Here is a 54,799-nt window from a genome sequence, read left to right as displayed (position 1 = left end):
GGCCACCGGCTTCAACCGGTGGCCTTTTTTATGGCGCCTCTGCCTCCATAGAAACTTTAGCCCCCCGCTTCACCTCTGTTCCTATGGGCGGCTACTCGTGGCTGGTGACCCAACGGTCGCAAGCAGGGGTTAGGTTTATGGTGGCCCCCCTTCTCTCAAGGATAAGTGACAGCCCCACGGCTTCCTTTCATACCCCACCACACCGAATCATCCAGCAGCCTGCTGTTCAGCCAAGCCTGGGGGAACACACTTTTGATCACAGCTCGACCTGTTAGGCCACCATCCCAGGCCTAACAAGGGGGGCTCAGACCCTTAGCGGCTGCGCCCCCCACTGGGACTCAAGCAGAGAACGGATGCCTCCATAACGCGCCGGCAAAGGGCGATGCTTCTTGGTGATCAAATAGACCGTTTCATTGACCGGATGAACCAGCGGGGCGATGTGTAGGCGCTTAGGCTCAGGAAAGGCCGCCAAAGCGGAGTGCGGCAGAACGGTAAAACCCAGCCCCATGGCGATGGGTAAAAGAATTTGACTAAGCTGATTGATGTAACTGGTTTTGGGGATGGCACCCATACCTCGATAGCTCTGTGGAAAATTCGCTTCCAACAGCTGGCTGGCATAGTGATCGCCATCGGGATGATCGATAAAACCCAGGGCCATTAACGTCGACCAAGAGGCCTCCACCCCGGCCGGTAGGATCAGACAGAGGGCATCTTGACCCAATATCTGTTGGGCCAACGCGGCATCCTGCACCGGTTGGGTTACCAAACCCAGATCAGATTGGTTGCTGAGCACCCGTGCGACAATGGCCGGGTTGGGGGCGGCCTCCAGCTGCATCGACAAAGCCGGGTGCTGCTGCTGCCATGTTAACAGTTTGGGGTAGAGCTGCATGGCCATGGCCCCAGAACAGGCCAGTTTGCACACCCCTGTGTTGGGGCAGTCCGCGGTTAAGGCGCGGTGCAATGCCACCTCCGCTTGAGCCTGCTGCAACCCATACGCATAGAGCTGCTCACCGGCTACCGTCAGCTCAAAGCTTTTGCCATGACGGTTTAACAAGGGCTGCTCAAGCTGCCGCTCTAACTTTTGGATATGCTGGCTTACCCCCGGCTGAGTCATATGTAGCCGCTTGGCGGTTTGGGTAAAGTGGCCGGTCTCGACCACGCACATAAAGGTACGTAGAAAGGTGGGATTTATCATAATCTAATATTATCTTTTTAATGATTTTTGATAATTTCACATAAGAGTACGCCCTTGCTAGGCTTGTGGTCAACCCAACATAGGGGTGATTACCCCAAGCCACAGGAGCACCACCATGCTGCCATCTGCCGCACCAGCCCCCTACCCCCGGACCTTTTCCCACATCGGTATCTCAGTACCCGATCTGGACGCCGCGGTGACTTTTTATACCGAAGTCCTAGGGTGGTATTTAATCATGAAGCCCACTGAAATTGTGGAGGATGGGCGTGCCATTGGTGAAATGTGTACCGATGTCTTTGGCCCCAACTGGTCCTCGTTTCGTATTGCCCATCTCTCCACGGGTGATCGGATTGGTGTTGAGCTGTTTCAGTTTAAAAACCAGCAAAACCCCAAAGACAATTTTGAGTATTGGAAGACCGGTATTTTTCACTTCTGTGTGCAAGATCCTGATGTTGAAGGCTTGGCGGAGAAAATTGTGGCGGCAGGGGGCAAAAAACGCATGGCCAAACCCCGTTACTACTATCCGGGAAAAAAGCCCTATCGCATGATCTATATGGAAGACCCCTTTGGCAATATTCTGGAGATCTACAGCCACAGCTACGAACTGCACTACGCATCCGGCGCCTACCCGTAAGCCACGCCTTTGCTAGGCACCTCCGCCTGTTTGATCTAAGCATAGATCCCGCGCTAAGACATGGGGCGGAGCCCCTGACCTAGAGCCCTAATCCGAGCCCTTTTTTTGGGCAGCGTCCCCCTAAGCAGGTACAACCACGGGCCTTTGCCCTGCCCTAGGCTTACCTCCCCAGGCTGGGAGGCCACCTCTGTTACCACCGGCCCGTCACGGTCCCGCATCAAAAAGGCCGCCGGTCTACACCGGCGGCCTTTGAGACACCTGATCCATTTTTTGAGCTTTTGTGCACCCAACCCTGGGGCCAAAGTGCGCTTTACCACCCTCAGTAAGTTGTCATCTGCGGTTGGGTTATCCACAGAAAAACCACACGCAGCCCCCTTCGTTGAAAAAGGGCTCTATCAGCATGTTCAACCCAAAGGCGAGCCTGCTTGCAGTCCGCCGTTAAGACCATCACAACGGACCAGCTTTCTCCGAGGGTTCCCCCCTCAGGCTCAGCAGACACCTCTGTTACCACCGGCCCGTCACGGTCACGCATCAAAAAGGCCGCTGGTCTACACCGGCGGCCTTTGAGACACCTGATCCACACCCCTTAACGCTGGGTCGCTTGATCATACCGCCAAGCCTGTTGTGCGGGTTTATGCCCCTGGGTGAGCAAAGTCACGGTCACGCATCAAAAAGGCCGCCAGTCTACACCGGCGGCCTTTGAGACACCTGATCAATTTTTTGAGCTTTTGCGCACCCAACCCTGGGGCCAAAGTGCGCTTTACCACCCTCCGCAAGTTGTCATCTGCGGTTGGGTTATCCACAGAAAAACCACACGCAGCCCCCTTCGTTGAAAAAGGGCTCTGTCAGCATGTTCAACCCAAAGGCGAGCCTGCTTGCAGTCCGCCGTTAAGACCATCACAACGGACCAGCTTTCTCCGAGGGTTCCCCCCTCAGGCTCAGCAGACCACCTCTGTTGCCAACGGCCCGTCGCGGTCACGCATCAAAAAGGCCGCCGGTCTACACCGACGGCCTTTGAGACACCGGATCAACCCCCCTTAAAGCTGGGTCGCTTGATCATACCGCCAAGCCTGTTGTGCGGGTTTATGCCCCTGGTGAGCAAAGTCACGGTCACGCATCAAAAAGGCCGTCAGTCTACACCGACGGCCTTTGAGACACCGGATCAACCCCCCTTTAAAGCTGGGTCGCTTGATCATACCGCCAAGCCTGTTGTGCGGGTTTATGCCCCTGGTGAGCAAAGTCACGGTCACGCATCAAAAAGGCCGTCAGTCTACACCGACGGCCTTTGAGACACCGGATCAACCCCCCTTAAAAGCTGGGTCGCTTGATCATACCGCCAAGCCTGTTGTGCGGGTTTATGCCCCTGGTGAGCAAAGTCACGGTCCCGCATCAAAAAGGCCGCCGGTCTACACCGGCGGCCTTTGAGACACCTGATCCATTTTTTGAGCTTTTGCGCACCCAACCCTGGGGCCAAAGTGCGCTTTACCACCCTCCGCAAGTTGTCATCTGCGGTTGGGTTATCCACAGAAAAACCACACGCAGCCCCCTTCGTTGAAAAAGGGCTCTGTCAGCATGTTCAACCCAAAGGCGAGCCTGCTTGCAGTCCGCCGTTAAGACCATCACAACGGACCAGCCTTCTCCGAGGGTTCCCCCCTCAGGCTCAGCAGACCACCTTTGTTACCACCGGCCCGTCACGGTCACGCATCAAAAAGGCCGCCGGTCTACACCGGCAGCCTTTGAGACACCTGATCCATACCCCTTTTAAAGCTGGGTCGCTTGATCATACCGCCAAGCCTGTTGTGCGGGTTTATGCCCCTGGTGAGCAAAGTCACGGTCCCGCATCAAAAAGGCCGTCAGTCTACACCGGCGGCCTTTGAGACACCGGATCAACCCCCCTTAACGCTGGGTCGCTTGATCATACCGCCAAGCCTGTTGTGCGGGGTTATGCCCCTGGTGAGCAAAGTCACGGTCACGCATCAAAAAGGCCGCTGGTCTACACCGGCGGCCTTTGAGACACCTGATCCACACCCCTTAACGCTGGGTCGTTTGATAAAACTGCCAAGCCTGTTGTGCGGGTTCATGCCCGTGGGCGAACTGAGCGGCCTGCTGCTCGGTTTTAAACAGCTTGGCCTGCCCAACCCCATTAAGCACTGCCAAAGCCCACTGAACACGACTGGGGGCCTGAGCTTCGGTGTAGTAAAGCGCCGGTTGCCCCGGTAGACCATACTCCACACACGAACCCGTTGCCTCAACCCGCTGGGCAATGGGTTGAGGGATCTCCTCAATGTCGCAATAGACCTGGAACAGGCTGGCGGGCTCCCACAGATCGTAAAAGGCCCCTGGCTGCTGCAGAGCCAAACCAAACAGATCCGTTTGCCGGATAACTTTAAAGCTGCCCTGCTGGCCATCATGCCAATAAAGGATCAACGCCCTAAACCCTTTACAGGCTCTTTAAATAAGCGGCAATCGCCACCCGGTCTGCTTCATTGATATTTGGAAAAGCAGGCATAACCGGACCACCACTTTGAATATGACCCGCAATGGCTGCAGGCTCGGCATCACTCCCCGCAACTTTCAGCAAAAAGCCTAACTTACCTGCCCCTTTATCCCCATGGCAACTGGCACAAGCCTCTGCAAAAATGGTATCCGGGCTGCTACCCGCTGCCGGTGTATAGTCATTGTTTCCACCACAACCGCTCAACAAAATACCTGCTGCGGCCAATCCGATCCATTGTATACGCTTCACAACTGTTACTCCTTAAGGTCAAACCACCTCTTCCATTTGCTCGCTGCAACACAGATTCATCTCAAATTGTTTAGTTCCCATGTTAGAAAAAAAAAGATGCTTATCCCCCCGGCCAGAAAGCCTGCCATTCTGTCACATTGTTACGGAGTTCTGACATATTCCAACATCGCCATATGTTTTTTTTCAACCTTCAAAAAAGGCTTACACCATATGGAGATCACCGTTTTTTACTGCGAAACCGCTTTTATCACACAGGGTTGGAACCATTTATTCACTTGAAAGTCACAAACTAAGAGTAGGAAAATAGAGGGAACGTGGCGTATGGCCTTCTCATTGGCCTGACCAAAAAAAATAGACGTTGCTTTGCACACCACTATTGGGTATCACCTGCGGGTTGACTTGCAGCCCGATCTCCATGAACGATACAACATGGTTGTCATTGCGACCATACAGGACAGGACTATGGATAGTGCTATCTCCAGCGCCGTAAAATCCGGTGTACATGATATTGCCCTCACCTTTTTAGCCATGGATGTAACGGCAGGCCCCACCATGGCTAAGGATATTGACGGCACCTACGCCCCACCGGAGGCTGAGACCTCTGCCCTGATCATGCTCAGAGGCGCTGTTAACGGGGGTTTATTCCTCTCCGCGCCCGAACATGTGGCCATGGCCATGACCGGTGGACTGTTAGGGGAAGAGCCCGAAGAGATGAATGAAGATGTCTTTGATGGCTTTGGTGAGGTCGCCAATATGATCGCCGGCAGTATCCAGACAGAACTGTCTGAAGAGCATGGTGAAATCAACCTTAGCCCGCCTGAAATTCTAGGCCAGGGCGGCACCTTTGAGGCCGACACCAGCAGCTACGGGCACAGTGTACGGCAGTTTTTTAAAACCCCTACGGGGCCCTTCTTTGTCGAAATTTTCTACACCTGATCTCAGCGTGTTGTCAGAATAAAAAAAGGCATGGCCATAGGGCCATGCCTTTTGTATTTCTGCGCTTTCCATGCTAAATAATGCCCACTTAAGCAAGGGTTCAAACCAGGACCTCTCTTCATTACCTACGGTGAGCTAAACCATGTCCAGCAAACTGACGGCACTTGTCGAATCCACCCGTTTTCAAAACTTTATTACCGCCATTATTGTCCTCAATGGGATCATCCTAGGGTTACTAACCAACCCCAATTTTGACCCAACCCTGCTGGCACTGCTTGAGGGACTCGACACCCTATGCTTGGGTATTTTTATGGTGGAAATCTCATTGAAAATGCGTGCCTACGGTATACGCGGCTTCTTCCGTAGTGGCTGGAACCTCTTTGATTTTATCATTGTCGCCATCGCCCTTATGCCCGCGCAGGGTAGTCTTTCGGTACTGCGGACCTTCCGTATTTTCCGGGTTATACGTCTGGTCTCGGTGGTTCCCACCATGCGCCGGGTTGTACTGGGCATGTTGCTGGCCCTACCGGGGGTGGGCTCTGTAGCCAGCTTATTGGTGGTGGTGTTCTACATTGCCGCCGTTATGGCCACCAACCTGTTTGGCACCGCTTTTCCGGAATGGTTTGGCAACCTGGGCGCCAGTATGTACACCCTTTTTCAGATCATGACCCTAGAGTCCTGGTCTATGGGCATTGTGCGCCCTGTTATGGCGGTCTATCCCGATGCTTGGGTCTTCTTTATTCCCTTCATCATGCTCACCACCTTCACCGTCTTAAATCTGTTCATCGGTATTATTGTGGATGCCATGGCCATTACCAAAGAACAGGAGCAGGAAGCCAACACCGGTGTGCATCAAGAACCCTTTACCGACACACTGGCCACCCTGGGCACACGCTTAACCCGTATTGAAGAACAACTGGCCCGTCAGAACCAGTTGCTGGAAGAAAACAAAACACAAAAACACCCCTAGCCAAGGCCAGCAACCTTTTTTAGACAAGGTTTGCCCCCCTAGCCTTTCATGCACAGCCCCAAATCCATCAGGCTCAGGTTGGGAGCTCTCTGCACGACCCTAGCCCCGCCGAGCTCAGGTTGGGAGCTCTCTGCACGGCCCCGTCGGGCTGCTGGGGACCTCTGCACGACCCCAGCCCCGTCGGGCTCAGGTTGGGACCCTCTGCCCCCAGCCCCGTCGGGCTGCTGGGGACCTCTGCACGACCCCAGCCCCGTCGGGCTCAGGTTGGGACCCTCTAGCCTCAGACCCGTTAGGCTCTCTCTGTACACGCCCCCAGCCCAGTCAGGCTGCTGGGGACCCTCTGACCCCAGCCCCGTCAGGCTGTGGTTGGGACCCTCTGCACGGCCTCTGTCCCGTCGGGCTCTGCTGTGGAGCTCTGCACGACCCCAGCCCCGTCGGGCTCTGGTTGGGACCCTCTAGCCTCAGACTCATTGAGCTCTGGTTAGGCCCCTCTGATGCGCTGCGCCACCCCACCGGGCAGGCGCCAGCACTCAACCGGCACGGCCCCGGCTAAGGGCAGACCGAGCACGCCCCTTCATGCCCCGCCTTTGCATACAGACTCTCTCATGGCTTGTTGCCGGTTTGGCTGGCCACCTAGACAGATGCTCAAACCCTGATGAAAAAAGGGATGCCTGAAAGCCCCCCCCAGAACAGGGGCACCCCCTGCAAGAGAGGCAGATCGTACCCTAACCTGAGTCAGGCGCACCACAAGCCACCTTCACAGGCCAAAAATAGGGCTGATATCACCACGCAGAGCCATACACCAGACAAGCAATAGGGGTCGATACCCCGTGAGGGCGCGGATGACCCCTCTCGCCCAGACCCATGGCGATGCCTCACCCAAAACGACCCCGAGAAGACCAACCAAGGCGCACCACAAGCCACCCTCACAGGCCAAAACCAGGGCTTTGATCATCACCAAGCGCGCCATGCACCAAACACGCAGAACAGGGTCGGATACCCGCTAAGGGCGCGGATGACCCCTCTTGCCCAGACCCATGGCGATGCCTCACCCAAAACAACCCCGAGAAGACCAACCAAGGCGCACCACAAGCCACCTTCACAGGCCAAAACCAGGGTTGATCATCACCAAGCAGAGCCATGTACCAGACAAGCAATAGGGGTCGATACCCCGTAAGGGCGCGGTTGATTCCTCTCGCCCAGACCAGCAGACGTGTACCGCCTAAAAGTGGAGTCTACAGAGGCGGCCAGACCGACAAACAGATAAGCCGCTGGCTAAAAAACCAACGGCTTAAAGAGACAAAAAGGGCCATCTGTGGGGGGATGATTTAAGAGGTTGGAGGCATCAACCCCAAAGCACCGAGAAAAGCCATAACCTCCTGCTCTTTTTCCCGGAACTGGCGCATGCGTCCTTCCACCTCCTCTTCAGACATCCCATCGGTTTTCTGCATCAAATGATGTAACGCTTCCAACTCGCCCTTCAGCTGCTCCAGCTTTTTTATGCTGGCGGGGGTCATACCCTGTAAATTTTGCAGCAGCTCTTCACTCATACCCACACCTTTATTGATCCATGATGATTCATAAGAGGCACCAAGTTTACCGAATTGTTCGCCCTTTTCGCAGCAAAAAACGCCTACGCTTTCGGCTGTAACGAGGGCGGATAACAGATCGAGTCTTGATCCTGCCCCTCACGGGCGGCCTCCTGCGCCTGACGCATGGCATCATCACAGCGACTGGCGGCCAATACCCGGTTGGCATTGCAGATGGTTTTTTGAAATTGGGGATAACTTAGATCTTCCAGCTCATGGGCTATGGCTTTAAGCACCTGATCCCGAGCCACCAAAGCATGAAAACGGTAGTGACCGGGCCCCTCTTCCTCCGCCGCGGCCTCATACACCTGGGCATCGGGAAAATCCACCTCAATATCCCCAGGCAGACGGGCCCTTAACTGAAACAGAGCAGGGTCGGACGCATGGGCCTCCACCGAAAGAAAACGACCCCCTTCTAGAAAAATCCACATCGTCTTATCCCCTATTGTGCCCCACCAAACCAGAAATCCAACCCCTTGTTTAAAAACTCCTCATAACCGATGTAGTGCGAACCATCGCAAGAAAAGTTTAAGGAGACCAAGCCATTACAGATATTTAAGGAGGCGTTGCGCAGATAGATCACCTCATCGGCAAAACGCAGCTCTTTAAACATCTCAAACACCTTCTCCACGGCCTCTTTAGGAACCACCGAGCGGGAGGTGTAAGGTTGGTGGGGATAGGCTAGGCACACATGGGGGTCGATCAGATCATCAAAACTGAGAATACGGTAGGAGTAAGGATCATCCACCAACCAGACCGAGGCCCGGCTGCTGCTGAAATGGAGCTTGCCGTGGAACACCCCATTTTCCGTCATCAGCTCGGTCATTAGGGCCAGAATATCATCAATACGGCTATCCAACAGGCTCTCGACCCGGTGCTGCTGGAACAGCCCCCCACGAATGGCCGGATCCCCTTTAATCTGCCGCCACCCATGGTTCTCTTGATAGAGCGACTGGGTCCCCGGCAGCTCCCGCAAGTCATAGTCTGCCCCCAAAAAGCCGATAATCATGCCTTCAGGATCCCGCATCACCTGCACCGCGGTTAAGGAGGGCCGCTTGTTGTTGCGGCTGATGTAGGCATCCGACAATTTAAAATCGGTGGTTCCCACAATGTTCTGCATATAGGGGCGGGTGGATCGATCCCGCGCCATATGCCGGTCATCCAACCCATCCCGGGTGATGTTATCAATAATCTGGCGCGCCCGAGCATCGGTTACAAACAGATGTTTGCAAAAGGGAATATTGGGTATCGAGTCACTCAGCCGCGCCTCTAACCGGTGACGGTCTGGCATATCCAGGGCACACTGCTTGGCCAAGTCATACATGGTATTACCCAGCAACGCCGTCAGCTCCTCCCGCTGCTTTCGAATGCTCTCTTTTAAACTGCTGTATAACATGCGCCACCTCTTCTCTTAATCGATAGACATCAATGTATGGTACGTTTTTTATGCGGTAGCTGGAAGTGCTGGAGCGATGTGCTAAAATAACGGACCGGTTGCCGCTGTGGTTTGCTTTTTTGCGAGGCCCCTTTATGCGGGGGCAGAGCACCGGCTTGACCCCCAACCGAGCACAGCACACGGGGCTAACATAATCGTGCACCGCCCGATCACAAGAGCTTACCTTTGGAACCCCCCATGAACGGTCACCCATGATCGATACCCACTGCCACCTGGACGCCCCCCTATTTGACCATGACCGCATGGCCATGCTGGCCCGTAGCCGTGGGGTTGGGGTGCGTCACTGGGTGCTGCCAGCGGTGACCCTGGCACGGCTACCCAAGCTGTTGGCCTTGCAGGGGCCAGGGGTCACCATAGCCCTGGGGTTACACCCGATCTATCTGCACCAACACCCTCAGGATGCCCTAACCCAGTTACAGCGTTGGTTGGATCAGGTCAAACCACCCTTGATGGGGGAGATTGGTCTGGACCACGCCTGCCCCAAGCCGAGCCATGCGGCCCAACGCACCCTGTTTGAAGGCCAGCTAGAGATCGCCCAAGCACGTGGGTTGCCGGTACTGTTGCATGTACGCAAAGCCCATGAACAGGTTCTGCAGGCTCTCAAGCACCGAGCCTTTAGCCACGGGGGTATTGTGCATGCCTTTAACGGCTCCCTCGACCAAGCGGCCCGTTACCGGCGCATGGGCTTTAAACTGGGTTTTGGGGGTATGCTTACCCGCCCCCACTCCCGTAAGCTCCACGCCCTGGCCCGCACCTTACCGGAAACCGATTTGGTGTTGGAGACCGACGCCCCAGATATGCCCCCCCACCCCCACAAAGGGCAGCGCAACGAACCGGCGCTACTCCCCTATGTGGCGCAAAAGCTTGCGGACCTGCGGGGGGTTGCTCTGGCTCAAATGGTGGCCACCACCACCGCCAACGCCCAACACGCTTTAAAAATGGATTGAAACATGGAATCTGGACTGTTCGAACGCACCTCGATCCTCATTAAGGAGGAAGGGATTCAAAAACTGGCGGGGCTGCATGTGTTGGTCTGTGGTTTGGGTGGGGTTGGCAGTTATGCCGCCGAGGCCCTGTGCCGAGCAGGGGTCGGCCGTTTAACCCTGGTGGAGCACGATACCGTGGCCAGCTCCAACATCAACCGCCAGCTCCACGCCACCCACGACACGGTAGGTCAAAAAAAGATTGAGGTGATGGTGGGTCGTATGCAGGCCATCAACCCCAACTGCCAACTGGACCCCAGGGATCATTTTATCACCCGTGAGACCATACCTGAGCTGCTGGATACCGCCCAACCCCATGTGGTGCTGGATGCCATCGACTCCCTCAACTGCAAAGTGGGGCTGATCGTAGAGAGCTACCGCCGGGAGCTGCCCATCTACAGCTCTATGGGGGCTGGTGGAAGAGTGGACCCCACCAAAATTGAGCTGAGTGATCTAACCAAAACCCACACCTGCCCTTTGGCCCGCAAAGTGCGTTTAAGAAGTCGCCGTGAGGGGGTTAAAAAAGGGGTGATCTGTGCATGGTCCAGCGAGCTTCCCGCCGCGCCATTACCGCCAGAACCGGTTAGCCAGGGCCGCCCTAGAGCGGTCAATGGCACCATTAGTTACCTACCGGCACTATTTGGTTTAACCTTAGCAGGGCGTATTGTGCAGACCCATCTACAAGAATAATAAGCTTTGTTAACATGTAGTTAGAATATAAAAGTGAACATTAACATTCGCTTATAAAATCTAGCTCATCACCCTATTTAACGTTTTTGTCTTCCCATCCCCCACACACCCTTTTAGACTGTGTTCGGGGGGAAGTAATTCATAGGGGCCAACGTCGGTCCTTATGAAAGGCATTTGTTAATTACCACCAGGAGTGAGGCAAACCATGCAAGAGGTCATCGATCTGTGGAAGAAGGCTGTTCGTCACGAAGCACTCACGGTTAATTTTTACAGTCGTGCATCGGAAGTGACCGACAACGACGAGTCTCGTATGCTCTTCATTCAGCTTTCTGAGATGGAGGGTGGACATATTCAGGAACTGGTGGACCAAGCGGCCAAATCCAGCTGCATGAAGGACAGCGGTGTAGATCTAAAAGACTATGCCGACTCGCTGGAGAGTGACGAAGGTCATGAGTTCTCTGATGAAGAAGAGAAAGCATTTGTTGCTGGCGACATGCGTACCGTTTTAGAAATTGCCCTGCGTCATGAGCGCGGTGCGGTGGCTATGTATGGTGAACTGCAACAGAAGACCAGCGACAACGACACCAAAACCTTCTGTAAAGAGCAGGTGGAGAACGAAAAGAAGCATGTCCATGAACTGGAAACCATGCTCAACTCCCTGGATCTTTCAGCAGAAGACCGCCCCGGCCTGTAAGCTGAGGACCCCATACCCGTGTCGATCATCACACGGTAGGATGGAGATACAAAAAAGCCCCGCCATTTTGGTGGGGCTTTTTTTATCGTCACGCAGGCGGCTGACTGTTACTGAGCCCAAAGCTGTTTTACAGCACAGCGCTTAGGGGTTGCCGCTCCGTCCGGGTTGCGCACAGGGTAGATTCTACCGCGGCGTATACCCTGCGAACCCGGCGCATTTGGCCCGACCACACCACCAGGGCGCCGCATCAGACCCCAGTGTGGTGATGCATCACGCAAGATCTGGCTTAGATCCGCACCTGAATATTGGGCATTTTACCGCACAGAAGATGCTTTTTATAACGGTGCGTTTGCTCTGGGTTAAAGAACATCAGGGCATCCTTACCCTCAACCTGTTTGACCCGCCACACCTGACAGCCACTAAAGTAGTGGGCATCCTCCACCGTCAACCCATGCTCCAGGGTAACCAGTGAGCGGGCTTGGTGGGCTGGGGTCCATTGGTAGGCCGCTGCGGAGCGCTCGGCCACCGAGAAGTTGGCCGCTTTTTTAACAATAAACCCATTCTCATAGTTAAAGACCGACAGGAACTTACCCTTTTGACAATCAAACCCTGCATAGATCAGGTTTTGCATAAACAGGGGGATGGTGCAGATGGTCAAATGCCCCTCAATAAAGGTATTGGGGTCATGTTTGGGGCCGGTAATGACCAAGGTACCATCCTCAGCCAGCATGTCATAAATCCGATCCAAAAAAAGCCCCACATTGCGTTGATGCTCAATCACATGGGAACAGAGGATAACATCATAGGGTTGATCGGGTTGATGCTCAAAAAAGTCCTCTTGACGGTCCGCATCTGGCGCATATTTATCAATACTGGTCACCTGTAGCCCAAACAGACGCATCAGCTGGGTATGCTGCCCAGAGCCCGAGCCGACATCCAGCGCACGGATCGGCCGCTCCCCACGGGGTGCTGGCAAGGTTAACAGATACTCCAACAGCGTACAGAAGCTCCAGTCAATCTGCATCACATCATATGTCTGGGACATCACATCTCCAACCCCATAAAAAACGTGCTTCGATCAAGGGCCCACAGCCCCCTTGACGCAGGTTCACTCACCGCGCCACGGGCAGTTGTTTGGCCATTTGGTCCAAAGGTTTATACCACTGTCCGGGCGCCTGTTGACGCAATAGTTTTAAGCTGGGGTATAGGGGGGTATGCTCCCCGTGCAAACCCCAGAACCAATTGGGGCTGTAGGGAAGTAACACCCAGACCGGGCAGCCCAGCCGTCCGCCGATATGGGCGGTACTATTATCGATGGTCACAATCAGATCACAGCTGGCCAACTGCACGGAAAAACCGTGTAGATCAGTCAGGGCATCCACCGTCTCATCCACCTGCATATCGCAACCGTGCTGGGCATTTAAGGCGGCCACCTCTTCGTGTACCGCACCATACTGCACACTCACAAACAGACAAGCCTGCCCCCACTGCGCCAGAAGTGGCGCCACCAGCTCAGAGAGGGCAATATTACGCAGTTGGTTACGGTAGCCCCCGGTTTTCCAGGAGAGCCCAACCACCAAGCGCCCCTTGGCCTGGGCTTGATAGTGTGCCCGCTTGTGGGCCACCTGCTGTTCATCCACCCCCAACACCGGCTGGCCCGCCGCACAAAAACGGCTGTTCATACCCACCCGCGCCCAAAGGGTACCCAGGCAGAGACGATAATCAAAGCGCTGATCTTGCCAGTCGTCGGGGTTTTGCCAGCGGGGTAGCCACTCCATGGCCTGGGGAAATTTAACGGCCTTTAACAGAGGGATCAAACGGGCATCCACCTCCACACAGACCCGCGTAGCCGGTGGCAGGTGATGCAGGGCCTCCAAAAACAGCGCCTCATCACCAACCCCTTGCTCAGACTGGATAAACAGACGTTTTCCGGCCAGCTCCTTAAGATCGGCACCGGGCCAAAAAGGCCAGGAAAAATGGCGCCGCTGGGCTAAAAAATGGGGCTGTTGCAGACGCTGCTCAAACCATGGGAACCAGGCATCATAGCGCTGTTTTAAATAGTAGGCCGAAGCCAGATGGGGCTGAACCTCCCCCCCCTCTGGATGGATCTTCAGTGCTTGATGCAAAGCGTGGATGGCCCGCTCCAGATCCCGCTGCTGGAGATAAGACACCCCTTTATTAAACCAGGCGGTGTAGCAGGTGGGGTCTAAGCTCAACGCCTGATCAAACGCCTGTATGGCCGCAGCATGTTCTTGCATGGCGGCCCGTAACACCCCAAGGGTAATATACCCCTGGTAGCGCTCTGGGTGCTCTGCAAGCAGCTGTTTACTCAGGGTAAGAGCTTGTGCAAGCTCCCCCATATTTTGCCAAGCATGGATCAAATTATTCAGGGCATTAAAGTGACCAGGCTGCTGTGCCCTGTAGGCTTGAAACTGCTGTGCGGCCTGTGGCCATTGGGCTTTTTGATAGTAGATGACACCCAGGTTATAGTGTGCGGTGATCTGGGTAGGATCCAGCTGCAAAATACGCTGATAACCCGACAGCGCATCATCCAGCGCCCCTGCCTTCATCCAGGCATCGCTCTGCATAAATTTTAAACGGATCAACTGGGCGTAGTGGGCATTCAGGCTGGTTTGCAGCTGTGCCATGCCTGTCTCAAACTGGCCCGCATCCAACAGCTGTTTAATCTGTTCAATCTGCGCACGGCTGGTTAGATCTTCTTGAGTCTTGCCCATATTAACCATCTCTTTCCATGGCTCTTTTTCTGACCCAAGGATCGCAATTATGCCCTCGACAGCACTGCCCGTCACTGTACGTTATGCCACGGTTTTTTTCAAATCCTGCTCCTAAAACGACACAAAAGCGGGTAGAATGTCTGCATTTTTCCCCATCCATCGCCAAACCATGAGCAAAGGTTGCGAGTTGACCATGCAGACTGAAGACTTTTCCAAAAAGGGCCAAAAGCTCATTGAGATGTACACAAGCATGGCCAAAGATGGCTACCTGATCGGCAATGGTGCCTACATTGAAAGCGCCTTCAATGATTTCTCCATCCGCGCCTACCGTACCTTTTTAAAACCCTATCTGGTCACCGATGAGATCCAATCCCTTTTGGATTATGGATGTGGTGGTTCAAACTGGCAGCAGTCGGATTTTGATGAAGAGAGTGCAGAGTCGGCCCAAGCCTACTTTAAGCTACAAAAAGTCTGCTACTACGAGCCTGGACGCCAGATTGACCAACGGCAAAAAGTAGATGCGGTCATTAGCTTTGATGTGCTGGAGCATGTCTTTATTGCCGATATTCCCAAGGTGCTTAACGACATCTTCTCCTACGCCAACAAGCTGGTTATTTTAAACGTCGCCTGTTACCCCGCCAACGCCCGCCTGCCCAATGGGGAAAATGCCCACATCACCGTGCGGCCTGCCCAGTGGTGGAAAGGGATGGTGGACAGCATTGCGCTCCAGTACCCAGATATTCACATTTTCCTGATCTGCTCGGACAAAACCCGAAAAAGTGCCAACTTCCCCCTCTATCGTGCGGGAGAGTGGTTACAGAGTGAGCAGTTTTGTATTCCCTAACGCCCCAGCACTCCCCCCCATCAACGCCCCAACCCTAAGGGGCGCTGAGCGCTTGGACACTGGCCAACAGCAACTGTAAGCCCTGTTCCAGATCCGCCGGACAGATCGCCTCACTGGGGTGATGGCTCACCCCGGCGGCCTCGCTGGCGATAAAGAGCAAACCCCGGTTGTGAAGATCCGGGATCTGTACATCATGCCCCGCACCGGAGGCCATGTTTAGGGTGGGGATCTGCTGCGCATGGGCCACCTGTTGGATCTGCGTGGCCCACGTTTGACTCAAACGGTCGGGCATGGTCTCCCCCAGCATCTCCCGTGCATCGGCCCGGTGGCCCAACCGTTCGGCCAAGGCGTGATCAACCTCAGCCATCCGTGCAGAATCCGCACCCCGTATATCCAACTGCAACTGCATGCCCCCTGGCCGCTCAAAGGCGGGCCAACGCACCCCCTGCTCCTGGGGGTTGGCGACCAGCAGTTGGGCGGCCTCCAGCACCTGATCCACCCCCCAGCGCATCGACATGGGCTGCCCCCCGGTATGAAAACGGTGGGGGCCGGTCAACCTAACCTCAGCCCCCTGCGCCGTGCCATAGGGGCTTGCCGCCGCCAAACGCTGGGCCTGAGCCGGATCCACACAGAGCAACGTGGCATCGTCCCGCCCCACATTGGGGGCACAGTGGCAGGGGGTCACGGTCATGCGGAGCGGCCGCTGGGGTTGGTCTAGGCTTTCGGCCAACTGCTGGATGGCCAAAATAAGCGCGGCAAAACCTGGCAACGCCAGCCCCGCCAAGGGCCAGCGCTGGCGCAACGAACCGGCGATACCATGCACCACCCCCACCACCGGCTGGCCCTGCTGTTGCCGCTGATGGGCCAGGATAGGCCCCTGTTCAATATGGATCTCCAACAAGCCATGGGTGGTGGCCGCCTGTACTGGGGAGGGATCTGTACCCCGGCACCCTTGCAACGCCTGCCAGAGTGTCTCTCCATGGGCATCCACCATCTGTTGGGCTTTGGCCGGGGTCAACACCCCGCAAGCCCCTTTACTGCCCAGGCAGGAGCTACGAAAACGGGCAGACTCCTCCCCCCGCCAAGCGATCACCCGCAGGGGTCTGCTCCCCTCCCCTTGCTGCTGTAGCTGCTTAAGCACCGTCAACCCCGCAGCCACCCCCAACACCCCATCGTAGCGCCCCCCATTGGGCACACTATCCAGGTGGGAGCCCATGGCCATGGCCGGTTGCTGCGCATCACACCCTGGGGGCACCCAGGTACCATAGCTGTTGCCCCAGGCATCCACCTGAGGGGTCACACCCAGCTGCTGCAACTGGCGGCGAAACAGCTGCTGCACCGCATCCTCTTCAGGTTGGTAGGCCAGACAGTTGCGCCCCTGTTCACCCTGACCCACCGCAGCCAGCGGGTTAAAAAATGATTCAAACAACCTCAGCATGATCAACTTTCTCAGTTTGGCCGTTGTGGCGGCATCGGCTCAGAACCGCCCCCCATGGTGTGGGGGGGGGGTAGATACCCAAGGTGATGGATTCTCATGTGCTGGTAGCCCGGTCAGCCGTCCGGCCCCATGAAGCACCAGCCCCTTGCTGTGGCCTCACCCATCCGGTTTGGCCCGTCATAAACCAGCCTGCCCCATAGAGCCACTACCGTTTGCTAAACCGGGCGCCGGTGGGGGTCTGGGCCTGTTGGGACGCATCGACCCTGCCAAGACCCATCGTCTTGGCGGGCACCAAAGCCGCCCTCCGTTTGCTAAGCTGGGTGCCGGTGGTACCTGCCACTGTACACAACCTTCGGGCAACCGAGGTGCCTTGCTCGGCTCGACACAGCCTGCCCCATAGAGCCACCACCGTTTGCTAAACCGGGCGCGGGTGGGGATCTGGGCCTGTTGGGACGTATCGACCCGCCAAGATCCATCGTCTTGGCTTGGCACAGCCTACCCCATAGAGCCACCACCGTTTGCGCGACAGGGCGCGGGTGGGGATCTGGGCCTGTTGGGACGCTTCGACCCGCCTAGGCTACTTTCTTGGCTTGGCACGGGCGGTGGCCTGGGCCTGCCAGGGATCTTCCGGCCAGTGGTGTTTGGGGTAGCGCCCCCGCAGCTCTTTGCGTACCTCTGGCCACGTGGTGTCCCAAAACCCTTTAAGATCACGGGTTACCTGCACCGGGCGCCGTGCCGGGTTGAGTAGATGCAGGGTGATGGCAATGTTACCCCCACCCAAGCGTGGACTCTCCGCCAACCCAAACAGCTCCTGAATACGCACCGCCAACACCGGCTGCTCACCCTGGACATAGTCGAGCTTAATGCGGGAGCCACTGGGCACCCCATAGTGGGTCGGCAGGGTCTGTTCCAAACGCTGCTGCTGGGGCCAATCCATCATCGCTTGAAGGATCTCCACCATGTTCAACCGTTCCAGTTGGCTGCGTCGGTTTATGCCGCTGATAAAGGGTCCCAACCACTGCTCCAACCCCGCCAGCAGCGCCTCTTCCGTCATCTGCGGCCACCCTTGCTCCAGTGTGGCCATAAGCTGCATGCGGGCTTTTAGTTGATGGGCTGCGGGGCTCCAGGGCAACACCGCCAACCCCATACGCTTAACCCCCGTCAGCATGGCCGCCAAGACAGCTTCAGCGGGGGCCTCTCCCTGCAACGCCTGCTGGGCTAACACCAGCGCCCCAAAACGCTGTTGACGGTTGGCCTCTACCCGCTGTTGACGATCCGACCAGACAATATGCGCCTGCCACACCAAGCTGTCGGGAAACTGCTGCATGAGGGCATCCTGTTCCAAGCCCATGGCCAGATAGGCCCGTCCCTCCCCCTCCCCTGCATCCAGCGCGGGGATAACCAGCAAGGGCTCCCCACTGATGGGGTCCCGTTCATCCACCCGCACCCCGCGCCCACTGGCCAACCGGTAGACCCCACGCTGGCCATGGCGTAACTGGGCCACCCGGTCGGGATAGGCCGCCACCAGCAGCAACGCCAAATCCCCCTGAGCCTGCTGCTTGGGGGATACCTTTAACAAACGCCGTAGCTGGTTGGCGGCCCGTACAATGGCGGCCAGTGCCCCTTCATCCCCACCCCCGGCATCCCCCCGTTGCCGAAAGCGCACCAACATCTGCCACCGTGCCTGCAGATCCAAATTGCGTTGCCGTGACCGTAGCGGGTCCCGTTCACTGAGCAGGGCCGCCACATCACAGGCCATGGCTTGGCTGGCGGCATCGTCGCACACCGTCACCATATGGGCCAAACGGGGGTGCAGCGGCAGGGACGCCATACGCCGCCCCTGGGGGGTGATGCGATGGTCGGCATCCACCGCCTGTAAAGAGATCAACAAAGCCCAGGCCTGGGCCACCGCCCCTGTAGGCGGTGCATCCAACCACGCCAGTTGCTGGGGGTCGGGCATGCCCCACAGGGCCAGCTCCAACATTAATGGGGCCAAATCTGCTTCACGAATTTCCGGTGGGGTGGCCGGTTGCAAACCCCGCTGTATGGTCTCGGACCACAACCGGTAACAGACACCAGGGGCCATACGCCCCGCCCGCCCCGCCCGCTGCTGGGCTGAGGCGTCTGAAATACGCAGGGTCTCCAGCCGGGTTAAACCGTTACCGGGGTGAAAACGTGGCCGTTTACAGCGCCCGCCATCCACCACCACCCGGATCCCCGGTATGGTTAAGCTGGTCTCCGCAATATCGGTTGCCAAAATGACCCGCCGCCCCCCCTCTTGCCAGGGTTTAACCGCCCGGTCTTGCTGCTGGCTGCTCAGCTCTCCATAGAGCGGCAGCAGGGTCACACCCTGGGGCAGGTTGGCGTTTAAATCTGCTTCCACACGGCGGATCTCACCGGCTCCTGGTAAAAAAGCCAGCAGATCCCCCGGCGACTGATCCAGCGCTTGGCGAATGGTCGCTACCATGGCGGGCACCAGATGGGGCGCCTCTTGCGCCCGGTAGCGGATCTCTACCGGGTAACTGCGCCCATGGGCCTCAATAATGGGCGCCTCGCCCAACAGGGTGGCCAGTTTTTGGGTCTCTAAGGTGGCGGACATCACCAGCACCCGCAGATCATCGCGCAGCTGCTGAAGATCCAGGGTCAAAGCCAAGCCCAGGTCACCCTGTAAGGAGCGTTCATGAAACTCATCAAACAGGATCGCCCCCACCCCTTGCAGCTCAGGATCCTGCTGTAGGCGCCGGGTTAGGATCCCCTCCGTCACCACCTCAATACGCGTCTGCGGGCTCACTTTACGCTCAAAACGAACCTGATAACCGACCCGCTCCCCCACCGGTTCCCCCAGCAGGTCAGCCATACGCCTGGCGGCGGCGCGGGCGGCCAAACGCCGGGGCTCCAGCATCAAAATCCGCTGCCCAGCCAGCCACGGGGCATCCATCAACGCCAGGGGCACAACCGTGGTTTTACCCGAACCTGGCGGGGCACAAAGGATGGCACAGGGGTGTTGGCTGAGGGCCTGTTGCACATCGGTTAAGGATGCAACAATGGGCAGGTCCGGGGGGGTAAACATGGCAGCTCCGTGCAGAAAATAGAGCCTCTACCATACCGATCTGTTTGCGCTCAGACAATCTCTTCTCCCCCAGCTTATGGATGGTGTTATGATGAGCCCGTTCCCTGAGCACACCTGAACCTGTGAAGATAGAGTAATACGGTGCAGACACCTACCCCGATCCATTCTGTCCATACAGTACCGCTGCCACCGGCCATGCGCCGCCGTGCGCTGTTGCGTTTTATACCGCTGCTGGTGTTAACCTCTGGCTTACTATTTTTGGTCATGTGGATCCCCTGGTGGTTGGATGGACAGCTGCAAGTTCAGTCTGAAAAACTGCGTCACCAGGCGCAGCTAACCTTGGTTAAACAGCGCCTGGACAACAGTTTTCAGGTGGTGGTGCAGGATCTTAAACTGCTCAGCGGCAACCCCAGTCTAATGCGCTATCTGACCCGCAGCGACGAACCCCACCGCCAACAGGTGGAGGCGCAGTTTTTACGGTTTGCCAATATCCGGGGGGTGTATGACCAAATCCGCCTGCTGGACCACAACGGTATGGAGCTCATCCGCATTAACCGCTCTGAAGGGCGCAGCGCGGTGGTGCCAGCCTACAAGCGCCAATCCAAAAAACACCGCTACTACTTTAAACAGAGCTGGGCCATGGCACCGGGGCGTATTTATGTCTCCAAAATGGACCTGAATATGGAGAATGGCCAGATCCAACACCCCTTAAAACCGATGATCCGCTTTGCCGTGCCCATTGCCGACCTACAAGGACGCAAACGGGCTGTGGTGGTGTTGAACTACCGCGCCCAACAGGTGTTGGACCTGTTTAAAAATGCCATGACCATCAACCGCAGAGGGGCCATGTTGTGCGATGCCGATGGCTACTGGATGGTCGGCCGCACCCCCCAGGAGGAGTGGGGGTTTATGTTTGACCATGGGTTGCGGTTTGATACCCGCATGGCCAAAACCTGGCAAGAGATTACTCAGCAGCCCCAAGGGGTGATTGAAAACAGCGACGGGCTGTTCTTTTTCCGTACCGTCGACCCGATCTCCCAACTCTGGCGGGATCATACCGACACCCCCCCAGTGTGGGCCAAAAACTACCACTGGAAGGCGGTGTCGTGGATCCCCCCCCATGCTTGGCCTACCCCATGGAACAGCCCCTTTTGGATCTTAACCTACATACTGCTGCTGAGTTTGGCGGCCATTGCCTTATGGCAGCTGCTGTTGGGACGTATTAAACAGGGCTATTGGGTGCAGGAGATCGCCCACAGTGAATCCCGCTTACGGGCGGTGTTTGATAACGCCGCCGTCGGCGTGGCGGTGGTGGATGACCAGGGTATGGTGCGTCAGGCCAACGCCACCTTGCTGCGTATGTTTGGTATGCAGTCCCACGGGCCGTTATGTCTCCACTGGCCCTCTTTTATTCACCCCGAAGAGAAGCTCACCGTAGAGGAGCTGTTGGCGGGCATGTCGCGCCACAACAAGCAGGCTCCATCCCGCACCATCCGCCATGAACGGGCGGGACAGTGGTGGTATGCCCGGACCTTTATCTCCCCGGTGTTTAATGAAGATGTCGCCACCCCTCTGGCCATGCTCATTTTAGAAGATGTCAGTGAGTGGGTAGAGGCCGACCGTAAAGAGCGTGAGCTGCAAGATCAGCTGCTGCACATGGGCCGGGTGAGCCAAATGGGGGAGCTGGCGGCCTCTCTGGCGCATGAGGTTAACACCCCCCTGGGGACCATTGTGAACTATGCCCAAGGGGCGCTGCGGCGCATGGATAACGGCCACTGCGACACCAAACAGTTGGCCACCGCCCTGCGGAGTATTGATGGCCAAGCCCGGCGCATTAGTGCCATTATCAGCCGGGTCCGGGGCTTTATGACCAAACAGGAAGTACCGCCCCTTAAACGCTTTAATATGCTGGATCTGCTACAAGATACCCGAACCTTCTTGGAACCACGCTTGGAACGCACCCAAGCAGAGGTTGACATCCAACCGAAAGTAGGGGACTTTTTTATTAAAGCGGATCCTATTCAAATGGAACAGTTGGTGATGAACCTGCTCTTCAACGCCGTTGAGGCGATGGAGTTTAACACCGAACACCCCAGACAGGTCTCCATACAGTGTGTCGCGCAGTCGCCGGGCACCCTGCAGCTTGTGATTGTGGATAACGGCCCCCCCATGGCCGCCGATGCACTGGAACAAGCCCAGGAGCCTTTTTACACCACCAAGCCCTATGGCATGGGTATGGGGCTGGCCATTTGCCGTACCATTGTGGAGAACCATGGTGGTGATTTACAGATGGCCCCCAACCCCGAGCGCGGTGCCACGGTAACCATCCTGTTACCCACGGGACTGGAGCAAGAACACCTAGTGTTGGAGCATGATCATGAGTAAAGCACGGGTCTATTTGGTGGAAGATGATGCCGACTTCCGGCAATCTCTCTGCTGGTTACTGGAGTCGATTGAGGTTGAGGCGATCTGCTGTGATGGGGGCGATGCGTTCCTGGAGAAGTGGAACCCTGGCGAGCCCAGCTGCATTATTTTGGACCTGCGCATGCCCCGCATGGGGGGGCTGGAGCTACAAAAGCGTATTCGAGATCATGACCAAAACACCACGGTGATCTTTTTATCCGGCCACGGCACCCTACAGACGGCGGTACACGCCATGAAACAAGGTGCCGCCGATTTTTTTGAAAAACCCTTGGATGAACAACGCTTTCTAGATCGGGTTCAGGAAGTTCTGTTGGATCTGGAAGCACGCAAACAGACGGTTGCCGGACAGAGCGTGCTGCTTAAGGCGCTCGAAGAGCTCACCCGCCGGGAACGGGAAATTTTTGAACTGCTGCTGCAAGGCCACACCACCAAGCAGATGGCGGAAAGTTTAAATGTCTCCAACCGCACCGTCGACACCCACCGCGCCAATATATTGGGCAAGCTCGAGGCCCGCTCCATGGTTGAGCTGATCTCCCGCTACCGAGATGTCCCCCTCTAAGCGGCGGCCCTGCCCAATCTTAGTAAGTCACCCCCATCGCCGGAGCCTGAAAACAGCCCCGTTAAGAGAGCCACACCATGTCTGACAAAGCGCGTATTCTGGTGGTGGATGATGCCCCGGAAAACATCGCCGTGATAAGCAACACCTTGAAAGAGGACTATACAATCCTTGCCGCCACCCGTGGTGAAAAGGCCTTGGAGATTGCCGCCAAGACCCCCAGCCCAGATCTGATTTTGCTGGATATTATGATGCCAGGTATGGATGGCTACGAGGTGTGCCGCCGCCTCAAGAGCGCCCCGGCCACCCGCAGCATTCCCATTATCTTCCTCACCAGTAAGGATACGATTTTGGATGAGGCCAAAGGGCTGATGTTGGGCGCGGTGGATTATATGATGAAACCGGTGGATGCCACCCTGGTTAAAGCGCGCATTCGTGCCCACCTGATGCAACAGCAGATGTGGAAAAAACGGGAAGCCAACCTGCTGGACCACATTCTACGGTTGGAGGCCAAGCTGGCCCTGCAAGAGATCAAGTGACCCCTCGTTTAAAAGATGCACCGGTGGGGGTTGCAAGCCGTTAAAGGTGGTCATTTTTACCAAGGTGTAGTGGGCCATATCCAAAAACACCAAGCGCTGCCCCACCTGCAAAGGGTGCGGAAAGCTGTAGAGACCAAAATAGTCCCCAGATAGGCAGGAGTGCCCCCCCAGCCGATAGGTGTGTGCATACTCTTGAGCCCGCCCCGCGCCCCATAGGGTCGGACGCCAGCCCAGATCCAGCACATCGGTCACATGGGCAGCGGCAGAGACATCCAACACCACACTGGGCAGCTCGGTGTGGATAATATCCTCCACCTGGGCCACCAACACCCCACTGCCAAACACCGCCCCAGCCCCAGGCTCCAAAATAACCTGCACCCCATAACGGGCGCTAAAAGCCTTAATCAACTCAACCAACCGGTCACGGTCATAATCTGGGTGGGTGATTAAATGCCCCCCGCCAAAATTGACCCACTTGAGCTTAGGCAGCCACACGCCAAACTTGGCCTCTACCGCCGCCAGCGTCTCTGCCAGGGCCTCAGGACCCTGCATACAGAGGGTGTGAAAGTGCAACCCTTCCAGGCCATCCACCGCATCGGCCTCAAACAGCGCAGCAGGTACCCCCAGGCGGGAGCCCGGTTGGCAAGGGTCGCAGCTGTCAAAATCTGTACGGGTAGAGTGCTCGGGGTTGATGCGTATGCCCACCGAAGCGCTGCTGTCACGTAGGTGCGTCTTATAGCGCCGCCACTGGCCAAAGGAGTTAAACACAATATGGCTGGCATGTTCTGCGTAGTAGGCCATCGCCTCAGGTTGATAGGCCGGTGCGTAGAGATGCAACGCCCCCCCAACAGCCTTTTTCCCCAACTGGGCCTCATGCAACGAACTGGCGGCGACCCCATGCAGATAGGGCTTTAAGTACGCCAACGCCTGCGCATGGGCAAACGCTTTAAGCGCCAGGATTATGGTGGCCCCACTGCGCTGCGCGACATCCGCCAGGATGCGACCATTTTGCATTAATCTTTGCCCATCCAACAGGTAGTGGGGGCTGGGGATCTTGGTCAGATCAAGCTGCCGCACCAGGCTCTCACCCGGCAGGTCCGTCATGGGGTCTTCGATCCAGCTGGTTGGAGTGATGCTCATGGGCCACCGGCCTAAACAGAGGGGAAAAATTCGGGGGATGGGGGTCTGTCAAGCTGACCGCACCACCCTATCGCCGCATTTAATCACACCTTAGCAGCTTTGAGGATCTTTTTTTCGCACATTTGTCACACGTAATTTGCTTGATCTCCCCCCCTATCCCGATCATTATCTGAACGCCCTCTGTGTTGGCATGGATCCTTTGTCTGGAGTAGATGTACGATGAGCCGAATCATGATCATCGGTTGTGGCGGTGTAGCCTCTGTGGTGGTCCATAAGTGTGCCAGCCGACCCGATATCTTTAGCCACATCACCTTGGCCAGCCGTACCCTGAGCCGCTGTCAAACCCTCACCGATAAGCTACCGGACCATTTTGCCCCCATTGAGCTGGCTCAGGTGGATGCTGACGCTGTGCCGGAACTGGTGGCCTTGATTAAAAAGAGCAAGCCGGAGCTGGTGATCCATGTGGCCCTGCCCTATCAGGACCTTACCATTATGGAGGCCTGTTTACAGACCGGGGTACACTATCTAGACACCGCCAACTATGAGCACCCCGACGCTCACGGTTTTGAATATAAAGAGCAATGGGCCTACCACACACGCTTTAAAGAGGCCGGTTTAATGGCGCTGCTGGGGTGTGGTTTTGACCCTGGGGTGACCAACGTCTTTAGTGCTCATGCGCAAAAAAATCTGTTTGATCGCATTCAAACCATTGATATTTTTGACTGCAATGCGGGGGATCACCACCAAGCTTTTGCCACCAATTTTAATCCTGAAATCAACATTCGGGAGATCACCCAACCGGGCCGCTATTGGGAAAAAGGGGTGTGGAAGAGCATTCCTGCCCTCTCCGAAAGCAAGATGATTGATTTTCCAGGTATTGGCGAACGCCGGGGCTACCTGATTTATCATGAGGAGGAGGAGTCCCTGATCCAGAACATTCCGGGTCTGGAACGCATCCGTTTTTGGATGACCTTTTCCGAGGCCTACCTCACCCACCTGCGGGTACTGGAAAATGTTGGCATGACCCGCATTGACCCGGTGATGTACGAAGGCACCCCCATCATCCCCCTACAGTTTCTTAAAGCGCTGTTGCCCGACCCGGGATCTTTGGCGGAAAACTACCAGGGTCAGACCTCCATTGGCTGTCATATCCACGGCCAAAAGTATGGGCAGCCTAAGACGGTGAGAATTTTTAACATATGCGATCACGCCCAGTGCTACCAGGAGCTTGGGGCCCAGGCGGTCTCCTACACCACCGGTGTGCCCGCCATGATCGGTGCGGACCTGATGCTCAGCGGCCTGTGGAAAAAAGCGGGGGTCTACAATGTGGAGCAGTTTGATCCCGATCCTTTCATGTCACGCTTAAACAGCTTCGGCCTACCCTGGAGCGTGGAGACCCTAAGCCACGACACCTTTTAAGGGCCCCCAGGGCAGCCCCTCTACGGGATTATCCTTACCCATGCGCGCAGAGACAAACCGGACTTGGCCCCCCATGGACCCAAGCCGTATTGCCTATGGCCTTCAGCACAGCGGGAAAGCGCTGGCCCAGCAGACAAGGGCCCAAGCAGACGCTGAAAAGAGCCCCTGATGCTTTTTGTGGGGGGGAACGCCCCACCTAAGTGCGCGTGGGGGGGGGTGAAGACCGCAGGTATGGCGGATCAACCAACCGCGCCAACGGGGCGAGCTGTGGCTGGCCTATATCCAGGCTACCCCTTACACGTTAAAGCACCCGGGGAGCCGCGCCGCCGGTTAAACCCAGATCTGTCATAGAGCAGGGCTGACCGGCAACCCCAGGCCAGACCTAGACCAGCCAGGATAAAAGGCAGGATAAAAGCAACGGGGGCACCCTGTGGGGCTTGGTGCGCCCAGGCCGCCTACCCTGCCACCAAGGCCGGGGCAAGGTGGCCCCTAACCGTGCTGTTTGGCACCACCCCGGTTAGTAGAAACGCCATCCCCGTGCTTTGAGCAGGGCCTGTATATACTCAGCTTCCCGATCAAAATCATGCACAGAGCGGTTGGTGTTGCCATCATAAAAGGTGGGGCTTTTTTTAAAGTCAAACCCAAACACCCCCATGTGCGCCGCACCCATTTGGGTCACCATATCCACACACATCGCCCCGACTGAAGGGCGTGCCCCCAGTTGTTGATGCAGGGCATGCCACAGCGGCAGCGGATAAAAAATCTGGCTGGGATCTGGGTTATGCTCCCGCATGGAAGGGGACATCCACACCGTGTGGGCCGGTCTTTGATCGACAGGCCAGTGCGGAATGGTAAAGATCTGTGAAAACACATGCACATGAAACTTGGCGCCCTGCTGTTTGACATCCCGAATATAGCCACTGTTCATGCGTAAAACGATGTCATGCCCATCAATGGCCCCACCCAGGTTTTTTTGAAACAGGGAGGCGGCATTCCCCACCACAGCGACGGAACGTTTATGAAACAGGGTATGTAGATAGGCCTGGTCATGCTGCTCCGGTTTTAGACCATGCATGGTACTGCCCCTTCCTATGGTGCCTTAGACCGTCAGCCAAAGCCGCAGCCCGTCACCGTTCGTGTGCTTGATGAAACAAAAAATGGTGCGCCAGATCTTGATTAACCCGGCTCAATTGCAAGATCTCCTCCCGTACGGAGGCATCTGCCGTTTGTTGGCGAATGGCCTGTAAAAAGGCATCGCGGTTGGGCAGGGTTAAAAAGTGACTCTTCTTCAGCCACAGCCCCACCCGCCAACCGCTAATACCCTGGATCTTTGGGGTGTTGCTCTCCCCAACAAACAGCGGAACACCCAAAAAGTTGGCCGCCACCACATAGTGAAAACGGTCGGTTAAGATCGCCCGGCTCTTGTTTAGGATCGAGAAAAAACGCTGCTCATCGGCACAGTTCACAAAGTCACAGCGGTGGCCAAAGTGGGCCTGTAGCGCTTTTAAAGCCGCCACATCCTCCAACGCCGGTTGACGGTGGGCCCCCATGACAAAAGCACAGCGAAGGCCCAGCGTTAACGCATGCTCCACATAGTCAATGGTCTCCGCCACCGGGGTGGCCACACCACTGCTCAGGCACAGATCATAAGCAGGCACCTGGTCATCCAGCTCTAAGGTGTGCAAAAAAAGCGGGAGGGAGTCATACCCCTGCTGCACGGGCACCCCCATCTGCTCGGCCACCTGTTTGGAGATGGGATCTCGCACCACCACCCCATCCATCACCCGTAGCACCTTTTGGTACAGACGCTGGGCCAGCTGATCGTCGGCACTTTGGGGTTGCTGCGCCTTACCGTAGGGAAAAAGCGAACCATTCACCAGCATCACCGGGGTGGCCATCCAACGTTTGGCGTACCAAGCCAGCCACAGCAGCATACGGGCCGAACCACGCAACCGGTGCAGGGTTCCCTCCATATTCACCACCACCAGGTCGGCCTCTTCCATCAATACCGAGGTGAGAATGTTGGTGTCGTGAAACTGCTCAGCAAAGGCTTTTTCCTCAAACTGGGCTTCCTCTGTCACCACAGGCTGGGCATGGTGGCTGTAGTTAACCGGCATGGTCCGCACCATACAGCCACGGGCTTGAAAACCACGAACCAACGCTTGAGAGGTGCCATGACAGCCATGGTGGTAGGTGCCCGAAGTATCATTAATAATCAAGACACTTTTCATGCGCCACGCCCCCCTTGCGACAACCAGCTTGGCAGGGTTTTTAACACCGCAGCAATGCCATGAGACCACTGATATTTAACCGGGTTGCGCAGCAGTTTCAGGCTACGGTACCAGTAGCTCTCGGTTCCCTGCACCCCCCAACGCCAGCTGGGCTGTAGCGGCAGCAGGACCATGGTGGGTTTATCCAGCGCACCAGCCACATGTACGGTGCTGTTGTCGATAGAGATCACCCCATCACACGCCTCAACCTGGGCGGTAAAGTCATCCAAAGAGGCCATGGCATCCACGGTTTCATCCTGATAAAGCGTACACCCCAACTGTTGGCGCAGGGCGTCACACTGCGCTTGCACCGCCCCATACTGAAGATTGACAAAAAAACAGTGGCTACCAAAGCGGGCCTGCAGCGGGGCCATGAGCACCGGTAGGGGGATGGAGCGTTCATCGGTAAAGGCTTCCGCTGAGGTTTGCCAGGAGATCCCAATAATGGTTTTGCCTTGGGCCATCTGCTGATAACGACGGCGGAGTTCCGTCACCAAAGGGGCATCGGCCTGTAGGTAGGCACGTTGGGGCACAAGCGGAAAACCCCGTTCATCACACAAATATTGAAACAGGCTGTTGGCAAAAGCGCGGTAGTCAAACCGGCTATTATCGGGCAGCCCCTGGGAGCCTTTAACCAGAAAACGTACCCTTTTATGGGCAAAGGAGCGCTCAAAAAGGGGCATTAAACGGGCGTCACACTCCCACACCACCTCGGCCCCCCGCGCCAACAGGGCAGGCAGCTGGGCAGCAAACATCACCTCATCCCCTACCCCTTGCTCTTGCATGACCAAAATCTGTTTGCCCTGCAGCGGTTGCCCCTGCCACATGGGCCATTGGGTATGGCGGTCCAGGTGGCTGGCTTCATGGGTCTTTAAACGCCAATGAAAACCCTGCCAAGCCTCCTTAAAACGGGCCATATAGAGCAGCAGTTCCGCACGGGCACTGTGCCCCCCGGCATGGCTGGGTTTAAGGGTTAAAAGCTGATCCAAGCAGGCCAGCGCGGGTTCCACCGCCCCCTGCTGCCAATATAAAATCCCTCTATTCAACCAAGCGGCCGCCAGCTCGGGTTGACGATCCAACGCCTGTTGATAGAAAAAAGCCGCCTCCTCCAACCGATCCTGCACAAACAGCAGGTGCCCATAGCCATTGAGCAGCAGAGGATGATCTGGCCAACGTTGCAACCCCTGCATATAAAGGGCCTGCGCGGCATTCAGTTGCTCTTGGTCCTTTAACACACTGGCCAGCCCCAGCAGAGACTCCAACAAGCTCTCATCCCGGCTTAAGGCCGCTTGAAAGGCCTCCTGCGCTTTCACCTTATGGCCCAGCTGTTGATAGATCAAACCGACCTTCTGGTAGGCCATGGCACTGTGGGGATGGTGGACCATACACCCCTGTAGCAGGTGCAGCGCCTGGGTTGGCTGATCCTGCCCCACCAGAATATCACTAAGGCACAACTGGGCCTGTAGATGGGTGGCATCTTTATCCAACAGCGTTTGCAGGTGGGTTTGGGCTTCGTCATAAGCCTCCTGCTCCAGCAGCACAAAGGCTAGGTTTAACAGGGCGGTTTCAAAACCAGGGTGGATCGACAGCGCCTGTCGGTAACAGCTTGCCGCGGCGGACCACGCCTTTTTTTCTGAACGGAGCACCCCTAAATTAACCCACGCCACCAAATTACGGGGTTGTAAGGCCACCGCCTGTTCAAAAAGCTGTTCGGCCTGCTCTTTGTGTTGCTGCATTAACTGCACAATGCCCAGATCGGTGAGGATTTTAGCATCTGGCCCCATGGTGAGCGCTTTGTCATAACAGTGCGCGGCCTGCGCCAACTGGGAGAGCTGCTGGTAGATCGTGCCCAGCAGATGCCACGCCCCAGGGCTGCGGTCATGGTGCGCCAAAAAGCGTACACAGGCCTGCTCAGCCTCATGGAAAGCACCATGGGCCAGCAACGGCTGCACATGCCGCGTTAAATCTTGCACCGAGCCCGAGGCCCAAGGTGTGGAGTCTGTATGCAAAAGTTTCTACTCTCTACCTGATAACGATCACACCCCGCCAGGGTATGATCCACCATGACAGTCAGAGCATGGATTATCCATACTCAGAACCGATTACGCAAAGATCCAAACCCCCACAGGCCATGGCAGGAGAGTTTGAACCCCAGCCCGCCCTTGGCTGAAAATGCGATCCAGGGGTAAACCTGGCCCTCTCCATAGCGCCGTTAACATCTCTTGCTCAGGGCTACATCGGCCCTCTCCACAGCGCTGTTGGAACCTCAACCGGGGTTGAACCAGCCCTGTCCATAGCCCCGTTGGCATCTCTAGTTCAGGACTGAATGGGCCCTGTCCACGGCGCCCCGTTTAAGTACAATCCACCGGCTCGCCCAAGGGTCCGACTTCTTTTATATAAGGGGGCGCCTGGATAAACCTATTCATCAGGAAAATCCCACCTACCTACAATTGAAAGCTTGACCTATGCATGGGACCCGCTAGAATCCAGCCTCTGTTCTTGCGATCCTTACCGGCCAGTCCACACACGTTGAGGCTACCCAGTTGTAACGCGCATCGCCAACCTGCTGCACACCCTGCGTCTATGTTTCACGATCATCCAGCCGTCAGGTTACCAGCCATTCTCCGCCTAACCATGGGCCTTGAGGTGTTTTGTGTTTGCCAAACTACTGCAAAAATATAATGAGGGCACGCAAAAGCGTGTCGGCCAAATTTTGGCCAATGCCGATGCCGAACGCCGCTCATTGATGAACCGTTTGCTGGAAAATGATAACAGCAGCAGCACCAAAAATGATCTTCTTAGTGGCCTGACCGTTGCGCTGGCGCTGGTGCCAGAAGCGGTGGCCTTTGCGTTTGTGGCGGGTGTAGAGCCGTTGGTGGGTCTGTACTCGGCCTTTATCATCAGCTTGATCACCGCCATTGTGGGTGGCCGCCCTGGTATGATCAGTGGTGCGACGGGTGCTCTGGCTGTGGTTATGGTTGCCTTGGTGGCCGAACATGGCATTGAGTACCTGTTTGCGACCGTGCTGCTCATGGGGGTTATACAGATCGCCGTGGGCTGGTTACGGTTGGGTAAGTTTATCCGTATGGTACCCCACCCGGTGATGTTGGGCTTTGTGAACGGTCTGGCCATTGTCATCTTTTTGGCCCAGCTTAAAAGCTTTCAGATAGAGGATGCCACAGGCGCCTCCCAGTGGCTTGGGGGTATGCCGCTCTGGACCATGCTGGGGCTGGTTGGTTTGACCATGGCCATTATCTACCTGCTGCCAAAGTTCACCAAAGCCATCCCCTCAGCCCTGGCGGCGATTATCTTTGTGTCACTGCTGGTGATCGGCCTGGGTGTGGATAGCCGCACTGTGGGGGATATGGCCTCTATTGCAGGGGGTCTGCCTGAGTTCCACATTCCCATGGTGCCCCTCAACCTGGAGACCCTGTATATTATCCTGCCCTACTCCATTATTCTGGCCGCCATTGGCTTGATCGAATCTCTGCTCACCATGAGCTTGATTGATGAGCTAACCCAAAGCCGGGGCCGGGGTAACCGGGAGTGTGTGGGTCAGGGTGTGGCCAACATTGTCACCGGTTTTTTTGGGGGTATGGGCGGTTGCGCCATGGTCGGTCAGAGCATGATCAACGTAAAATCCGGGGGGCGTGGCCGTCTGTCGGGGATTACCGCAGGGATCATGGTGCTGATGTTTATTCTGTTTGCCTCCTCCTTAATTGAGATGATCCCCATCGCCGCACTGACCGGTGTGATGTTTATGGTGGTAATTGGCACTTTTGAGTGGTCCAGCTTCCGTATTATGGGACGTATTCCCAAAACCGACGCGTTTGTCCTGATCCTGGTCAGCGGCATGACCGTAGCAACCGACTTGGCCATTGCCGTTATTGTGGGGGTGATTGTCTCCGCCCTGGTCTTTGCCTGGGAACATGCCCGTCAGATCCGTGTACACGCCTACATTGACGATACCGAAACCAAAGTCTATGAGCTGGAAGGCCCGCTCTTTTTTGCCTCCACCGGCTGGCTGCTGGACCGTCTGGATCCTGTAAAAGATCCCGACCGGGTGGTGATCGACTTTTATGGCTCTCGGGTCATGGACCACAGCGCCATTGAGGCCATTGATACCCTGGCCAACCGCTACCTGAATGAAGGGAAGGATCTGAAGCTGCGTCACCTGAGCCCTGAGTGCCAAGATCTACTGGCGGATGCGGGGGATTTGGTCGAAGTAAACTTGGATAAAGATCCCAAATACTGGGTGGCCGCCGACAAACTGGCCTGATCATACCCAGCCGATTCAAAGCCGAGCTCACCCTGTGTGGGCTCGGCTTTTTTGTGCCCTCTTCCTGGCCATGGGACCCCACCTCCATGGCCAAGGTGAGCATAGACCCAGGACGCCACAACCTCCCGAGCAGATCCTCCCCCTGCGATCCATACAGCCCAATCTAAACCGCGTTGCCTAAACCACCTGACCTCAATGGCGCCCCATCGACAGCCCGATCTAAGCCACCTGACCTCCATGCCGCTACCTAAGCCGCACCATCGACGGCCCAATCTAAGCCACCTGACCTCAATCGTTCGATCTAAACCACCCAACCTCAATGGCGCCACCTAAGCCGCACCATCGACGGCCCAATCTAAGCCACCTGACCTCCATGGTGCCCCATCGACAACCCAATCTAAGCCACCCGACCTCAATGGCGCCACCTAAGCCGCACCATCGATGGCCCGACCTAAGCCACCTGACCTCAATGGCGCCAGCTAAGCCGCCCCATCGACAGCCCGATCTAAACCACCTGACCTCCATGCCGCTACCTAAGCCGTACCATCGACGGCCCGATCTAAACCGTGGTTTCTAAACCCTATAAAGACATCACCTTAGACTGACAGCCAGCTGCTAGCGCTCTTTTTCATGCCTTTTTTAACCTTTTATCGCAACCATTTTGTCACCACGGCCACATAGCAGGTGTCGACATGTAAATGCTATTAACAACATGTTAACAGAAGTCTATTTCTTGGGTATTTTCAACATTCGCACGGAAACAAGCATCGTGACCTATCATTTTTTTTACAGATACCCCTCATAGATATGACAGCACAGGAATAACAGATATTTAGCTTTCTTTACATATCTTTACGAGAAAGCACCATGACTAACTGGTGCTTTTACCTAAGATATAGATAAGATACCCATAGAAGAAAATAGATCCACAGACAACTCTGGAACTCTATGTGAATTCCATGTAACATGTTAATGGTTTTTCTGAAACAGCCTCTATTTAGAGTACAAACTTTTATTCTTTAATGCCGTTTTATACTGAAGAGAAATCACCGGCATCGGCAAAAGGAGCCTAAGCTCCCCCTACAGGGCCTTACCCCCCAGGGGATCAGCCGACGGAACAAACGCTGTATCTAAAAGAGTGAAAGGGAAGAGGTCATCATGAATCGGAAAAAGGTACATAAAGATGAGCGCACCTGTACCATGTGTGGGACTAAGGTAAAAACCGACAGTCAGAAGCTCACCTTCTTGTGCGACCTCTGTCGTGGCAAAGCAGCTTCCATTCAGTTTAAAACCATCAACTCCAAACAAGCTATTTTCAATAAAAGCTAACCCCACCCCAGCTTAAAACGGCCCCCATACCCTGGGAGACAAACCGTCCATGCCCCCTTTAAGGTGTGTTGCAAGCATCCCCTGGGGCATGGCGCAAAGATGTGCGCCCCCCTAACACGCAAACACCGCCCATTGCCATGCACGGTATAAGAGGGATTATACGTTTGCCTAGAACGTGGCCAACCCCATAAAAAAACAGAGCATAAGCCCAAGACCACCGCCCCACACCTAACAGGGGCGCCCGACGATCTGGCCCAGCTTCGGGGGCACACGACCGACGTTGTAAGGGTAAGCGGATTGGGAAAACAGAGAGATCAAGCAGAAGAAGAGCAACAAACCGACAGGCGGGTTTAAACCACTACCATTTGTACTGGTATTTATACAGCGCATCATTCTGTACATCACCAAAGATATTTTTTCTTTTATCTTCGCTGTTGGGAAAGGCAAGGGGTGCCCAGTGGGTGGGTTTTCTTGCTTCAATAATCGCTTCGATATACTTGCTGTTATCGGCATGCTCTACCCAAAACTGCTTACAGTCGGTCATGACGATCCAGACTTTTTCAGGGGGCATTATATCAGCCACTGCAATCCATTCCATACGTCTCTCCAAAATGGTGTGCCCTTACATCCGCACAGGGCCTACCCCATACTTTATTAAGGTGCTCATCATACACCACCCTCCTGGCCTTGTCAGGCAGCAAGCACGCTTTTATCCCCCCCGACATTCGACGCCATCCTTTTTTAGACAACACCTATAGATTTTAGAGTTTTTAGGGAACTGTCCGGCCATCCAGCGACTCCTAAATGAGGTTCCAGCTGAACAGACAGCCGTACTGAACCCTGAAGATGCGATGGGGGTAAAATCTCTGCCCTCTGTTTAACCGTATGGAGTGTTCATTCGTGTCCATCACCACCGAAAAAAATGGCAATCTCTACACCATCTCCATTTTAGGCGATCTCAACCACACGCGGTTACAGGATTTCCGCATGGCCTATCAGTCTGCCCCGCCAGGGTCCCGTTTTCGGGTGAATCTAGACAAAGTAGAGCATATTGATAGCTCTGGCTTTGGCATGCTGCTGGTGCTTAAAGAGCGCTGTGAAAACATTAAGGAAGGGTTAACCCTGCTCAACCCTAACGATGCCGTGCGCAAGCTCCTGCTGGCCATGCAGTTAGACAAGCAGGTTACCATTAAATAAACCCGCCCCAACCGGCCTATCAGGCATATCCCCCATGGAGAGCCGACCCTTGGTCCACCCTTAAATCCTCCCCATGGTCTAAATTTGGGGTTGGCTGTGCGGTTGCCCCGTGAGCAGCCCCCATAAAATGGGGCTGGGGCCACAGCTAGGCTTTTAGGCGACTTCAAAAAAGCGGCACGTTTTTTTACTGGATTAAAACCTGATGGTGCATCTGCACACGCTCCAGTATGGCGCGAATGGTCAGGGGGGTGTGGATTAATTTTACACGCTCTTGCTGACCATCTGTGCTCTCTTTAAGCACCAGCAGCATCCCCATACCGGAGCTGTCAATATGGTCGACCTGTCCCATATCCAATATGTACTGCATATCATCCGGTGCAATCTCAAAAATACGCTTAAAGCGACTATAGAGCGTATAGTCAAACGCCCCTGTAATTTGAATGGTCATAACCCGACCTTCCGTCTGCACATCAAAGGACATGCCGTTCCCCCTTTTATCTCGCCTGCGCTCTGAAAAACCCTACACCGTAGGTGACTGATTTCACAGAAAGAGTGCCCACACCCTAACCATCGTACCAGCTGGCCGCGTTGACCCACACATACGCCACCATCGATGCGCTTAACGTGCCTACCTACATCCTAACTCAGCCCGCCTTCAGAACAAAGCAGTCCAGCACCGTGGCGGTCACACAGAGGCCTGCTTTGGTGCCTACACAGAAAGCGGGCCACACCCGACCCATCGTTATAGGGTGCCTGCCGACCGGTTAAGGGGTGATGCTCAGCCAACGTCATATGCCCAGCCCATCCCAGAGCAGGCCCCAACCCGCTTTCTGCTAACACGGGTCAAGCGATCTCTCGACCAACTGTTAACACAGGCCCTTACGACGCCAAGCACCGCTAGGGCTGGATAAAACCACGTCAGGCATTAAAAAAGGGCCGCCGCAACAGCGCCCCTCATGGCCTGGTTGCGGTTGATCCTCTCCCACAGGTGGCTTGGCCGTGTAGGGGCCACACTTCACGGCTAAGAGCTCGCCCCCACGGTACACTTGTGAAGGGTTTGCGCACCCCTACCCCACCAGGTCAAACCACTGCTTGGCCCCTGCGGGGAGAATCTTTACATAGCTGTAGCCATCCTGCTCGCAGCTGTGTTGATAGCTGCGGATCTGCTCAAAGCGGTTATCCACAATCCACCCCACCGCATGCCCCACCAAATGCCCCCCCCCGCTGGCCATCCGCTAACGGTACCGTGCAGTACATCAGATCCACAGGCAGCCCCTGATCTTTGGCCCGGCGGCGGATCTCCAGGGCAAAGTCGTCACAATCCCCATGCAACACCCCGTGGTGGTCTGCAAGGATGCGGTCCCGCTCGGCATCACTGCTCCAGTGCTCCAGCTGGTCAAACTGCTGGGTGTCCGGCACATAGACAAAAGCCCCTTTAAGCTCAAAGTGCAGGCGGGCTAACAACTGCTCTACCGGTTTATGGCTCATGCGCCCCGCCTTGCGTCCGTCTGTTCATCGCTTCCCACCCCGGCATTGGGCTGGTGGGGCGTCCCACCTGCGGTTGTTGGCTGGGGTCCCCCAACGGTACCGGATAGGGGCTCGGGGCTTGGCACCCCAGCAGCCCCAAACCCAGCAGAACCCCCCACAGCGCGTGTAAACCATACCTGCATAGGAGGCTCATGGCTCATCCGCCGTCTGTGCCGGCCGGTAGCGGTCTAGGGTGGCCAAGGATTGGTAGCTTTTAACCACGACATCCTGAGGGCAACCGGCCACCTGCCCTGGCTCCAGAATCACCCGCTTATAGCCCCCCGGATAGCGGCCATGCACCAGGGCATAATAGCGGGTGCCGCTCTGGGGTCCGGTTAAGGTAATGACATCTTCACGCGCACTCATGCGGCCCCTCCATCGGTAATGGTCCAAGCATCGTCATTAATCATCGCCGTGCGGGCGGTTTCTGCCGCCCCACCGCTGGTGTAGTTCGAGGCCCCAAAATCCACACTCACCCCGCTCTGCAACGCTTGCCCGCTCCAGGCCAGCAGCAGCGCATCGTATGCGGGGGTGGTAAGTCCCGGCGTGCTCTTTAGGAACCAATCGGCATAGAGAACCGAAGTCACATCCCACCCGGAGAGATCCGGGGCGCTGGTCATACTGGAACAGCCAAAGAACATATAACGCAGATCACTTACCCCAGCGGTGTTCCAGCCGCTGGTATCCGGCGCGCTGGCCATACTGGAACAGCTTTGGAAGGCCCCCAAGAAGTTACTCACCCCTGCGGTATTCCAACCGCTGGTATCCGGCGCGGTGGCCATGGCCGAACAGCTCTCAAACAGACGGCTCATATTCCCCACCAAAGCGGTATTCCAACCGCTGGTATCCGGGGCGCTGGGCATGCTGGAACACCCCTTGAACAGGCTGTTCATGTTGGTGATGGTGCTGGTGTTCCAACCGCTGGTATCCGGGGTGGTGGCCATGTCGCTACAGCCACTAAACAGACTGGCCAAGCTGGATAACCCGGCCAAGCTCCAACCGCTGGTATCGGGGGCACTGGGCATGCTGGCACAGCCACTAAACAGGCTGTCCATACTGGTGACGCTGCTGGTGATCCATCCACTGGTATCCGGGGTGGTGGCCATGTTGCTACAGCCATAGAAGAGGCTGCCCATACTGGTGACGCTGCTGGTGATCCATCCGCTGGTATCCGGGGCACTGGGCATGCTCGATGCGTTGTAGAACATGTAATCGAGATAGGTCAGGTTGCCGGTGCTCCAGTTGCTGGTATCCGGGGTGGTGGCCATGTTGGTACAGCCATAGAACATATAACGTAGATCTGTCGCGGCGGAGAGATCCCAGTTGCTGGTATCCGGGGCGCTGGTCATGGCCGAACAGCCGTTGAACATGCTTAAGAAGTTGGCAACACCACCGGTATCCAGATCTCCCAAACCCGTGACGGTGACCAGACCCGAACACCCATCAAAGGCATGGTTCATGGCGGTGACGCTGCTGGTATTCACCACCCCGTTTTGCGCAACCGTCGTCAGGTTGCTACAGCTGCGGAACATCGCCCCCATGGTGGTCAAGCCGGTGGCCCCCAGGTTGAGCACCTTGGTCAACTGGTTTTGCGCCGATGACCCTTCAAAGAGCAAGGCGGTGGCGGTACCGGAGAGCTGAACAATATAACTGCCAGCAGTGGCGTAACTGTGGGTCAAACCCGCATCATTGTAGCTGTTGGCGGTGGTTTGGGTGGTATCGCCCCAATCCACATCCACACTGTAGCTGTGGCCGGACACCCCCGGAAGGGTTACCGACTCCCCAGGTGTGCTGGTGGTAACCTCAAACACCAAGGCATCCCCATAGCCCACAACAATGGCCGCGTTAAACTGGCTGGCCACCTCCGCGCTATCCACCCCATCGGTTGAGAGGGCTTGAATATCCACCGTCGCACTCGTAAACCCCTCGGGCACCACCAGGGCCAGCCCGTCAAGCTGGGCCTGGGTCACGGTCCACACGCCGCCACTCTCGGTACCGGCGGAGAGGGTCGCCCCGGCGGGTAGGTTCCATAGCTCCAGGGTTAACACCTCCCCAACCGCCCCTGCTGCGGCGGTAATCGCCAACGGGATGCTATACGGCGCACTTTGCCCCGGTGTCACATGCAGGGTCACAGGCTGCACACTCAAGCTTGGGCTATCCGCCGCCGCTGCCACCAGCACCGTCACCATCTTTTCATCGGTCTGGGCAACAGGCACCGCATCCACTAGGGTTTCACTCTCCACCGCCAAGACCACGGTAAAATCCTGGTTGTCATCGGTGGCGGGTAGAAGCTCCAGACCCGCGAGGGTATAGACCCCACCAGCTTCACTCAGGTCGGCCACCGGATCCAAGCTCACCACCCCAGCGACGGGGGTTTGGTTTACGCCATTCAAGCGCACCGCCACCCCGGTGGGGATATCCTCCAGACGCAGGGCATCCACCTGACTAAAATGGGCGGGGTCCCTGGGGGTTAACGTGACATCCCCCAGCGCCACCCACTGATCTTCCACCCCCACCACGGCCCCCAGGGCCAGGGTCATACCGGTGGGCGCTGGCAACCCCTGCCCCAGCACCCCCCCCAACTGTAGCCGCCCCAAACGGCGAATCATGGCCATGGTTACACCCCTTTACCGGGGGTCACATGCAGGGCGTTGCTGCTCTGCCCACTGGCACAGATGGCGGCTAGGTGGGTATCCCCATTTCCCCGTGAAAAGGGTTGGGCACTCCCGGGCAGAATGGGGGTATCCTCACTATCTGCCGTAACCGTGGCATCACCCAACGCCATGAACACCACAGCATCCCCACTGTTGGTAATTAACACCTGTTGAAACCCCTGCTTTGTCTGGGGAATACTCATGGATTGGGTTGTGTCAGACACCACCAATGTGGCGGTTTTACCACCAATGCTATACGCGTGTACGTTCATTCTGTTCTCTCCATAAAAAAAGCTCACCAAAAGGGTGAGCCATCGATCCATCAACCGATTGATGCGGTTCTTTATCCCGTTGGGTGATCTGCGGCAGACCGACCCGGCTCTGTTGGCGTCTCACCCTCTGGTTGGTGCCTCTGCAGCTCGGCCTGCACCATCGGGTCTACATACAGATCCTGGGCAATACGCATATGGTCCTCTCCACTTAAGCCCCCCCCACCACGCTGCTGCCGGGTGACCTCCTGGGCAACCTTTTTCAAATAGAGCCCAATCTGTTGGGCACTCAACCCCTCGGCCTGGGAGAGATGGGCCACCCCCTGCATAAAGCGTAAGTGGCCTGGACCCTCCTCTCCCAAGATCAGCGCCTGTTTTTTTTGTTCAAAAAAGCGCAAGTCTGCATCGGAAAGACCATCGGCAAAATGGGTTGCCTCAAACTGTTCGGGGTTATCACGCAGGGCGTAAAAGGCGGCGGCATAGCGTTCCGGCAGGGTGATATCTCCCTGTGCTTCCCGGTGGGCATACACCCTTTGCAGCTGCTGCCGTTGTAGCGGGGTTAGGGCATGAAAGGTCGCTGGCGGCAGGGTGTCGGGGTGCTGACCTTGGCGAACCACGTTTATGGCGTGGGTATAGTGTTCCCGTTCCGCCTGCGCCTGTAAGCGAGCCGCACGGGCATAGCGCACCGCCAACCCCTGGGCAACCGGCTGACTGATGGCCTGGTCCAGCTGCTTGGCCGCTGCTTGCGCGGCGACTTCACTGCCCCCATGCTGCATAAACAGCGTTTCCACCTGAGTTTGCACCGCTTGGTGCTGAACGGTTCGCGCCACCACATCCTGCAACTGCTGGCCCTGCTCCTGGCTCATCTGCCCACGGTGCTGGGTTAAAAAATGCTGGGCCCCCTCCAACGCCCCCTGCGCCAACATATGCTGAACCACCCCACCATAGACCCCATCACTGAGGGCCTGTTTTTGTGCCGCCACCCAACTTGGGGGCAGCGCCCAGCGCTGGGCATAGTCAAACACCCGCTTGAGGGCTTGCCGGCTCCAGTGTTGCCGCTCTTGCGGGGTCTGCCAAGCGGCCACGGCGGTCTGTACCTCCCGCTGCAAACCGGTCTCAAAGGTGTGTGTCTCAACCTGCTGTTGTCTCTGCTGTTGTTGGGTTGAAAGACGGTTTTTAAAAACATCGGCCAAGGCGGCTTTACGGTCTTGAAACTGGGCCCGGGTCGCCCCAAGCTTAAACCCCACCTCATACCCGGAAAGCGCCCGATCGACCTGATCGGCCATCGGTGGATTACGATCATGATCCGCCGCCCCCTGCGGAGATAAAGCCTCCTGCTCCAAGGTTTGAAGATGCTCGACCATTTTAAGCTCTTGATGGGCCAAATGCTGTTGATCAGCCTGCCAAGCCTGCTGGGCTGCCTCATCCATTTGCTGCACCCCCTGTTGATGCAAAAACTGCCCAATCTGTTCCAGCCCTTCTGGTGGGGGGCCAAAAGCCGCAGCGGGGGCGTGTATCTGCTGAGCCGGTGCGTTCAGCGCTTGGGCCTTAACGGTTGATCCGGTGGTGGTAGGAATAATAGGCATGATCAAAAATACCTTGATGTGGGTTTAGGCAGGGTTGGCGGCTGTTTTCGGTTCCAACGATCAGCCACCTTACGGCCATCTTTGAGCAGACTGCCCATACCCTGCATAAAGCTCTGGGTGGCGTTGTTGGCACCGGCCATCATCGCCAGCTCGCCTTGGGCCCGTTCATGACCCGCATGGACACTATGGCGCCACGCCTCCCGTTGGGCGTTGGCCTCGATCTGCAACAGATCCATCTCGGCCATCTCCGCGCTATCGACCTGCATCTCCAAGGCGCTACCACTCTCCAGCTCCACCCCTGAGGCCCCTAACATCGCCCGCTGTTTACCGGCCAAAGCACGGTTTTGCAAACGTTTGTTCTGCTTGGCCAGACGGCCACGATCCAAGGCATCCTGCGCGTTCATTTGTGCCAAGGTGGCATTGTTGTTGGCCACCTGTTGTTGATATTTGGCCTGCTGGCGGCTCTGTAACATACGCATACCCGTACCCAAGACGCTGGTGGCAGAACCCAACGCCGCCATACCCGCACCCGCCGTTGCCGTGCTACCGGCACCAGCTGCAGCGGCCGATCCAAGGATGGCCGCACCAATGGTCTCAAAACTCATGCTGCACCTCTTATTTCAAAACGTCGGAACATGCGCCCTGCCCTGCCATAGGCAAAAGGCGCGCTCAGTTCAAAACCCAGCCACTGCAACCACTGCTTAACCGGGGTGTTATCATCCGCCACCACATTAACCAGGTGGGGCCATGCACGGCGCATCTGCACCACCATGCGTCGACTGTGGCGCAAAAAACGGATGGGGTTTTGGGTCATCGCCTCCGTACCCAACACCCACGGCATACCCACCCCACCCAACAGGGACGCCACCGCCACCCCACACAGGGCCACCGGCTCACCCGCCACCAACACACTGTGGCAATCCGGTGTGGCGGCAACGGTTTCAGGCAGGGCCTGCTCTATGGGTTTACCGGTGTAGATCCATGCCGCCATGCGATCCTGGGGGCGGATATGCTTTAACACAAAATCCACATGGGCCTGGGTGGCGGGTATGACGTTAACGTCCAAGGTCAAATACCGGGCTGTCGGCCAGCAGCGTCATGGGCAAAGGCTGGTCTTGGATGATAGAGATCTGTGCCATCAGATCATTATTGGCGGGCATGGTAACCCGCACCTGCTGGTAGCTTTGCAGGGTGTGGCTGGTATCAATTTGGTTATCCTGCCCCTCAATCGCCACCCGCCCACCGGCACTTTGGTAGAGATCCAACACCACCTCGGTCACCTGTTTGCTCACCCCATGCAGATACCCCCCGTTGAGGGGCAGTTTTTTAATCGCGCTGCTGTAGGGCAACCCCACCTGCACCGTACTGGCAGCACTGGGCAGGGTGATCGCCCCGGCGCTAACCGTCAGGTTCTCCACCACCCCCCCATCGGCCACCGCCACCACCGTCGCCCCCTCCAGATGATCCAACCCGCTGATGCTGGTTACGGCGCTGCCGCTGTAGCTCAAACCACTGTCTACAAAAAAGGCGTCATTCAGATCGGTAAAGGTGCGGCTGTGCAGCCGCTCAATAAAGCGTTTTTCCTGGCCGTTCACGGTACGTTTAATCAGCAGATACACCCCATGCTCCGCCCCCTCTTCAATGGCGCAAACCCGTTCGACCATGCCGTCGGTAGGGTGCTGGTGCCAGGCGTAGACCAGATGTTCATCCATAAAGGTAAAGCCCAACAACAGGCCATCATCCCGCACCACCCACAAAATACCGTGGGGCTCCTGGGCATAGCTCCAATCCACAATGGTGTGGTTCTCTAACAGATGCGCCGAGAGGATGGAGCGGTCGTTGGGCCGGTAGCCTCCCTGCTCCCCTTTGGCGTAATCGTAGACCATGGAGAGCACCCGCCCACCCTGGTTGTGTACATAGAGCAGGGTATCGCCAATCACCATGGGAGGCGGGGTCTGGGCCGAGCCCATATTGTGGTGCATTTTCACCTGAATGGTGGTGGGGGTTAAGGGGCCGCCATCCCCCGCATAGGCCCGCCACACCCCACCGGAGGTGAGCATCATCAACCCATCCAACGCCAGAATATGCCGCACCGCATTTACCTTTAACCCGGCAAGGGTGTAGGTAATGGCATCATCATCTTTTAAAGGGCTAGAGGTGGCCATATTCTCAAACTGACCGGTGCGGGACATCCACACCGTTTGGGTACGGTCATCGGTGGAAGCCGCCAACAAGCGTTGCTCAGCAAAGCCCACCACGCTGGGGTAATTTCCGGCACTGTCAAACGGGTTCACCGGCTCCGGGGGGGTATCGGTCAGGTCCGGTTCAATGCGATCATCTTCAAAGGCGAGTGTTGCAGTCTCCCCAATAAAACCAAACACCCCGTTTTTGGATTTATAAATGCGGTAACGGTCCGCACCACTGGCGGCATCCCAGGTCAGTTTAATGTACTCCCCCGCCGCCCAGTTATCCCCCACACGGGCATCTTGATCCCAGCTGGCGCTGACGGTGGACTCTTCGGCCGTCTGCTCAGAGAGGGCGGTGATCACGTAGGTCATGGTGTCATACAGCGCGGTGGTTTCCAGGGTGTTGTTTTTGCCATAAAAACCGCTACTGGTGATAACGGGTGGTTGCTGCACAGGCATAAAATCCGGCTGGCTTAAGCTCCAGTCGGCATGATCACTACGGGCCAGCTTTTGTAAGGGGTGGCTGTTGTGCACCACATAGAGCACATCCGCCGATTGGGCGTAGCCAATGCCGTCTAGCTCTGTGGCCGCATAGGGCGTGGTCAACACATAGGGGTCATTGTTGTCATCCAACACCACGCCGCCATCCATCAGCACATACATGGTCAGATGAGCAAACACCAACACATAGGTTTGCTCGGTGTTGAAGGAGAAGGGAATAAACCGGGCGCTGTTGCCCTGGTCCCAAAGCTCGGTCAAAAACTGCATACCCGGACGGTTACACGCCCCCCCTTGGGGCAGCACCATAAAGTTTTGGCACAGCGCCATGCCGGTGCTGTACTTCTCTTGATCCGAACGGGCGTGCAGCAGCGGGTTAAGCTCCCCCCCGGTGTAAGATCGTTGGGTTATAGAGGCCATGTTCTACCCCTTTGCATCACTAAAGATATTGCGGGCATAGCGATCAGGTTCCGGTGTTTGGTTGGCATCCGCCGCCATGGCTTGCCCCATGGTTAGCTGATACTGCTGGAACAACCACTGAATGGTGGCCTGTTTGGCACTTTTGCGGATAATGGCGGCCTCGTAAGCCACACGCCACGCCAGGGCCGATTGATAGAGCGGCGCCAACGTGCGGTAGTCATCATTCAGATACACCGCCCGAATGCGCCCCACGGGCTGGTTGCTATAGAGCGCCCAGTTGGTCTGAACGTTGTCATACCCCGGAGAGACCATCACCGCATAGGTCTCTATGGGTTGATCAGCCGGGTCATACACCGCCAAGATCCGCACCAGTGAGGGCACACTGGTCAGAGGAATTTCATAGGCCCAATCCGGGTGTTGATCGGTCACGCTAAACAGCGTTTCATAATCAGGGTGGTTACGGGGGTCCCAGTCGCGGGTGGCAAAGCGCCAGGGGTGCAGCGCCAACATTTCACTGGCCCAGCTCTCCCCATAGGTGGCGATCATTTGATCTTCAGGGGAGCCATCCCCTGGGGTCATGGGTTTAAGCCCCGCCCGTTCCAAGCCCAAATTGGCAGTGGTGGTGTGTATGGCCATGGTTACTTCCCTTCACAACAGGACCCATAAAAAAAGGGCACCCTACAGCGGGTGCCCTTACCAACAGAACGTGTGATAACATCGTTTTATAGAGCAGCAGGTGCCCCCAGCACTGTGGGGGCTTAAACACCCCCACAGCGGGATCATCCTCCCCCTTAGATCAAGGGCTGGGGTCGGCCTCCTTCTTGGTGGTTTTACTGGTCAAAGAGGCCGGGCTTAGCGCCCCGCTCAACAGACCATGAAGGGTGGTTCTCATGCGCTCTAACCCCCAGCTTTTATTCAGCTCCACCCCATAGCGAACCTGGCAGAACTGTTCAATCTGAGCTTTGCTGGGCAGGGTATCGCGCTGCACCATCTCCAGGCAGGAGGGGCTATATTTGGCGTAATCCCTGGCTTCCAGCGTCAGCTGCTCACCGGGTTGGTAGAGTTTGTCATAGATATAGATGGCGCGGATAACACGACATAACATGGTTAGGCGCTCCTTTAGCGTGAGCCGTTGCCACCGGTGATACCGGCGGTCAGTTTACCCGCAGTTGCCGTACCCACCACGGTGTAGTAAAGCCGTAGATACTGCTGACCACTACCGCTGGGCATGACGTTAAGGGGAAAACGGTACCCCGCCAGCAGCTCAGCCACCGCCACCGCACCACTGGAAGCCAGGGTGGTGGGGCTGGAAAAACTGCTGTTGTCGTCGGCCTGCACCTCAACCTGTACACTGGTGCAACCGGTAAAGTCCTCGGTGACCTGAACCGAGAGCGGTACCGGCGTGCCGTGGCCAAGATCCCCCAAGTGGGTATGGTTCAGATGGTTGTCGGAGGCCCCAGAGGTGGTGACCGCCTGATCTTCACTAAACAGACTGTTGTGGCAATAGAGTGTCATGGTGGCCTCCTTTAGGCGGTAACCTGAGCTTCGTTATTGATGATGCCTTCACACTCACGAATGGGCATCTCCAGCAGTTTCATCACCTCTTTACCCGCCACCTCATCCATACCCATGGTGACGTTGCCGTTGGCATTGATCATCTGGTGATGCAAAAACTGCTTAACGGTGGTGTTGCAGTAGATCACCGCGCGGGCATCACCATGCATACGGGCGTTAAGCAGGTAGTAGGCATCGATCAGCAGACTCATCAGATTAGCCCCCGAGGAGGCATCTCGGGTCAGGTCGCTGACATCGATGTTGGCAATACGGCAGAACTCGTTGGGTTTACGAATGGTCAAACCCACATGCTGTTGGAACATCTCCTCCCACACCAGCAGCTTTTTACCGCCATCATCCTTGCTCTTTAACCCCATATCCTTACGTTCCAGGCCCGCCTTGGTGCCCTTGGGGTAGATCAGGTGACCGTTACGCTCCGACCAGACCCCCAGGAAGATACTGGTGTTGTCCAAGCCGGTGCCGCCTGCATCCAAAATTTGCGCCCCTTCCCCGCTGCTGGCCAGTTGCGAGAAGCGGGTAAACACCCCATCAAACTGCTTGGGATTGGTCTTTTTGGAACCGTAGAAGAAGGTCCGGGCAAACTCCTGGCTCATCGCCTCAATAAAGGTTTGCGCTTCATCCAGGCGCAGTTTTTTACCATCCGCCGAGATCTTCACCAGATCGTCGGGCACTTCACTCCAAGCCTCCATTAAACCGGTGCCATCCTCGACCTGCTCGGTGCCGGATTTACTCGGTTCGGTGGCTTCGGCCACATTTTTCCAATGCACCTGGGGCAACTGGATGGTGCGGGTGGTTTTGTGGGTATTGCCGGAGTTGGCCTCTAGAATGGGCACATCCTCCATGATGGGGTTGACCTTGGCCATCATGTTAATGATGTTGGCCAACTGCTTGGTCCCGGCGTTCTGCTGGCGCTTGTACAGATCGGCCAGGGTTAAGTAGCTATTGGGCTGTTCAGCCATAATGGTGTTCTCCTAAAGGTACGTGTTGGGCTGTTTAGCCCCGTGGTTGGTGTGATCAGGTTTGGGTACGACTGTTTAAGGTTAGGCATGGGGCGGTTTAGCCCCGTGGTGCCCTACATATTGGGGTACTGTTCATCGGCCATGGATTGGGTTGTGACCTGGGCTGGGTGCGGCGCATGGTCAAAGCCATCCTCCTGCACCGTGGCTTTGCCGATCCGGTGTAACAGCTTGATCAGGTGCGGGTTATTACCCATACCACTCTCATCCAGACTTTTTTTCAGTTCCGCAGCCAGACCATCCTGGCCATAGCGATCAATGACTTTAACCGCGACGGCCAGGTGCTTTTTCATCTCTCGTCCGCCCACCTCTTTATCCGCCTGCACCTGCTGCATATCGGCTTTGGTTTGGGCAACGCGCTGGGCCATCACCGCGTCTGGCAGGGCCGCTTCCACCCCTTTTTCCACCATCTGTTGAATTAAAGGGGCCCCCTCACCGCTGAGCTTATCCACCGTCTGCTGATCCAACCCGGCCTGCTCAAACACCCCTTGCCACTGCTGCCATTGCTCGGGGTTAAGCTGCATGCCCTCTGGGGGTTCGGGGGGGGTAAAACCTGTCTCCTCCAAGGGTGCTTGGGGATCAGAGGTTTGCGCGGGATCCGCAGTGGTCTCAGGCTGATCGGCCCCGTCGACATCCCCATACAGGGGGGTCTGCTCAGGCGCCTTATCTTGTGCCTCTGGGGTGCTCGGGTCTGTTTGCTGCCATGGGGTTCCGTGTTCGGTTTCCATCGCTTCTTCCATCTGGCTTTCTCCATAAAAAAAGACCAACCGCTGGGGTTGGCCTTGGTCACAGGTATGCTCGTCCCAAGGGGCTGCCATACCGCTGCATCCATCAAAAAAGACCAACCGCTGGGGTTGGCCTTGGTCATAGGCATGCTCGCCCCAAGGGGCTGCCATACCGCTGCATCCATCAAAAAAAGGCCCCCCAATCTGGCGGACCGTGCTTACCTCAACGGGGGATGCCTCCCCTGCCCCTATCCCCCTTTGTTGGGGGCATCCTCACGGCTCAGGGCCTGGTGTTGACGCTGGGCCTCGGCGGCTTGCATCTGCTCCTGTTGCATGCGCACATACCCTTCTGGGTGAAACTGGTTGAGCTGTTGAAACAGCTGCAAACCCAAATTGCGCGCCCCTTCCGCAAAGGCCATGTGCAGGGCGTCGGCATGAAAACTGGGGCAAAACAGACCCGCCTGCCCCAGCAGAGACCAGATAAAACGCCGTCCCTGGGGGGTTGAGATCACCACGGCCAGATCCTCCTGCAGTTGCTGGCTCTGGGCGCCATCACCCTCAATGACCTCCTCTTGGCTCTGGGTGACCTCATGGCTGAACATGGGCAGCCCCCTGTAGGACCTGGGCGATCTCGCCCACCCCCTGCATATCGACATCCCCCAGGGTTTGGGCCATCTCCGCCCCCTGCTGCAGCTGCTGCATCTGTTGGGTTTGCTGCAGCAGTGCCGCTTGCTGTTGACGCTTTTGTTTGACCGAAGCTTCTGAACGGAGAATATTGGCGGGGGCCCCCAACATGGTGCTGTAGGCACTTAACGCCTCATCCGCATCCAGCTTATCCAAAACCCCTGGTTCAATCTTGGCCAGCTCTCCGGCAAAGCCATAGACCGCCTCAATGGCGCGGGTACCCACCGCCTGCTGTGCCTGAGCCAAGATGGAGATATAGTCGACCCGCAGCTCCTGCCCCGCCAGCTCTTCTGGGGGATCCGGCAGTACACCGGCACTTTGCGCCACGGCAAAAACCCGGTCAATGAGTGGATCTAACAGCTCATTGTGCAGCCGTTCCAGCACCGGGCCCAGCATTAACAGCTTCTCTTCATGACGCACCTCAACCTCGCGGGCGGTCATCTGTCGGCGGTCGGAACTGGCCAACATAAGGAACAGATCCTTGTAAAAAATATGCTCAACAATCTGCCGGGATTCGGCAATTTCACGGGTTAGATCATTCAGGTTAAGCGGCACATGATAAAGGGGCTCTAACACCGCCCCCTTGAGGGCCGATTGGGGCAAGTAAGTGATATCCCCCGGAATATGACTAATGCGGGCCGCCTTTAGCTCTGCAGACCCTTTGAGCGGGGGTTTGACCTGCTTTTGAATACCGGCCAATTTCTCTTTTTTCTCAACCTGCAAGGCACGGGTAATGCGCAATGCCTGAAAACCGGGACAGTCGGTACCGTAGACATCCCCCCCCGCCACATTCCAGCGGGGAACACAGGCTGGAAACTGGGCATAGCCACCGCGATGTAAAAACTGATTCTCTTTTTGTTCGGGTTGAAAATAGACACTCACCCAAGCCCAAGATCCAGGTTGCTCAGGACGGTGCTGTTTATTGGGTTCAATGCCATGGATCACCTCAACCCAGGCATCCTGCTCGCCCCGTTCATGTAGCCGTTTGACCTGGGCGGTGGCGTTCTCCATCCACCCCCGTTGGGCGATCTGCCCGACGGTCATGGGGTAGCGCCGGTAGAGGGTATCTACCACCCCCCGATAGTCGGTCGCCACATAGTATTCACCATGGGTCAGCCCGGTAAAACGCACTACGCTGTCATAATCCTCCAGCATCATCATGGCCCCGGTACCGATCACCCCCATCTCATCATAAAGATTGGGCAAAACCTGGTAGAGGTTGGAACGAGCAAAGATCAGCCGTAGCTGTTGCTCAACCTCATTTAAATAGGTTTTAACCGGGTAATATTCCATCATGGCCGGGTCGGCGGTCATCAGCCGGAACCAGGGCCGTGCGGGGGAGGTAATACCGGCCATCATACCCGCAGACATCGCCCGCCTGGCCATCATGGCGGTTTCATCCTCTACATTGCCAAAGCGTTCCCCCCCCTGGTTGACATCCTGCATCTGGTAGCGGCCACGGGTGGGCATCATCAACTCACTACAGGCGGTCCATTTGGACTCAAAGCTCTGCCGCTCTTTTTTTAGCGCCTCAAAGCGCTTGCTGTGGTATTGGATCGCTGTTTCCATCACTGCCCCAATAGGGTTTTGGTCCCCAGGTTCGGGTTGGTACGTACCCCTTGAGCACCGGTGAGCAACGAGCCCCGATGGCCCCGTTTGCTGGTGATCGCCTTACGCCGGTTTTGCCCCGCTTGTTGCAAGCGCTCATCGGCATACTTAATGGGCGCAGGTGGGGTAGGAATGGCCGGGGGTTTGGGTGTTGAAAAACTCATAACGTGCTCTCAGCTTAAAGGGTCATAGTCCTGCCCCACCACACCCGCACCCCCTTCAGCAGGGGTCAGGTTAATGGGGTAGGCAAAGGTCAAGGCTAGGGCATCTGCCACATCTGGCGAGGCCAGCCCACGTTTTTTCATCTGCTCCTTACGCTCTAGTTGAATACGCATCTCCCCCGCATAGCTGTAGGTGGGCGCGGCCAGATCTTCCATCAACTCGGCATCATTGGGGATCATGCCGCTCTGTAACCAGTCACGCATTTTGCCCCACATCTCTGCCCGTAAGTTCACATACCGGTCGGGGTCCAAGGCACGGGCACCAAAGTTCACCCCCACCACTTGGCGATAGCCCAGATCATGCAACCGGTCCACCACCCCAGCCCCCAGCCCCCCTTCATCCACAAACACCGTGGTCGGGTTATGCAGCTGGATCTGCTCGGCCACCAAATAGGCCACCTGCATGGTGTCTAACCCCCGGCGTTTGATCACTGGCCACTGCCTGCCGTTGCGTCCGCTACGGGTAAAAATGACCATTTGATCATCCCCAAAGCGGGCGGGGTCCACCCCCATCACCAGCGGATCATGCCTGCATGCGCCCCCCTGACGTTGGCTGGCCTGTTGGATGGTGTCGTGCCCAATAAACTGACTGCTGGACTGCCGGGGAAACTGCCCCCGCACCCGCACCCGCACAAAATCACTCTCTTCACCGTAGGTCTCTACCCACTCTTCAAGCTGTTGCTTGTTGGTGTGGGGCACACTTCGGCTATCCACCTGCAGGGTGTGCCACAGATGTTTATACTTGCCAAAACAGGCCCGAAAGCGCCCGGTGGAACGGGTGGGGTTGCCAAAGGCGATCCAAATAATCTGGGTATCGGCATCGGTCAGCGCCCCTTCGGTTACCTCCCAAATGATGTCTGGTATGGCACTGGCTTCATCAAACACCACCACAATCCGTTTGCCCTGGTTGTGCAGCCCAGCAAAACCCTCGGTGTGGGTTTCACTCCACGGTATGGCGTGTACCGCCCAGGTTTTTTCTCGCCCCTTGGCATGACGGCTGGCCGCCAGACACTGCATGTTCAACAGCGGTGAGATCCGGTTTAAATTGTGCCACTTACTCAGCTCTGCCCAGGTTTTGGTCCTTAGCTGGGTATCGGTATTGGCGGTAACCACCCCACGGGTGTTGGTGAGGGTGTCCATCGCCCAATTGAGCAACATACCGACAAAAGCGGATTTACCAATGCCATGACCCGATGCCACGGCAATACGGCAAGGCTGATGGGGGGTCTGTTGCAGATGCTGCCGAATATGCTCGGCCACCTGCCGTTGCCAAGGGGCCAGCCCGGTATAGCCTTGCAGCCCCTCTTTACCCCAGGGAAACACCCGTTTTATGTAGGCCAGAGGATCGTTTTGTACCGTATGCAGCCACTGACCAAGCTGCTTGGCTTCATGAAGCTTCATGGGTTAACTGCTCCAAAATACCGCCGACATCCACCGTACCGGTGTGCTCCACCTGCTGCTTTTCACCCCAGGTTTTTGGCACCATTTTGGCCATCAACCATTTACGGGTCTCTACGCGCAGCTTGGCATGCGCCACCCCAACGGTGGAGAGCGCCGCTTGATCGGTGATCTCCAACAACTCTTCGGCCATCTTTTCGGTCAAGCTCATGGCCCGTCGCATGGCTTCAGCCGACACCGCTTCACCCAAGGTGTGCGGGGGGGCTGCAGCCTGTGCCTGAGCGGCGCTCTGCCCAACCGGACCGGTCTCACACGGGCCGGGTTGGGGGTTCGGCGCTTGAGCAGATGGGGTTTGGATCTCAGTTGCAGAATACTCCACCTTACCGGCCATGGAGCCTCTCCTCTCTTCTCTGTATGGCAGCAATGGCCAGGGTTAAGCTCATCTCATCTCTCCCGCCCCCGCCGCTGATCCCCCATCCATCCTTGAGGGGCCATTCACTGCAGAGGGCAACTGCCCCCCTGCCAAGCCCGACGGCTCATCTCTTCGTCCGGCCTTTTTGTGGTCCGCATCGGTCAAGAGATCGCCGTTTGTTGGGGCAATGACCGTGGATCAGCCAGGGGATTGTGCCCATCAACGGGGGGCGTTAACATCTAAAGTTGTGTTTTCTCTCCTACCCTTGCACCACATGCTCAATCAGCATTTTTTCCATACGGTCCATGCGCTCTTTCAGGTCACTTTTCAGCTCACCCAGCTCATCGCGCACCGCGTTCATACCCGAGAAGATCTGTTTATGCTCACTCTCCAAGGTAAGAAATTTCATCTCACCCTGTTTCAGTGAAGCTTCGGTCTCTTGGGCTACATCGGCAATGGCCAGGTGGCACCCCTCCCGGCGCTTGCTACAGTCTGCCTGTTTAACAAACAGCGCCGAGAGAACCCAACTGGCTAAAGCTTGCAAAGCTGTTAGGATAACCACCATGTAGCTTAGATTTTCCCATGTCAGTGTAAAGCTCATCATCCGCCTCCCAGCGGGGGTTATGTCTTAACCCGCTTGGTGACAATGGCCAATGCTTCAATGATGCGATACACACTTTTAACCGCCCCTTCATCTTTGGGGGTCTTGGTTGTGGCGGTGATAATGGAAGCCAACGTAACCAGGGTTGGCCCATAGCCAAAAATCGCTTCTGTGATCTGTTCCAGCATGGTGTAACTCCTTAAGGTTTAAAGATTAAAAAACCAGCCACGAGCAGACCCATAGCCAGCAAAACATGAGCGTTGCGGTAGATACCACCAACCACCCCATAAAAAAGAAAAGCCTGTAAACGGCGTCTGTTACCCATGGTTCTTCCATTCATTGCAGGTACAAAAAGTGATAAACAAGCCATGCTGCCACACACCCCATACGGGGAGGATTAAGCAGCGTGACCCCTTGGCGGCGTTGTACCATCGGCATGAGAAAAATCCCCATGGTGGTGACCACGCCCCACGCCTACGACATAACTCATCTGGCCAGACACCATCTCCTCCACCAAGCCCCCTTGCCGTGTGCCCTAGGGTGCCCATCCACCGATGGCGATTGCCCCACGGTACCCCATGTGGCCAACCGACCCTTCCGGCAACCCATAACATCGGCATAAATAGGGATAAGGGGGTGCGGACCCAAGTAAGGGCCACCCGGCGACAGACGGCCCCTGTGGTGATGGGGACCACCCCATTTAACAGCAGCCGCCCCCAACCAAACCACACGCCTGCGTCGGTTTGGCTCACCAGAGGCCCAAACGCCACGCGCAGGGCCTAAGGGAACGGTATGGTTACAATGGCTTGGCCCAACCAAGCCACAGCGCAAACCCCGCCACCAACGCCAGCGTGGTTATCGCAAGATAGAAATCCACCGGAAAGCGCATCAATACCCCCACAGCACATTTTGTGGTTTATCCCCATCGCTATCCACATGGATAAAGCCCCGCTTGGTATCCAAGCCAATCCGTTTAAAACCAGCCATGGATAACCCCCGCATAATATTAAAACGGCTGCGGCTATCTGCGGCTTGTAGATCCACCGCTTTACCCAGCGTGTGGCTGCTGCCAGGCCGCCCCCCCACCAGGGCATTGTGGGCCTTGCATCGGTAACCACTGGTGATGTGAAAGGGGGTATCCGCCCGCTTACGGGCATGATCCAACTGTTGAATAAAGACCTCATCCATCTCCGCCCGCTGACAGCAGGGACAGTGGAATTCATGCATCTCAAAATAGGTCATCTCAGCCTCCCGGCAGAATTTAGACATAAAAAAACCCCGCCTGAGCAGAGCTTGATCGCTTTCGTCACGCCAAAAAAGTGGCCGCGTCCCACACCAAAGCCACCCCCAACATCCCAGGGCTGCTGGAACGTAAACCAGGTAGCGGGTCTTTCTTGCCACCACAGGCAGCCAGCTTGGGCAAAGCGAGGGCAAGTCAAAGCCCCCCCGACCTTGGCCCATCGCCCTCAAACCCAAACCCGGTTCGGAATAGCGCATCCACAGCCAACCGCAGACCCCATTGGTACCGTGAATCACCATTTTTATATGGCTATTCTCATCATGGCCTCTTATGTTTTGGTAACGCGACCATAGACCACAAGGCCGATCCAGGATCGGTGTAACAGCGCCGTTTTAACCTTAACCGCTTCACAGCCAACCCATAAAAGGGCAACCCCATGAGCCTCTATATCACCACCACCAAGCTTGATAATGGCGATGGCACCCTCTCTTGCGCCGTCTACGAGACGCATGAACACCCCTCCGCGGCAGATATCAGCACCTTGGAGGTCATTGATCTCAACAGCTATCCTGAAGAGCATGATGTCTTCGGCTGGTCCTGTGAAATTGTTTTTAAAGATGCCCAAGGCCAAACTTCGGTGGTTGAGCCCCTTGCCGATGGCCCAAAGTCCATTGATTGGCCCGCCGCCTTTGAGGATGGCTACTCCATCTAGCACTCTAATGCGCTCCCCTTAGCCACCAACCGGCCCCATACCGCCCAAACAGAAGCCGGTGATGCAGGGCTGGCCAGCCACCCACAACATAGGTCATATAACCCGCCAACAAACCACCCAAACCGGCTTATCATCCAGGGCAACGCCCCAGCAACGCAGACCAGACCCAACCCATTCATCAACCAAACAGGGCTTCATCTCTTGCCTTACAGGCCGCTGGGCTTTTTTTAAACAGCTCAACATCACAGGGCTTCGCCCCGTACCCGCCCGGACCCGATTAAGGGGCAGGCAGAGCCTCCCCTTAATAATCCCCAACCCCTTTTAAGACTTTTCC

General features: G+C 56.5%; 55 protein-coding genes. 16 read left to right on the top strand and 39 right to left on the bottom strand.

From position 1 onward, the window contains the following. Positions 1–304: 304 nt before the first annotated feature. The gene (locus tag V5T57_RS17950; RefSeq protein ID WP_332892634.1) at positions 305–1,195 is read right to left on the bottom strand and encodes a LysR family transcriptional regulator; all 891 of its coding nucleotides are present in this window, start codon (positions 1,193–1,195) and stop codon (positions 305–307) included. A 115-nt stretch (positions 1,196–1,310) separates the two neighbouring features. On the opposite strand from V5T57_RS17950, the gene V5T57_RS17945 reads away from it, so the two are divergent. After that, on the top strand, positions 1,311–1,829 hold the full coding sequence (locus V5T57_RS17945; RefSeq protein ID WP_332892633.1) for a lactoylglutathione lyase family protein: 519 nt from the start codon (positions 1,311–1,313) through the stop codon (positions 1,827–1,829). A 1,037-nt stretch (positions 1,830–2,866) separates the two neighbouring features. Here V5T57_RS17945 and V5T57_RS17940 read toward each other — a convergent pair. The 3 genes from V5T57_RS17940 to V5T57_RS17930 form a co-directional block, all read right to left on the bottom strand. Next, entirely contained in the window at positions 2,867–3,025 is a 159-nt protein-coding gene (locus V5T57_RS17940) for a hypothetical protein (protein WP_332892632.1), read from the bottom strand. A gap of 835 nt (positions 3,026–3,860) precedes the next feature. Next, positions 3,861–4,256 carry a hypothetical protein gene (locus V5T57_RS17935; protein ID WP_332892631.1) on the bottom strand — a complete coding sequence of 132 codons (396 nt, stop codon included), beginning with the start codon at positions 4,254–4,256 and terminating at the stop codon, positions 3,861–3,863. Positions 4,257–4,269: 13 nt separating this feature from the next. Then, the gene (locus tag V5T57_RS17930; RefSeq protein ID WP_332892630.1) at positions 4,270–4,575 is read right to left on the bottom strand and encodes a c-type cytochrome; all 306 of its coding nucleotides are present in this window, start codon (positions 4,573–4,575) and stop codon (positions 4,270–4,272) included. A 462-nt stretch (positions 4,576–5,037) separates the two neighbouring features. On the opposite strand from V5T57_RS17930, the gene V5T57_RS17925 reads away from it, so the two are divergent. Together V5T57_RS17925 and V5T57_RS17920 are read left to right on the top strand one after the other, a co-directional pair. Then, complete coding sequence (locus V5T57_RS17925) at positions 5,038–5,511, top strand: chemotaxis protein CheX (RefSeq protein WP_332892629.1); 474 nt, start codon at positions 5,038–5,040, stop codon at positions 5,509–5,511. A 142-nt stretch (positions 5,512–5,653) separates the two neighbouring features. Next, the gene (locus V5T57_RS17920) at positions 5,654–6,481 is read left to right on the top strand and encodes an ion transporter (protein WP_332892628.1); all 828 of its coding nucleotides are present in this window, start codon (positions 5,654–5,656) and stop codon (positions 6,479–6,481) included. Between the two features lie 1,328 nt (positions 6,482–7,809). Here the strand turns inward: V5T57_RS17920 and V5T57_RS17915 are convergent. The 3 genes from V5T57_RS17915 to V5T57_RS17905 all read right to left on the bottom strand — a co-directional run bounded on the left by V5T57_RS17915 (position 7,810) and on the right by V5T57_RS17905 (position 9,466). Next, positions 7,810–8,031 carry a hypothetical protein gene (locus tag V5T57_RS17915; RefSeq protein WP_332892627.1) on the bottom strand — a complete coding sequence of 74 codons (222 nt, stop codon included), beginning with the start codon at positions 8,029–8,031 and terminating at the stop codon, positions 7,810–7,812. Positions 8,032–8,114: 83 nt separating this feature from the next. Then, entirely contained in the window at positions 8,115–8,501 is a 387-nt protein-coding gene (locus V5T57_RS17910) for a hypothetical protein (protein WP_332892626.1), read from the bottom strand. A gap of 11 nt (positions 8,502–8,512) precedes the next feature. Beyond that, on the bottom strand, positions 8,513–9,466 hold the full coding sequence (locus V5T57_RS17905) for a PDC sensor domain-containing protein (protein WP_332892625.1): 954 nt from the start codon (positions 9,464–9,466) through the stop codon (positions 8,513–8,515). Positions 9,467–9,717: 251 nt separating this feature from the next. Here V5T57_RS17905 and V5T57_RS17900 point away from each other — a divergent pair, with 251 nt between their 5' ends. From V5T57_RS17900 to V5T57_RS17890, 3 genes are all read left to right on the top strand, one after another. After that, on the top strand, positions 9,718–10,473 hold the full coding sequence (locus tag V5T57_RS17900; protein ID WP_332892624.1) for a TatD family hydrolase: 756 nt from the start codon (positions 9,718–9,720) through the stop codon (positions 10,471–10,473). Positions 10,474–10,476: 3 nt separating this feature from the next. After that, positions 10,477–11,199 (top strand): tRNA threonylcarbamoyladenosine dehydratase, encoded by a 723-nt coding sequence (locus tag V5T57_RS17895; protein ID WP_332892623.1) that lies wholly within the window; start codon positions 10,477–10,479, stop codon positions 11,197–11,199. Between the two features lie 205 nt (positions 11,200–11,404). Continuing rightward, a complete protein-coding gene (locus V5T57_RS17890) occupies positions 11,405–11,893 on the top strand; it encodes a ferritin-like domain-containing protein (RefSeq protein WP_332892622.1) in 489 nt (162 codons plus the stop codon). Positions 11,894–12,179: 286 nt separating this feature from the next. Here V5T57_RS17890 and V5T57_RS17885 read toward each other — a convergent pair whose 3' ends face one another. After that, positions 12,180–12,938: a class I SAM-dependent methyltransferase gene (locus tag V5T57_RS17885; protein WP_332892621.1), complete on the bottom strand. Its 759-nt coding sequence runs from the start codon at positions 12,936–12,938 to the stop codon at positions 12,180–12,182. Between the two features lie 67 nt (positions 12,939–13,005). Further along, a complete protein-coding gene (locus V5T57_RS17880; protein ID WP_332892620.1) occupies positions 13,006–14,628 on the bottom strand; it encodes a tetratricopeptide repeat protein in 1,623 nt (540 codons plus the stop codon). A 136-nt stretch (positions 14,629–14,764) separates the two neighbouring features. Between V5T57_RS17880 and V5T57_RS17875 the strand changes: the two genes are divergently transcribed. Continuing rightward, on the top strand, positions 14,765–15,472 hold the full coding sequence (locus V5T57_RS17875; RefSeq protein WP_332892619.1) for a class I SAM-dependent methyltransferase: 708 nt from the start codon (positions 14,765–14,767) through the stop codon (positions 15,470–15,472). Positions 15,473–15,506: 34 nt separating this feature from the next. On the opposite strand, the gene V5T57_RS17870 is transcribed toward V5T57_RS17875, so the two are convergent. Next, a complete protein-coding gene (locus V5T57_RS17870; RefSeq protein WP_332892618.1) occupies positions 15,507–16,910 on the bottom strand; it encodes a M20/M25/M40 family metallo-hydrolase in 1,404 nt (467 codons plus the stop codon). Positions 16,911–17,055: 145 nt separating this feature from the next. Between V5T57_RS17870 and V5T57_RS17865 the strand changes: the two genes are divergently transcribed. Then, positions 17,056–17,310 carry a hypothetical protein gene (locus tag V5T57_RS17865; RefSeq protein WP_332892617.1) on the top strand — a complete coding sequence of 85 codons (255 nt, stop codon included), beginning with the start codon at positions 17,056–17,058 and terminating at the stop codon, positions 17,308–17,310. Positions 17,311–17,487: 177 nt separating this feature from the next. Here V5T57_RS17865 and hrpB read toward each other — a convergent pair whose 3' ends face one another. Next, positions 17,488–19,980 (bottom strand): ATP-dependent helicase HrpB, encoded by a 2,493-nt coding sequence (hrpB, locus tag V5T57_RS17860; protein WP_332892616.1) that lies wholly within the window; start codon positions 19,978–19,980, stop codon positions 17,488–17,490. Positions 19,981–20,121: 141 nt separating this feature from the next. Between hrpB and V5T57_RS17855 the strand changes: the two genes are divergently transcribed. From V5T57_RS17855 to V5T57_RS17845, 3 genes are all read left to right on the top strand, one after another. Continuing rightward, complete coding sequence (locus tag V5T57_RS17855; protein ID WP_332892615.1) at positions 20,122–22,365, top strand: sensor histidine kinase; 2,244 nt, start codon at positions 20,122–20,124, stop codon at positions 22,363–22,365. Beyond that, positions 22,358–22,963 (top strand): response regulator transcription factor, encoded by a 606-nt coding sequence (locus V5T57_RS17850; RefSeq protein WP_332892614.1) that lies wholly within the window; start codon positions 22,358–22,360, stop codon positions 22,961–22,963. The genes V5T57_RS17855 and V5T57_RS17850 overlap by 8 nt, the downstream gene beginning before the upstream one ends. A gap of 77 nt (positions 22,964–23,040) precedes the next feature. Continuing rightward, positions 23,041–23,499 carry a response regulator gene (locus V5T57_RS17845; RefSeq protein ID WP_332892613.1) on the top strand — a complete coding sequence of 153 codons (459 nt, stop codon included), beginning with the start codon at positions 23,041–23,043 and terminating at the stop codon, positions 23,497–23,499. Here the strand turns inward: V5T57_RS17845 and V5T57_RS17840 are convergent. Beyond that, positions 23,458–24,639: a carboxynorspermidine decarboxylase gene (locus tag V5T57_RS17840; RefSeq protein ID WP_332892612.1), complete on the bottom strand. Its 1,182-nt coding sequence runs from the start codon at positions 24,637–24,639 to the stop codon at positions 23,458–23,460. The two genes, V5T57_RS17845 and V5T57_RS17840, sit on opposite strands and share 42 nt — an antisense overlap. Positions 24,640–24,858: 219 nt before the next feature. On the opposite strand from V5T57_RS17840, the gene V5T57_RS17835 reads away from it, so the two are divergent. Continuing rightward, positions 24,859–26,058 carry a saccharopine dehydrogenase family protein gene (locus V5T57_RS17835; protein WP_332892611.1) on the top strand — a complete coding sequence of 400 codons (1,200 nt, stop codon included), beginning with the start codon at positions 24,859–24,861 and terminating at the stop codon, positions 26,056–26,058. Between the two features lie 517 nt (positions 26,059–26,575). Here V5T57_RS17835 and V5T57_RS17830 read toward each other — a convergent pair. The 3 genes from V5T57_RS17830 to V5T57_RS17820 are packed head-to-tail and all read right to left on the bottom strand — an operon-like array spanning position 26,576 to position 30,337. Beyond that, complete coding sequence (locus tag V5T57_RS17830) at positions 26,576–27,133, bottom strand: glycosyltransferase family 29 protein (protein ID WP_332892610.1); 558 nt, start codon at positions 27,131–27,133, stop codon at positions 26,576–26,578. Positions 27,134–27,185: 52 nt separating this feature from the next. Beyond that, positions 27,186–28,289 carry a polysaccharide pyruvyl transferase family protein gene (locus V5T57_RS17825; RefSeq protein WP_332892609.1) on the bottom strand — a complete coding sequence of 368 codons (1,104 nt, stop codon included), beginning with the start codon at positions 28,287–28,289 and terminating at the stop codon, positions 27,186–27,188. Beyond that, positions 28,286–30,337, bottom strand: coding sequence for a tetratricopeptide repeat protein (locus tag V5T57_RS17820; protein WP_332892608.1), 2,052 nt, complete (start codon positions 30,335–30,337; stop codon positions 28,286–28,288). The genes V5T57_RS17825 and V5T57_RS17820 overlap by 4 nt, the downstream gene beginning before the upstream one ends. A gap of 737 nt (positions 30,338–31,074) precedes the next feature. On the opposite strand from V5T57_RS17820, the gene V5T57_RS17815 reads away from it, so the two are divergent. Both V5T57_RS17815 and V5T57_RS17810 read left to right on the top strand, forming a co-directional pair. Beyond that, positions 31,075–32,607 (top strand): SulP family inorganic anion transporter, encoded by a 1,533-nt coding sequence (locus tag V5T57_RS17815; protein ID WP_442918237.1) that lies wholly within the window; start codon positions 31,075–31,077, stop codon positions 32,605–32,607. Positions 32,608–33,765: 1,158 nt separating this feature from the next. Beyond that, positions 33,766–33,936 (top strand): hypothetical protein, encoded by a 171-nt coding sequence (locus tag V5T57_RS17810; protein ID WP_332892606.1) that lies wholly within the window; start codon positions 33,766–33,768, stop codon positions 33,934–33,936. 358 nt (positions 33,937–34,294) lie between these two features. Here the strand turns inward: V5T57_RS17810 and V5T57_RS17805 are convergent, their stop codons facing one another. Continuing rightward, on the bottom strand, positions 34,295–34,534 hold the full coding sequence (locus V5T57_RS17805; RefSeq protein ID WP_332892605.1) for a hypothetical protein: 240 nt from the start codon (positions 34,532–34,534) through the stop codon (positions 34,295–34,297). A gap of 302 nt (positions 34,535–34,836) precedes the next feature. Between V5T57_RS17805 and V5T57_RS17800 the strand changes: the two genes are divergently transcribed. After that, a complete protein-coding gene (locus tag V5T57_RS17800) occupies positions 34,837–35,133 on the top strand; it encodes an STAS domain-containing protein (protein WP_332892604.1) in 297 nt (98 codons plus the stop codon). Positions 35,134–35,317: 184 nt separating this feature from the next. On the opposite strand, the gene V5T57_RS17795 is transcribed toward V5T57_RS17800, so the two are convergent. The 23 genes from V5T57_RS17795 to V5T57_RS17685 form a co-directional block, all read right to left on the bottom strand. Beyond that, entirely contained in the window at positions 35,318–35,614 is a 297-nt protein-coding gene (locus tag V5T57_RS17795) for an STAS domain-containing protein (RefSeq protein ID WP_332892603.1), read from the bottom strand. 695 nt (positions 35,615–36,309) lie between these two features. Continuing rightward, positions 36,310–36,621: a hypothetical protein gene (locus V5T57_RS17790; RefSeq protein WP_332892602.1), complete on the bottom strand. Its 312-nt coding sequence runs from the start codon at positions 36,619–36,621 to the stop codon at positions 36,310–36,312. A 189-nt stretch (positions 36,622–36,810) separates the two neighbouring features. Then, positions 36,811–37,026, bottom strand: a complete 216-nt coding sequence (locus tag V5T57_RS17785; RefSeq protein ID WP_332892601.1) for a hypothetical protein — start codon at positions 37,024–37,026, stop codon at positions 36,811–36,813. Then, on the bottom strand, positions 37,023–39,275 hold the full coding sequence (locus V5T57_RS17780) for a BspA family leucine-rich repeat surface protein (protein WP_332892600.1): 2,253 nt from the start codon (positions 39,273–39,275) through the stop codon (positions 37,023–37,025). The genes V5T57_RS17785 and V5T57_RS17780 overlap by 4 nt, the downstream gene beginning before the upstream one ends. A 2-nt stretch (positions 39,276–39,277) precedes the next feature. Continuing rightward, on the bottom strand, positions 39,278–39,586 hold the full coding sequence (locus V5T57_RS17775; RefSeq protein WP_332892599.1) for a hypothetical protein: 309 nt from the start codon (positions 39,584–39,586) through the stop codon (positions 39,278–39,280). 71 nt (positions 39,587–39,657) lie between these two features. Continuing rightward, a complete protein-coding gene (locus V5T57_RS17770) occupies positions 39,658–41,169 on the bottom strand; it encodes a hypothetical protein (protein ID WP_332892598.1) in 1,512 nt (503 codons plus the stop codon). A 2-nt stretch (positions 41,170–41,171) separates the two neighbouring features. Then, positions 41,172–41,774: a hypothetical protein gene (locus tag V5T57_RS17765; protein ID WP_332892597.1), complete on the bottom strand. Its 603-nt coding sequence runs from the start codon at positions 41,772–41,774 to the stop codon at positions 41,172–41,174. Further along, positions 41,771–42,235 (bottom strand): hypothetical protein, encoded by a 465-nt coding sequence (locus tag V5T57_RS17760; protein WP_332892596.1) that lies wholly within the window; start codon positions 42,233–42,235, stop codon positions 41,771–41,773. The genes V5T57_RS17765 and V5T57_RS17760 overlap by 4 nt, the downstream gene beginning before the upstream one ends. After that, on the bottom strand, positions 42,225–44,273 hold the full coding sequence (locus V5T57_RS17755; RefSeq protein WP_332892595.1) for a phage tail protein: 2,049 nt from the start codon (positions 44,271–44,273) through the stop codon (positions 42,225–42,227). The genes V5T57_RS17760 and V5T57_RS17755 overlap by 11 nt, the downstream gene beginning before the upstream one ends. A gap of 3 nt (positions 44,274–44,276) precedes the next feature. After that, a complete protein-coding gene (locus V5T57_RS17750) occupies positions 44,277–44,909 on the bottom strand; it encodes a phage connector family protein (protein ID WP_332892594.1) in 633 nt (210 codons plus the stop codon). A 160-nt stretch (positions 44,910–45,069) separates the two neighbouring features. Then, positions 45,070–45,378: a hypothetical protein gene (locus tag V5T57_RS17745; protein WP_332892593.1), complete on the bottom strand. Its 309-nt coding sequence runs from the start codon at positions 45,376–45,378 to the stop codon at positions 45,070–45,072. Between the two features lie 14 nt (positions 45,379–45,392). After that, positions 45,393–45,788: a Bbp16 family capsid cement protein gene (locus V5T57_RS17740; RefSeq protein WP_332892592.1), complete on the bottom strand. Its 396-nt coding sequence runs from the start codon at positions 45,786–45,788 to the stop codon at positions 45,393–45,395. An 11-nt stretch (positions 45,789–45,799) separates the two neighbouring features. After that, on the bottom strand, positions 45,800–46,807 hold the full coding sequence (locus V5T57_RS17735; RefSeq protein WP_332892591.1) for a major capsid protein: 1,008 nt from the start codon (positions 46,805–46,807) through the stop codon (positions 45,800–45,802). Positions 46,808–46,920: 113 nt separating this feature from the next. Beyond that, on the bottom strand, positions 46,921–47,760 hold the full coding sequence (locus V5T57_RS17730; protein ID WP_332892590.1) for a hypothetical protein: 840 nt from the start codon (positions 47,758–47,760) through the stop codon (positions 46,921–46,923). A gap of 77 nt (positions 47,761–47,837) precedes the next feature. Further along, positions 47,838–48,191, bottom strand: coding sequence for a Bbp19 family protein (locus tag V5T57_RS17725; RefSeq protein WP_332892589.1), 354 nt, complete (start codon positions 48,189–48,191; stop codon positions 47,838–47,840). Then, complete coding sequence (locus tag V5T57_RS17720; protein WP_332892588.1) at positions 48,178–49,842, bottom strand: portal protein; 1,665 nt, start codon at positions 49,840–49,842, stop codon at positions 48,178–48,180. Before V5T57_RS17720 ends, V5T57_RS17725 begins: the two co-directional genes overlap by 14 nt. Continuing rightward, positions 49,842–50,045 (bottom strand): hypothetical protein, encoded by a 204-nt coding sequence (locus V5T57_RS17715; protein ID WP_332892587.1) that lies wholly within the window; start codon positions 50,043–50,045, stop codon positions 49,842–49,844. The genes V5T57_RS17720 and V5T57_RS17715 overlap by 1 nt, the downstream gene beginning before the upstream one ends. A 9-nt stretch (positions 50,046–50,054) precedes the next feature. Continuing rightward, complete coding sequence (locus V5T57_RS17710) at positions 50,055–51,503, bottom strand: terminase (protein WP_332892586.1); 1,449 nt, start codon at positions 51,501–51,503, stop codon at positions 50,055–50,057. Further along, positions 51,490–51,891 carry a terminase small subunit-like protein gene (locus tag V5T57_RS17705; protein ID WP_332892585.1) on the bottom strand — a complete coding sequence of 134 codons (402 nt, stop codon included), beginning with the start codon at positions 51,889–51,891 and terminating at the stop codon, positions 51,490–51,492. The genes V5T57_RS17710 and V5T57_RS17705 overlap by 14 nt, the downstream gene beginning before the upstream one ends. Positions 51,892–52,171: 280 nt before the next feature. Then, positions 52,172–52,513 (bottom strand): hypothetical protein, encoded by a 342-nt coding sequence (locus V5T57_RS17700; RefSeq protein ID WP_332892584.1) that lies wholly within the window; start codon positions 52,511–52,513, stop codon positions 52,172–52,174. A gap of 20 nt (positions 52,514–52,533) precedes the next feature. Further along, the gene (locus V5T57_RS17695) at positions 52,534–52,701 is read right to left on the bottom strand and encodes a hypothetical protein (protein WP_332892583.1); all 168 of its coding nucleotides are present in this window, start codon (positions 52,699–52,701) and stop codon (positions 52,534–52,536) included. A gap of 11 nt (positions 52,702–52,712) precedes the next feature. Further along, positions 52,713–52,838 (bottom strand): hypothetical protein, encoded by a 126-nt coding sequence (locus tag V5T57_RS17690; RefSeq protein ID WP_332892582.1) that lies wholly within the window; start codon positions 52,836–52,838, stop codon positions 52,713–52,715. A gap of 563 nt (positions 52,839–53,401) precedes the next feature. Next, complete coding sequence (locus V5T57_RS17685) at positions 53,402–53,782, bottom strand: D-Ala-D-Ala carboxypeptidase family metallohydrolase (RefSeq protein WP_332892581.1); 381 nt, start codon at positions 53,780–53,782, stop codon at positions 53,402–53,404. Positions 53,783–54,189: 407 nt separating this feature from the next. On the opposite strand from V5T57_RS17685, the gene V5T57_RS17680 reads away from it, so the two are divergent. Then, positions 54,190–54,465, top strand: coding sequence for a hypothetical protein (locus tag V5T57_RS17680; RefSeq protein WP_332892580.1), 276 nt, complete (start codon positions 54,190–54,192; stop codon positions 54,463–54,465). Positions 54,466–54,799 lie beyond the last annotated feature (334 nt).

This window comes from Magnetococcus sp. PR-3, assembly GCF_036689865.1.
GTDB lineage: Bacteria > Pseudomonadota > Magnetococcia > Magnetococcales > Magnetococcaceae > Magnetococcus.
The sequence above is the reverse complement of the archived record's forward strand: the minus strand, read 5'-3'. Positions and strand labels throughout refer to the sequence as shown.

Bases quoted from the DNA above. Each gene is read 5' to 3' on its own strand.
- V5T57_RS17950 (WP_332892634.1), bottom strand. From the start codon at position 1,195: ATGATAAATCCCACCTTTCTACGTACCTTTATGTGCGTGGTCGAGACC.
- V5T57_RS17945 (WP_332892633.1), top strand. From the start codon at position 1,311: ATGCTGCCATCTGCCGCACCAGCCCCCTACCCCCGGACCTTTTCCCAC.
- V5T57_RS17940 (WP_332892632.1), bottom strand. From the start codon at position 3,025: ATGATCAAGCGACCCAGCTTTAAAGGGGGGTTGATCCGGTGTCTCAAA.
- V5T57_RS17925 (WP_332892629.1), top strand. From the start codon at position 5,038: ATGGATAGTGCTATCTCCAGCGCCGTAAAATCCGGTGTACATGATATT.
- V5T57_RS17920 (WP_332892628.1), top strand. From the start codon at position 5,654: ATGTCCAGCAAACTGACGGCACTTGTCGAATCCACCCGTTTTCAAAAC.
- V5T57_RS17915 (WP_332892627.1), bottom strand. From the start codon at position 8,031: ATGAGTGAAGAGCTGCTGCAAAATTTACAGGGTATGACCCCCGCCAGC.
- V5T57_RS17910 (WP_332892626.1), bottom strand. From the start codon at position 8,501: ATGTGGATTTTTCTAGAAGGGGGTCGTTTTCTTTCGGTGGAGGCCCAT.
- V5T57_RS17905 (WP_332892625.1), bottom strand. From the start codon at position 9,466: ATGTTATACAGCAGTTTAAAAGAGAGCATTCGAAAGCAGCGGGAGGAG.
- V5T57_RS17900 (WP_332892624.1), top strand. From the start codon at position 9,718: ATGATCGATACCCACTGCCACCTGGACGCCCCCCTATTTGACCATGAC.
- V5T57_RS17895 (WP_332892623.1), top strand. From the start codon at position 10,477: ATGGAATCTGGACTGTTCGAACGCACCTCGATCCTCATTAAGGAGGAA.
- V5T57_RS17890 (WP_332892622.1), top strand. From the start codon at position 11,405: ATGCAAGAGGTCATCGATCTGTGGAAGAAGGCTGTTCGTCACGAAGCA.
- V5T57_RS17885 (WP_332892621.1), bottom strand. From the start codon at position 12,938: ATGTCCCAGACATATGATGTGATGCAGATTGACTGGAGCTTCTGTACG.
- V5T57_RS17880 (WP_332892620.1), bottom strand. From the start codon at position 14,628: ATGGGCAAGACTCAAGAAGATCTAACCAGCCGTGCGCAGATTGAACAG.
- V5T57_RS17875 (WP_332892619.1), top strand. From the start codon at position 14,765: ATGTCTGCATTTTTCCCCATCCATCGCCAAACCATGAGCAAAGGTTGC.
- V5T57_RS17870 (WP_332892618.1), bottom strand. From the start codon at position 16,910: ATGCTGAGGTTGTTTGAATCATTTTTTAACCCGCTGGCTGCGGTGGGT.
- hrpB (WP_332892616.1), bottom strand. From the start codon at position 19,980: ATGTTTACCCCCCCGGACCTGCCCATTGTTGCATCCTTAACCGATGTG.
- V5T57_RS17850 (WP_332892614.1), top strand. From the start codon at position 22,358: ATGAGTAAAGCACGGGTCTATTTGGTGGAAGATGATGCCGACTTCCGG.
- V5T57_RS17845 (WP_332892613.1), top strand. From the start codon at position 23,041: ATGTCTGACAAAGCGCGTATTCTGGTGGTGGATGATGCCCCGGAAAAC.
- V5T57_RS17840 (WP_332892612.1), bottom strand. From the start codon at position 24,639: ATGAGCATCACTCCAACCAGCTGGATCGAAGACCCCATGACGGACCTG.
- V5T57_RS17835 (WP_332892611.1), top strand. From the start codon at position 24,859: ATGAGCCGAATCATGATCATCGGTTGTGGCGGTGTAGCCTCTGTGGTG.
- V5T57_RS17830 (WP_332892610.1), bottom strand. From the start codon at position 27,133: ATGCATGGTCTAAAACCGGAGCAGCATGACCAGGCCTATCTACATACC.
- V5T57_RS17825 (WP_332892609.1), bottom strand. From the start codon at position 28,289: ATGAAAAGTGTCTTGATTATTAATGATACTTCGGGCACCTACCACCAT.
- V5T57_RS17815 (WP_442918237.1), top strand. From the start codon at position 31,075: ATGAACCGTTTGCTGGAAAATGATAACAGCAGCAGCACCAAAAATGAT.
- V5T57_RS17810 (WP_332892606.1), top strand. From the start codon at position 33,766: ATGAATCGGAAAAAGGTACATAAAGATGAGCGCACCTGTACCATGTGT.
- V5T57_RS17805 (WP_332892605.1), bottom strand. From the start codon at position 34,534: ATGGAATGGATTGCAGTGGCTGATATAATGCCCCCTGAAAAAGTCTGG.
- V5T57_RS17795 (WP_332892603.1), bottom strand. From the start codon at position 35,614: ATGTCCTTTGATGTGCAGACGGAAGGTCGGGTTATGACCATTCAAATT.
- V5T57_RS17790 (WP_332892602.1), bottom strand. From the start codon at position 36,621: ATGAGCCATAAACCGGTAGAGCAGTTGTTAGCCCGCCTGCACTTTGAG.
- V5T57_RS17785 (WP_332892601.1), bottom strand. From the start codon at position 37,026: ATGAGTGCGCGTGAAGATGTCATTACCTTAACCGGACCCCAGAGCGGC.
- V5T57_RS17780 (WP_332892600.1), bottom strand. From the start codon at position 39,275: ATGGCCATGATTCGCCGTTTGGGGCGGCTACAGTTGGGGGGGGTGCTG.
- V5T57_RS17775 (WP_332892599.1), bottom strand. From the start codon at position 39,586: ATGAACGTACACGCGTATAGCATTGGTGGTAAAACCGCCACATTGGTG.
- V5T57_RS17770 (WP_332892598.1), bottom strand. From the start codon at position 41,169: ATGCCTATTATTCCTACCACCACCGGATCAACCGTTAAGGCCCAAGCG.
- V5T57_RS17765 (WP_332892597.1), bottom strand. From the start codon at position 41,774: ATGAGTTTTGAGACCATTGGTGCGGCCATCCTTGGATCGGCCGCTGCA.
- V5T57_RS17755 (WP_332892595.1), bottom strand. From the start codon at position 44,273: ATGGCCTCTATAACCCAACGATCTTACACCGGGGGGGAGCTTAACCCG.
- V5T57_RS17750 (WP_332892594.1), bottom strand. From the start codon at position 44,909: ATGGCCATACACACCACCACTGCCAATTTGGGCTTGGAACGGGCGGGG.
- V5T57_RS17745 (WP_332892593.1), bottom strand. From the start codon at position 45,378: ATGTTATGTCGTGTTATCCGCGCCATCTATATCTATGACAAACTCTAC.
- V5T57_RS17740 (WP_332892592.1), bottom strand. From the start codon at position 45,788: ATGACACTCTATTGCCACAACAGTCTGTTTAGTGAAGATCAGGCGGTC.
- V5T57_RS17735 (WP_332892591.1), bottom strand. From the start codon at position 46,807: ATGGCTGAACAGCCCAATAGCTACTTAACCCTGGCCGATCTGTACAAG.
- V5T57_RS17730 (WP_332892590.1), bottom strand. From the start codon at position 47,760: ATGGCAGCCCCTTGGGGCGAGCATGCCTATGACCAAGGCCAACCCCAG.
- V5T57_RS17725 (WP_332892589.1), bottom strand. From the start codon at position 48,191: ATGTTCAGCCATGAGGTCACCCAGAGCCAAGAGGAGGTCATTGAGGGT.
- V5T57_RS17720 (WP_332892588.1), bottom strand. From the start codon at position 49,842: ATGGAAACAGCGATCCAATACCACAGCAAGCGCTTTGAGGCGCTAAAA.
- V5T57_RS17715 (WP_332892587.1), bottom strand. From the start codon at position 50,045: ATGAGTTTTTCAACACCCAAACCCCCGGCCATTCCTACCCCACCTGCG.
- V5T57_RS17710 (WP_332892586.1), bottom strand. From the start codon at position 51,503: ATGAAGCTTCATGAAGCCAAGCAGCTTGGTCAGTGGCTGCATACGGTA.
- V5T57_RS17705 (WP_332892585.1), bottom strand. From the start codon at position 51,891: ATGGCCGGTAAGGTGGAGTATTCTGCAACTGAGATCCAAACCCCATCT.
- V5T57_RS17700 (WP_332892584.1), bottom strand. From the start codon at position 52,513: ATGAGCTTTACACTGACATGGGAAAATCTAAGCTACATGGTGGTTATC.
- V5T57_RS17695 (WP_332892583.1), bottom strand. From the start codon at position 52,701: ATGCTGGAACAGATCACAGAAGCGATTTTTGGCTATGGGCCAACCCTG.
- V5T57_RS17690 (WP_332892582.1), bottom strand. From the start codon at position 52,838: ATGGGTAACAGACGCCGTTTACAGGCTTTTCTTTTTTATGGGGTGGTT.
- V5T57_RS17685 (WP_332892581.1), bottom strand. From the start codon at position 53,782: ATGTCTAAATTCTGCCGGGAGGCTGAGATGACCTATTTTGAGATGCAT.
- V5T57_RS17680 (WP_332892580.1), top strand. From the start codon at position 54,190: ATGAGCCTCTATATCACCACCACCAAGCTTGATAATGGCGATGGCACC.